Source organism: Solirubrobacter deserti, assembly GCF_027587175.1.
Classification (GTDB): domain Bacteria; phylum Actinomycetota; class Thermoleophilia; order Solirubrobacterales; family Solirubrobacteraceae; genus Solirubrobacter; species Solirubrobacter deserti.
On the sequence record NZ_JAPCID010000010.1, the window covers coordinates 55247 to 109173 of the forward strand.

At 72.0% G+C, this 53927-nt stretch carries 62 protein-coding genes (2 of these 62 running past the window's edge); 33 read left to right on the top strand and 29 right to left on the bottom strand.

All coding sequences use genetic code 11. From position 1 onward, the window contains the following. The 6 genes from OJ962_RS08690 to OJ962_RS08715 all read right to left on the bottom strand — a co-directional run. Window positions 1–721: the 5' portion of a hypothetical protein gene (locus tag OJ962_RS08690; protein ID WP_202957311.1), read on the bottom strand. 692 nt of this gene lie to the left of the window's left edge; 721 of the gene's 1413 nt are visible here — the first part of the coding sequence; its start codon is at window positions 719–721; its stop codon lies beyond the left edge, outside the window. 50 nt (window positions 722–771) lie between these two features. Then, window positions 772–1062 carry a hypothetical protein gene (locus OJ962_RS08695; protein WP_202957310.1) on the bottom strand — a complete coding sequence of 97 codons (291 nt, stop codon included), beginning with the start codon at window positions 1060–1062 and terminating at the stop codon, window positions 772–774. Between the two features lie 132 nt (window positions 1063–1194). Then, window positions 1195–1506 carry a hypothetical protein gene (locus OJ962_RS08700; protein WP_270006289.1) on the bottom strand — a complete coding sequence of 104 codons (312 nt, stop codon included), beginning with the start codon at window positions 1504–1506 and terminating at the stop codon, window positions 1195–1197. A 23-nt stretch (window positions 1507–1529) separates the two neighbouring features. Next, window positions 1530–2264, bottom strand: coding sequence for a succinate dehydrogenase/fumarate reductase iron-sulfur subunit (locus tag OJ962_RS08705; RefSeq protein ID WP_202957308.1), 735 nt, complete (start codon window positions 2262–2264; stop codon window positions 1530–1532). Next, window positions 2261–4174 carry a fumarate reductase/succinate dehydrogenase flavoprotein subunit gene (locus OJ962_RS08710; protein ID WP_407697503.1) on the bottom strand — a complete coding sequence of 638 codons (1914 nt, stop codon included), beginning with the start codon at window positions 4172–4174 and terminating at the stop codon, window positions 2261–2263. The genes OJ962_RS08705 and OJ962_RS08710 overlap by 4 nt, the downstream gene beginning before the upstream one ends. Window positions 4175–4179: 5 nt before the next feature. Continuing rightward, the gene (locus OJ962_RS08715; RefSeq protein ID WP_202957306.1) at window positions 4180–4860 is read right to left on the bottom strand and encodes a succinate dehydrogenase cytochrome b subunit; all 681 of its coding nucleotides are present in this window, start codon (window positions 4858–4860) and stop codon (window positions 4180–4182) included. Window positions 4861–5010: 150 nt separating this feature from the next. Between OJ962_RS08715 and OJ962_RS08720 the strand changes: the two genes are divergently transcribed. From OJ962_RS08720 to OJ962_RS08740, 5 genes are read left to right on the top strand one after another with little or no spacing between them, the layout of a single operon-like run. After that, window positions 5011–5268 (top strand): hypothetical protein, encoded by a 258-nt coding sequence (locus OJ962_RS08720; RefSeq protein ID WP_270006290.1) that lies wholly within the window; start codon window positions 5011–5013, stop codon window positions 5266–5268. Next, complete coding sequence (locus tag OJ962_RS08725) at window positions 5265–6731, top strand: WXG100 family type VII secretion target (RefSeq protein ID WP_202957304.1); 1467 nt, start codon at window positions 5265–5267, stop codon at window positions 6729–6731. The genes OJ962_RS08720 and OJ962_RS08725 overlap by 4 nt, the downstream gene beginning before the upstream one ends. Next, the gene (locus tag OJ962_RS08730) at window positions 6731–7177 is read left to right on the top strand and encodes a DcrB-related protein (protein ID WP_202957303.1); all 447 of its coding nucleotides are present in this window, start codon (window positions 6731–6733) and stop codon (window positions 7175–7177) included. The genes OJ962_RS08725 and OJ962_RS08730 overlap by 1 nt, the downstream gene beginning before the upstream one ends. Beyond that, the gene (locus tag OJ962_RS08735) at window positions 7174–7848 is read left to right on the top strand and encodes a hypothetical protein (RefSeq protein ID WP_270006291.1); all 675 of its coding nucleotides are present in this window, start codon (window positions 7174–7176) and stop codon (window positions 7846–7848) included. Before OJ962_RS08730 ends, OJ962_RS08735 begins: the two co-directional genes overlap by 4 nt. Then, window positions 7845–8381: a hypothetical protein gene (locus OJ962_RS08740; RefSeq protein WP_202957301.1), complete on the top strand. Its 537-nt coding sequence runs from the start codon at window positions 7845–7847 to the stop codon at window positions 8379–8381. Before OJ962_RS08735 ends, OJ962_RS08740 begins: the two co-directional genes overlap by 4 nt. 55 nt (window positions 8382–8436) lie before the next feature. Here the strand turns inward: OJ962_RS08740 and OJ962_RS08745 are convergent, their stop codons facing one another. Beyond that, complete coding sequence (locus OJ962_RS08745; RefSeq protein ID WP_202957300.1) at window positions 8437–8724, bottom strand: WXG100 family type VII secretion target; 288 nt, start codon at window positions 8722–8724, stop codon at window positions 8437–8439. 87 nt (window positions 8725–8811) lie between these two features. Between OJ962_RS08745 and eccCa the strand changes: the two genes are divergently transcribed. Together eccCa and OJ962_RS08755 are read left to right on the top strand one after the other, a co-directional pair. Continuing rightward, window positions 8812–12690 (top strand): type VII secretion protein EccCa, encoded by a 3879-nt coding sequence (gene eccCa / locus OJ962_RS08750; RefSeq protein ID WP_202957299.1) that lies wholly within the window; start codon window positions 8812–8814, stop codon window positions 12688–12690. Next, complete coding sequence (locus OJ962_RS08755) at window positions 12687–14003, top strand: EsaB/YukD family protein (RefSeq protein WP_202957298.1); 1317 nt, start codon at window positions 12687–12689, stop codon at window positions 14001–14003. Before eccCa ends, OJ962_RS08755 begins: the two co-directional genes overlap by 4 nt. Here the strand turns inward: OJ962_RS08755 and OJ962_RS08760 are convergent. Further along, the gene (locus OJ962_RS08760; protein WP_202957297.1) at window positions 14000–17446 is read right to left on the bottom strand and encodes a PIG-L family deacetylase; all 3447 of its coding nucleotides are present in this window, start codon (window positions 17444–17446) and stop codon (window positions 14000–14002) included. The genes OJ962_RS08755 and OJ962_RS08760 overlap by 4 nt on opposite strands. 102 nt (window positions 17447–17548) lie before the next feature. Between OJ962_RS08760 and OJ962_RS08765 the strand changes: the two genes are divergently transcribed. From OJ962_RS08765 to OJ962_RS08805, 9 genes are read left to right on the top strand one after another with little or no spacing between them, the layout of a single operon-like run. Then, window positions 17549–18214: a transthyretin-like family protein gene (locus OJ962_RS08765; protein ID WP_202957296.1), complete on the top strand. Its 666-nt coding sequence runs from the start codon at window positions 17549–17551 to the stop codon at window positions 18212–18214. 37 nt (window positions 18215–18251) lie between these two features. After that, window positions 18252–19007: a DeoR/GlpR family DNA-binding transcription regulator gene (locus OJ962_RS08770; protein WP_270006292.1), complete on the top strand. Its 756-nt coding sequence runs from the start codon at window positions 18252–18254 to the stop codon at window positions 19005–19007. Beyond that, window positions 19004–20341 carry a family 4 glycosyl hydrolase gene (locus OJ962_RS08775; protein ID WP_202957294.1) on the top strand — a complete coding sequence of 446 codons (1338 nt, stop codon included), beginning with the start codon at window positions 19004–19006 and terminating at the stop codon, window positions 20339–20341. Before OJ962_RS08770 ends, OJ962_RS08775 begins: the two co-directional genes overlap by 4 nt. Further along, the gene (locus OJ962_RS08780; RefSeq protein ID WP_202957293.1) at window positions 20338–21246 is read left to right on the top strand and encodes a carbohydrate kinase family protein; all 909 of its coding nucleotides are present in this window, start codon (window positions 20338–20340) and stop codon (window positions 21244–21246) included. The genes OJ962_RS08775 and OJ962_RS08780 overlap by 4 nt, the downstream gene beginning before the upstream one ends. Then, complete coding sequence (locus tag OJ962_RS08785; RefSeq protein ID WP_202957292.1) at window positions 21243–22586, top strand: extracellular solute-binding protein; 1344 nt, start codon at window positions 21243–21245, stop codon at window positions 22584–22586. The genes OJ962_RS08780 and OJ962_RS08785 overlap by 4 nt, the downstream gene beginning before the upstream one ends. Window position 22587: 1 nt before the next feature. Continuing rightward, window positions 22588–23508, top strand: coding sequence for a carbohydrate ABC transporter permease (locus OJ962_RS08790; RefSeq protein WP_202957291.1), 921 nt, complete (start codon window positions 22588–22590; stop codon window positions 23506–23508). Then, window positions 23505–24323 (top strand): carbohydrate ABC transporter permease, encoded by an 819-nt coding sequence (locus OJ962_RS08795; RefSeq protein ID WP_202957290.1) that lies wholly within the window; start codon window positions 23505–23507, stop codon window positions 24321–24323. Before OJ962_RS08790 ends, OJ962_RS08795 begins: the two co-directional genes overlap by 4 nt. After that, window positions 24324–25328: an ABC transporter ATP-binding protein gene (locus OJ962_RS08800; RefSeq protein ID WP_202957289.1), complete on the top strand. Its 1005-nt coding sequence runs from the start codon at window positions 24324–24326 to the stop codon at window positions 25326–25328. Further along, on the top strand, window positions 25325–25840 hold the full coding sequence (locus tag OJ962_RS08805; protein ID WP_202957288.1) for a dihydrofolate reductase family protein: 516 nt from the start codon (window positions 25325–25327) through the stop codon (window positions 25838–25840). Before OJ962_RS08800 ends, OJ962_RS08805 begins: the two co-directional genes overlap by 4 nt. On the opposite strand, the gene OJ962_RS08810 is transcribed toward OJ962_RS08805, so the two are convergent. Beyond that, window positions 25805–26467, bottom strand: coding sequence for an aminoglycoside adenylyltransferase domain-containing protein (locus tag OJ962_RS08810; protein ID WP_238932274.1), 663 nt, complete (start codon window positions 26465–26467; stop codon window positions 25805–25807). The genes OJ962_RS08805 and OJ962_RS08810 overlap by 36 nt on opposite strands. A 130-nt stretch (window positions 26468–26597) precedes the next feature. On the opposite strand from OJ962_RS08810, the gene OJ962_RS08815 reads away from it, so the two are divergent. Then, window positions 26598–27467 carry a type IV toxin-antitoxin system AbiEi family antitoxin domain-containing protein gene (locus OJ962_RS08815; RefSeq protein ID WP_202957286.1) on the top strand — a complete coding sequence of 290 codons (870 nt, stop codon included), beginning with the start codon at window positions 26598–26600 and terminating at the stop codon, window positions 27465–27467. On the opposite strand, the gene OJ962_RS08820 is transcribed toward OJ962_RS08815, so the two are convergent. Both OJ962_RS08820 and OJ962_RS08825 read right to left on the bottom strand, forming a co-directional pair. Further along, window positions 27448–29211, bottom strand: a complete 1764-nt coding sequence (locus OJ962_RS08820; RefSeq protein WP_270006293.1) for a 3-keto-disaccharide hydrolase — start codon at window positions 29209–29211, stop codon at window positions 27448–27450. The two genes, OJ962_RS08815 and OJ962_RS08820, sit on opposite strands and share 20 nt — an antisense overlap. Window positions 29212–29305: 94 nt before the next feature. Continuing rightward, on the bottom strand, window positions 29306–29938 hold the full coding sequence (locus OJ962_RS08825; protein ID WP_202957284.1) for a LysE family transporter: 633 nt from the start codon (window positions 29936–29938) through the stop codon (window positions 29306–29308). A 27-nt stretch (window positions 29939–29965) separates the two neighbouring features. Here OJ962_RS08825 and OJ962_RS08830 point away from each other — a divergent pair, with 27 nt between their 5' ends. Then, window positions 29966–30409, top strand: a complete 444-nt coding sequence (locus OJ962_RS08830) for an Lrp/AsnC family transcriptional regulator (protein WP_202957283.1) — start codon at window positions 29966–29968, stop codon at window positions 30407–30409. Here the strand turns inward: OJ962_RS08830 and OJ962_RS08835 are convergent. The 3 genes from OJ962_RS08835 to OJ962_RS08845 are packed head-to-tail and all read right to left on the bottom strand — an operon-like array spanning window position 30372 to window position 32366. Continuing rightward, entirely contained in the window at window positions 30372–30992 is a 621-nt protein-coding gene (locus OJ962_RS08835) for a hypothetical protein (RefSeq protein WP_202957282.1), read from the bottom strand. The genes OJ962_RS08830 and OJ962_RS08835 overlap by 38 nt on opposite strands. Before the next feature lie 20 nt (window positions 30993–31012). After that, a complete protein-coding gene (locus tag OJ962_RS08840) occupies window positions 31013–31807 on the bottom strand; it encodes a hypothetical protein (protein WP_202957281.1) in 795 nt (264 codons plus the stop codon). Then, the gene (locus tag OJ962_RS08845) at window positions 31797–32366 is read right to left on the bottom strand and encodes an RNA polymerase sigma factor (RefSeq protein ID WP_202957280.1); all 570 of its coding nucleotides are present in this window, start codon (window positions 32364–32366) and stop codon (window positions 31797–31799) included. The genes OJ962_RS08840 and OJ962_RS08845 overlap by 11 nt, the downstream gene beginning before the upstream one ends. A 38-nt stretch (window positions 32367–32404) precedes the next feature. Here OJ962_RS08845 and OJ962_RS08850 point away from each other — a divergent pair, with 38 nt between their 5' ends. Together OJ962_RS08850 and OJ962_RS08855 are read left to right on the top strand one after the other, a co-directional pair. Next, window positions 32405–32659, top strand: a complete 255-nt coding sequence (locus tag OJ962_RS08850) for a hypothetical protein (protein WP_270006294.1) — start codon at window positions 32405–32407, stop codon at window positions 32657–32659. Further along, a complete protein-coding gene (locus tag OJ962_RS08855) occupies window positions 32656–33351 on the top strand; it encodes a M24 family metallopeptidase (protein ID WP_202957278.1) in 696 nt (231 codons plus the stop codon). Before OJ962_RS08850 ends, OJ962_RS08855 begins: the two co-directional genes overlap by 4 nt. On the opposite strand, the gene OJ962_RS08860 is transcribed toward OJ962_RS08855, so the two are convergent. Together OJ962_RS08860 and OJ962_RS08865 are read right to left on the bottom strand one after the other, a co-directional pair. Next, window positions 33335–34549 carry a hydroxyacid-oxoacid transhydrogenase gene (locus OJ962_RS08860; protein WP_202957277.1) on the bottom strand — a complete coding sequence of 405 codons (1215 nt, stop codon included), beginning with the start codon at window positions 34547–34549 and terminating at the stop codon, window positions 33335–33337. The genes OJ962_RS08855 and OJ962_RS08860 overlap by 17 nt on opposite strands. Continuing rightward, the gene (locus OJ962_RS08865) at window positions 34549–35292 is read right to left on the bottom strand and encodes a hypothetical protein (protein ID WP_270006295.1); all 744 of its coding nucleotides are present in this window, start codon (window positions 35290–35292) and stop codon (window positions 34549–34551) included. Before OJ962_RS08865 ends, OJ962_RS08860 begins: the two co-directional genes overlap by 1 nt. A gap of 150 nt (window positions 35293–35442) precedes the next feature. Here OJ962_RS08865 and OJ962_RS08870 point away from each other — a divergent pair, with 150 nt between their 5' ends. Then, window positions 35443–35946 carry a DUF1697 domain-containing protein gene (locus OJ962_RS08870; protein ID WP_202957275.1) on the top strand — a complete coding sequence of 168 codons (504 nt, stop codon included), beginning with the start codon at window positions 35443–35445 and terminating at the stop codon, window positions 35944–35946. Here OJ962_RS08870 and OJ962_RS08875 read toward each other — a convergent pair. Further along, complete coding sequence (locus tag OJ962_RS08875) at window positions 35863–36468, bottom strand: Clp protease N-terminal domain-containing protein (protein ID WP_202957274.1); 606 nt, start codon at window positions 36466–36468, stop codon at window positions 35863–35865. The two genes, OJ962_RS08870 and OJ962_RS08875, sit on opposite strands and share 84 nt — an antisense overlap. A 77-nt stretch (window positions 36469–36545) precedes the next feature. Between OJ962_RS08875 and OJ962_RS08880 the strand changes: the two genes are divergently transcribed. From OJ962_RS08880 to OJ962_RS08895, 4 genes are read left to right on the top strand one after another with little or no spacing between them, the layout of a single operon-like run. Then, window positions 36546–38036, top strand: coding sequence for an RNA polymerase sigma factor (locus OJ962_RS08880; protein WP_202957273.1), 1491 nt, complete (start codon window positions 36546–36548; stop codon window positions 38034–38036). A 33-nt stretch (window positions 38037–38069) separates the two neighbouring features. Beyond that, complete coding sequence (locus OJ962_RS08885; protein WP_202957272.1) at window positions 38070–39461, top strand: alkaline phosphatase D family protein; 1392 nt, start codon at window positions 38070–38072, stop codon at window positions 39459–39461. A 13-nt stretch (window positions 39462–39474) separates the two neighbouring features. Continuing rightward, window positions 39475–40218 carry a hypothetical protein gene (locus tag OJ962_RS08890; protein ID WP_202957271.1) on the top strand — a complete coding sequence of 248 codons (744 nt, stop codon included), beginning with the start codon at window positions 39475–39477 and terminating at the stop codon, window positions 40216–40218. Continuing rightward, window positions 40209–40601, top strand: a complete 393-nt coding sequence (locus tag OJ962_RS08895; protein WP_202957270.1) for a (R)-mandelonitrile lyase — start codon at window positions 40209–40211, stop codon at window positions 40599–40601. The genes OJ962_RS08890 and OJ962_RS08895 overlap by 10 nt, the downstream gene beginning before the upstream one ends. Here OJ962_RS08895 and OJ962_RS08900 read toward each other — a convergent pair. Continuing rightward, entirely contained in the window at window positions 40548–41972 is a 1425-nt protein-coding gene (locus OJ962_RS08900) for an MFS transporter (protein ID WP_202957269.1), read from the bottom strand. The genes OJ962_RS08895 and OJ962_RS08900 overlap by 54 nt on opposite strands. Before the next feature lie 103 nt (window positions 41973–42075). Between OJ962_RS08900 and OJ962_RS08905 the strand changes: the two genes are divergently transcribed. From OJ962_RS08905 to OJ962_RS08915, 3 genes are read left to right on the top strand one after another with little or no spacing between them, the layout of a single operon-like run. Beyond that, window positions 42076–42291 (top strand): hypothetical protein, encoded by a 216-nt coding sequence (locus tag OJ962_RS08905; protein ID WP_202957268.1) that lies wholly within the window; start codon window positions 42076–42078, stop codon window positions 42289–42291. Continuing rightward, window positions 42284–43588, top strand: a complete 1305-nt coding sequence (locus tag OJ962_RS08910) for a sensor histidine kinase (RefSeq protein WP_202957267.1) — start codon at window positions 42284–42286, stop codon at window positions 43586–43588. The genes OJ962_RS08905 and OJ962_RS08910 overlap by 8 nt, the downstream gene beginning before the upstream one ends. Further along, window positions 43585–44250, top strand: a complete 666-nt coding sequence (locus OJ962_RS08915) for a response regulator transcription factor (RefSeq protein WP_202957266.1) — start codon at window positions 43585–43587, stop codon at window positions 44248–44250. Before OJ962_RS08910 ends, OJ962_RS08915 begins: the two co-directional genes overlap by 4 nt. Window positions 44251–44272: 22 nt before the next feature. Here OJ962_RS08915 and OJ962_RS08920 read toward each other — a convergent pair whose 3' ends face one another. Then, window positions 44273–44740: a PepSY domain-containing protein gene (locus OJ962_RS08920; RefSeq protein WP_202957265.1), complete on the bottom strand. Its 468-nt coding sequence runs from the start codon at window positions 44738–44740 to the stop codon at window positions 44273–44275. 71 nt (window positions 44741–44811) lie between these two features. Here OJ962_RS08920 and OJ962_RS08925 point away from each other — a divergent pair, with 71 nt between their 5' ends. Further along, the gene (locus OJ962_RS08925) at window positions 44812–45639 is read left to right on the top strand and encodes an NAD(P)H-binding protein (RefSeq protein WP_202957264.1); all 828 of its coding nucleotides are present in this window, start codon (window positions 44812–44814) and stop codon (window positions 45637–45639) included. 17 nt (window positions 45640–45656) lie between these two features. On the opposite strand, the gene OJ962_RS08930 is transcribed toward OJ962_RS08925, so the two are convergent. After that, window positions 45657–46226, bottom strand: coding sequence for a TetR/AcrR family transcriptional regulator (locus OJ962_RS08930; protein ID WP_202957263.1), 570 nt, complete (start codon window positions 46224–46226; stop codon window positions 45657–45659). A 25-nt stretch (window positions 46227–46251) separates the two neighbouring features. Here OJ962_RS08930 and OJ962_RS08935 point away from each other — a divergent pair, with 25 nt between their 5' ends. Further along, a complete protein-coding gene (locus OJ962_RS08935; protein ID WP_202957262.1) occupies window positions 46252–46845 on the top strand; it encodes a hypothetical protein in 594 nt (197 codons plus the stop codon). Between the two features lie 10 nt (window positions 46846–46855). Then, window positions 46856–47431, top strand: a complete 576-nt coding sequence (locus OJ962_RS08940; RefSeq protein WP_202957261.1) for an alpha/beta hydrolase family protein — start codon at window positions 46856–46858, stop codon at window positions 47429–47431. Here the strand turns inward: OJ962_RS08940 and OJ962_RS08945 are convergent. Next, entirely contained in the window at window positions 47428–47838 is a 411-nt protein-coding gene (locus OJ962_RS08945; protein WP_202957260.1) for a hypothetical protein, read from the bottom strand. The two genes, OJ962_RS08940 and OJ962_RS08945, sit on opposite strands and share 4 nt — an antisense overlap. Before the next feature lie 53 nt (window positions 47839–47891). Beyond that, window positions 47892–49307 (bottom strand): MocR-like pyridoxine biosynthesis transcription factor PdxR, encoded by a 1416-nt coding sequence (gene pdxR, locus OJ962_RS08950; RefSeq protein ID WP_202957259.1) that lies wholly within the window; start codon window positions 49305–49307, stop codon window positions 47892–47894. 45 nt (window positions 49308–49352) lie between these two features. On the opposite strand from pdxR, the gene OJ962_RS08955 reads away from it, so the two are divergent. Beyond that, window positions 49353–50513: an NAD(P)-binding protein gene (locus OJ962_RS08955; protein ID WP_202957258.1), complete on the top strand. Its 1161-nt coding sequence runs from the start codon at window positions 49353–49355 to the stop codon at window positions 50511–50513. On the opposite strand, the gene OJ962_RS08960 is transcribed toward OJ962_RS08955, so the two are convergent. From OJ962_RS08960 to OJ962_RS08980, 5 genes are read right to left on the bottom strand one after another with little or no spacing between them, the layout of a single operon-like run. After that, window positions 50473–50904 (bottom strand): hypothetical protein, encoded by a 432-nt coding sequence (locus OJ962_RS08960; RefSeq protein ID WP_202957257.1) that lies wholly within the window; start codon window positions 50902–50904, stop codon window positions 50473–50475. The genes OJ962_RS08955 and OJ962_RS08960 overlap by 41 nt on opposite strands. Next, window positions 50889–51236: a hypothetical protein gene (locus tag OJ962_RS08965; protein WP_202957256.1), complete on the bottom strand. Its 348-nt coding sequence runs from the start codon at window positions 51234–51236 to the stop codon at window positions 50889–50891. Before OJ962_RS08965 ends, OJ962_RS08960 begins: the two co-directional genes overlap by 16 nt. Then, window positions 51233–51649, bottom strand: coding sequence for a hypothetical protein (locus OJ962_RS08970; protein WP_202957255.1), 417 nt, complete (start codon window positions 51647–51649; stop codon window positions 51233–51235). The genes OJ962_RS08965 and OJ962_RS08970 overlap by 4 nt, the downstream gene beginning before the upstream one ends. Window positions 51650–51690: 41 nt before the next feature. Then, window positions 51691–51957 carry a hypothetical protein gene (locus OJ962_RS08975; RefSeq protein ID WP_202957254.1) on the bottom strand — a complete coding sequence of 89 codons (267 nt, stop codon included), beginning with the start codon at window positions 51955–51957 and terminating at the stop codon, window positions 51691–51693. Then, a complete protein-coding gene (locus tag OJ962_RS08980; protein WP_202957253.1) occupies window positions 51954–52826 on the bottom strand; it encodes a HEAT repeat domain-containing protein in 873 nt (290 codons plus the stop codon). Before OJ962_RS08980 ends, OJ962_RS08975 begins: the two co-directional genes overlap by 4 nt. A gap of 140 nt (window positions 52827–52966) precedes the next feature. Between OJ962_RS08980 and OJ962_RS08985 the strand changes: the two genes are divergently transcribed. Next, complete coding sequence (locus OJ962_RS08985) at window positions 52967–53305, top strand: hypothetical protein (protein ID WP_270006296.1); 339 nt, start codon at window positions 52967–52969, stop codon at window positions 53303–53305. Here OJ962_RS08985 and OJ962_RS08990 read toward each other — a convergent pair. Beyond that, a complete protein-coding gene (locus OJ962_RS08990) occupies window positions 53282–53485 on the bottom strand; it encodes a hypothetical protein (RefSeq protein WP_202957251.1) in 204 nt (67 codons plus the stop codon). The two genes, OJ962_RS08985 and OJ962_RS08990, sit on opposite strands and share 24 nt — an antisense overlap. An 18-nt stretch (window positions 53486–53503) precedes the next feature. Further along, a protein-coding gene (locus OJ962_RS08995; protein WP_202957250.1) for an HpcH/HpaI aldolase/citrate lyase family protein crosses the window boundary here: on the bottom strand, window positions 53504–53927 show its end. Its footprint extends 617 nt past the window's final position; the window shows 424 of its 1041 coding nt (coding positions 618–1041); the start codon falls outside the window, past its right edge; it ends in the stop codon at window positions 53504–53506.

A 53927-nucleotide genomic window follows, 5' to 3' on the forward strand; every position in this document is an offset into this window, starting at 1 on the left:
TGCGCTCATATACGGCGCCTCCGCCCGTCTCGTAGCGGACGACGATCGAGCCGCCGTCCGGCGCGATCCGGTACGACGTCGGGTTCCCGCATTCGAGCGCGGTCGTCTCGGTGTCGGTGACGATCGGCTTCACGCGCGCGCCGTAGCGCTTGCGGAAGTAGGTCTTCGCGTCCGTGCGCTTGGTCACGAGCTCGATCTCGGCGACGCCCTTGTCGGTGTCGTAGCTCGAGCCCTGGATGTGGAAGCCGGCCTTGCGCAGCCGCCGGCTGTCCTCGTGAACCCGGTCCCGGAGCCGGTCGAGCTCGCGCTCGCTGAAGCGCACCCGCTTGGCCCGCAGGTTGTCGGGGAAGCGCGCGACGCGCTTGAGGCCGGCCAGGTAGCCCTCGACGTTGCGCGTGAAGCGGATCAGCAGGTACGGCTCGCGCGGCCAGTCGTCCTCGACCGAGATGCCGCCGTAGAAGTCGCGGATCGGCCGGATGTAGCGGTAGCCGGCGTCGCCGATCTGGAGCCGGTCGCGCAGCTTGAGGTAGTCGTCCTCGCGCTTGGTGACGGGGATGTAGCCGACGTCGTACTCGTAGCGGCCGGCCTTCACCAGCTTGCGCACGTACGCCAGGTCGCTGCGGAAGCCGAACTCGGCCCGCTGGCGCGCGTACTCCTTCAGCTGCGCGAGCTCCTTCTCGGCCGCCGTCGGCGCCGGCTGGGGAGCCCGGTACGCGCACACGCGTTCCTGCGCCGAGGCGGGCGCCGCGCACGCGAGCAGCGCCGCGACCGTCAGTCGCCGTAGGCGGCGACCGCGGCCGCGACCGCGACGACGACCGCCTCGATCATCGCCCCGTACAGCGCGAACATCGTCATCCCGACGGTGACCTCTCCACTCGGGAAGACGAAAATGGGCACGACGCACCATGTGAGGAAGAACGATGCCCCGCAGAGGGCGATCGTACGCCCGAGCCGTCCCCAGCGCCCGCGCGAGCGCAGCAGCAGCGGCAGCGCCGGCAGCACCACGAGCGCGCCCAGGGCGACCAGGATGAGCAGGACCAGCGCGGTGGCGACGATCTCCATTCGCGCTCAACGTAGTTCGCGCGCGTGGCCGCGCGCGCAACGTTCGTCTAGGGCGCTTCATCGCCGCGAGCCGGCTGGCGCCGGCTGCGTGGCGATTTCGGCTGAGAGATCGCTTCGCGGATCTCTAGGGCCCTACGCCGTCGGACCCTCGCCGAACGGCTCCGGGCCCGCGTCGTCGCTGACCGTGCCGACCGACGCGCGCAGCCACGAGTCCACGCGCGGCTGGATGCGTTCGAGCGAGTCCAGCTCGCGGGCCAGTTCGAGCGCCGCGTCGGCGGCCTCGTCGCCGCGGCCCTCGGGCACGGCGTCGTCGACCGCGCGCAGCGCCCGGTTGAGCTCGATCCGCAACGCCGCGATCCGTGCGTCCATTCGGCGCGCCGTGGTGGCGTAGCCCTGGACGCGCCTGAGCACGCGCGGCTCCGTCGACGCTGGGACGGAGGACATCAGGCGATCGATCTGAGCGTTGTTCACCGACGGGCCTTCCGGTAGTCGCGGTTCAGCATGGCGATGAAGTCGATGCTGATCTCCTTCGGGCACGCCGCCGAGCACTCTCGGTGGTTCGTGCACGACCCGAAGTAGTTCTCCATCTCCTCCACCATGCCGATCGTACGCCGCTGACGTTCCGGTTGGCCCTGTGGGAGCAGGTTCAGGTGAGCGAGCTTGGCCGCTGTGAACAGCTGGCCGGCCCCGTTGGGGCACGCCGCGACGCACGCGCCGCAGCCGATGCAGGCGGCCGCGTCCATCGCGCGGTCGCTGTCCATCTTGGGGACCGCGATGAGGTTCGCGTCCGGAGCGGAGCCCGTGGGCGCCGTGATGAAGCCGCCGGCCTCGATGATGCGGTCGAACGCCGAGCGGTCGACCATGAGGTCCTTGATGACCGGGAACCCGGCGGACCGGAACGGCTCGACGACGATCGTGTCGCCGTCCTTGTAGAGCCGCATGTGCAGCTGGCAGGTGGCGGTGCCGCGCTGCGGCCCGTGCGCCTGGCCGTCGATCATGACCCCGCACGAGCCGCAGATGCCCTCGCGGCAGTCCGAGTCGAACGCGACCGGCTCCTCGCCCTCGCCGACGAGTTGCTCGTTGAGCACGTCGAGCAGCTCGAGGAAGGACATCTCGTCGGTCACGCCGTCGACGACGTAGGTCTGGAATCCCCCGGGCGCGTCCGGGCCGGACTGGCGCCACATCTTCAAGGTCAGCTTCATGCGTAGCTCCGCTGGGTCGGGCGCACGTGCTGGAAGTTGAGCTCCTCGCGATGCAGCACCGGCTCGGCGCCCGTGTACTCCCACGCCGCCACATACGAGAAGTTGTCGTCGTCGCGCAGGGCCTCGCCGTCGGGCGTCTGGTGCTCCTCGCGGAAGTGGCCACCGCACGACTCCTCGCGGTGCAGCGCGTCGCGGCACATCAGCTGCGCGAGCTCGAAGAAGTCGTCCACGCGGCCGGCCTTCTCGAGCGACTGGTTCAGGGAATCGCCGTCGCCCAGTACCTTCACGCCCGCTTTGAAGCGCTCGTGCAGTTCGGCGATCTCGGCCATCGCGTGCTCGAGGCCGGGGGCGTTGCGGGCCATCCCGCACGCGTCCCACATGATCTTGCCGAGCTCCCGGTGGTACCAGTCGGCGGAGTGCTCGCCTTCGGCGTTCAGGTAGGACGCGACACGCCTCTGGACGGCGGCCTCGGTCTCGCGGAACGCGTCGTCGGTGACGGGCGTGAGCTGGCCGCCGAGCATCGGCGCCAGGTAGTCGCCGATCGTCACCGGCAGGATGAAGTAGCCGTCCGCCAGGCCCTGCATCAGCGCCGAGGCGCCCAGGCGGTTCGCGCCGTGATCGGAGAAGTTCGCCTCGCCGATCGCGTACAGACCCTGCACCGTGGTCATCAGGTCGTAGTCGACCCACAGGCCACCCATCGTGTAGTGCGGGGCGGGGTAGATGCGCATCGGCACGCGGTACGGGTCCTCGCCCGTGATCCGCTCGTACATCTGGAACAGGTTCCCGTAGCGGGCGCGGATGACGTCCTCGCCGAGCCGCTTGATCGCGTCCGCGAAGTCGAGATAGACGCCGTTGCGGCGCGGGCCGACGCCGCGGTCCTCGTCGATCATCGCCTTCGCGGCGCGCGAGGCCACGTCACGCGGGACGAGGTTGCCGAACGCCGGATAACGCCGCTCGAGGAAGTAGTCGCGCTCCTCCTCCGGGATCCGGTCCGGGGCGCGGAAGTCGCCGGGCTGCTTGGGCACCCAGATGCGGCCGTCGTTGCGCAGCGACTCGCTCATCAGCGTGAGCTTGGACTGCGTGTCGTCGGACTGCGGGATGCAGGTCGGGTGGATCTGCGTGAAGCACGGGTTCGCGAACGCGGCGCCGCGCTTGTGCGCGCGCCAGATCGCGGTCGCGTTGGAGCCCTTGGCGTTCGTGGACAGGTAGAAGACGTTCGAGTAGCCGCCCGTGGCGAGCACGACCGCGTGCGCGTTCACGGACCGCACCTGACCGGACAGCAGGTCGCGGACCACGATCCCGATCGCGCGGCCCGTCTCGTCGGTGACGACGTCGAGCATCTCGGTGCGCGTGTTGAGGGTGATCTTGCCCGCGCCGACCTGGCGCATCATCGCCTGGTAGGCGCCGAGCAGCAGCTGCTGGCCGGTCTGGCCGCGCGCGTAGAACGTGCGCGAGACCTGCGCGCCGCCGAACGAGCGGTTGTCGAGCAGGCCGCCGTACTCGCGCGCGAACGGCACGCCCTGCGCGGTCGCCTGGTCGATGATCTCGTTCGAGACCTGTGCGAGCCGGTAGACGTTGGCCTCGCGGGCGCGGAAGTCGCCGCCCTTGACCGTGTCGTAGAACAGCCGGAAGATCGAGTCGCCGTCGTTGCGGTAGTCCTTGGCGGCGTTGATGCCGCCCTGGGCCGCGATCGAGTGCGCGCGGCGAGGCGAGTCGTGGAACGTGTAGACGCCGACGTCGTAGCCGAGCTCGGCCAGCGTCGCCGCGGCGGACGCGCCGGCCAGGCCGGTGCCGACCACGATGATCTTGAAGCGCCGCTTGTTGGACGCGTTCACCAGCCGCACGTTGAAGCGGTGCTCGTCCCAGGTCCGGTCGATGTTGCCGGGCGGGATCAGGGACTCGAGGGTGATCGTGCTCAATTGATGACCCCGAACATGACGGCGAGGGGGAAGGAGACGTTGCCCATCACGACGATGGCGGCGAAGCCGATGGCGAACGAGCGGCGCCACGTGCCGTACCAGCCCATGCTCTGGAACAGGCTCCAGGCGCCGTGGTAGAGGTGCACGCCGAGCGCCATGTTCGCCAGCACGTAGAAGATCGCGACCGGCGCCCGCTCGAACGAGGCGATCAGGTTGCGGTACACGTCGCCCTTGACGAAGTCCGGGTTGGTCGTGCCCCAGGTGAGATCCAGCAGGTGCCAGATCACGAACAGCACGACGATGATCCCGGTCCAGCGCATCGTCCGCGAAGCGAAGTCCGCGGCGACGAAGTCGCGCTTGGACTCGTACTTCACCGGCCGCGCGCGGCGGTTCATCATCGTGAGGGCGTAAGCGGCGTGGATGTGGATGAATACGGCTGCCAGCAGCACAAAGCGCATTCCCCACAGCAACCACTCGCGCGGCAGCGCCGGCTCGCCGATCTCACGCAGCCATTCGGCGTAGGCGTTGAGCGACTCGGCCCCGAAGTAGACCTTCAGGTTGCCGATCATGTGCAGGAGCACATAGCCCATCAGGATCAGGCCGCTGACGGCCATCGCGTACTTCTTGCCGACGGCCGTGGCGTAGAGCGACGGCCGCTTTGAAACCGCGGCGCTCATGAACAGTTAGCGATCCTAGCCGTCGCCCTTGTGCGGATCTGTGCGACTGGGCGTGTGCGGGGCGTATGACCGTGGTACCAAGAACCTGATCGTAGGCAAGTTGGAGGCGTTGTTTGGGCCTTGTCGCACATTGAAGTAGAGCCAGGGCAGTTGCAGGTGGCGAGCGGGCGCCAGGGCGCGCTCGCGGAGCAGGTGGCGGGTCTTTCGGGACGGGTGGACTCAGCCGGGCAGGCGGCGTCCGGGGCAGCGGGCGAGGTGGTCGCGCAGGCCGCGATCGCCGACTTCTCGATGGCCTGGAGCATGTCCCTCCAGATGCTCTCGGGATCGATCGGCGGTCTGGCGTCTAACGTCGGCGCGGCCGGGTTGGCCTATTCGCAGACCGACACGAACGCGATGGTGCCGCGATGAGCGATTCGTTCGCGGGCATCGAGGTCCCCGAAGGTGAGCCGGCCGCGCTCGAGGACGCCGCGGGTGAGTTCGGCGCCGTCGCGGCGACCCTGACGGGCGCGGCGGGCGAGCTGCGCGGAATGCCGGCCGGGCTGGCCTGGTCCGGGCCGGCGAGCGTGTCCTACGCCGGCTCCTGCTTGACCAACAGCGGCGCGATCGACACCGCCGTGACGGCGTTCGGGCAGGCCGAGCAGGCCGCCCGCAGCTACGCGGGCACGCTGCGGGGCGCCAAGCAGCGCGCCCGCGAGGCGATCCGCGACGCGCGCGACGCCCAGAAGCGCATCGACGCCGCCGAACGCGCCATCCAGGACGCCCAGAACCGCCAGACCGCCGCGCGCGACGCGGTCGCGTTCGCGTCCAAGCAGATCGCGCTGAGCGCCGCCGCGGCCACGCCCGCTCCGGAGTTCGAGGCCTCGCGGGCCCAGGCCGAGAGCGACGCCGCCGTCGCCGCCGCCGATGAGGCGCGCGCCAGGCGCGAGCTCGAACGCGCCCAGCACGACCTGGAGGCGGCCAAGAAGCGCGGGCGCGAGGCGATGGAGGACGCGCGCGAGGCCGGCCAGACGGCCGCTGGCGCGTTCGGCGCCGCCTCTGCCGCCTCGCCCGCCTACGCGGCGGCGGGCGCGCCCGGGACCGGCGCCCCGGCCGGCGGCGGCTCGTGGTGGAACACGACCAACGAGGGCCAGAAGTGGTTCAACGAGGACGCCTTCCTCGCCCAGCTGGTGTTCGCGCACCCGAAGAACGACACGGTCGGGCGCTACAAGTGGTTCGGCGACCGGGCCTTGGACGCCGCGTCGGACTGGGGCAGCGGCGCGCTCGTGGCCTACGGGCTGCGCGCTCGCAACGCCGCGATCTCGACCGGGTACGCCTGGAACGTCTCGGCCGGCCGGACGTTCGTCGCCGGGCGGCACGGGATCACCGTCGTGGACCACATGACCGCGACGCGCTCCCCGGTGACCGTCATCGACGCGGACCGGTGGGCGGCCGCCGGCAAGTGGGCGAAGGCGGGCAAGGCGGTGCCGTTCGTGGGCGGCGCGATCTCGATCGGCAGCGCGGGCTGGGACCAGTACCGCGAGGACGCGTCCAACCCGAACCTGACCGAGACCGACCGCGTCGGCCGGGCCGCGGGCGTGGGCGTCTACGTCGGCGGCGCCTCGATCGCGGGCGCGGCGATCGGCACGGCGATCTTCCCGGGCGTCGGGACGGGCGTCGGCCTGCTCATCGGCGCGGGCGCGGGCCTCGCCGCGGGCGCGGTGGCGGCGTCGATCGAGCCCGCGAAGGAGTTCATGGCCGACGTCGGCTCAACCGTGGCCAACGGCGTCGTGGACGGCTACAACGCCGCGTCCGACGTCGTCGGCGACATCGGCGACAAGCTCTCCGACATCGACCTGCCCGACGTCGACATGCCCGACCTGAACCCGTTCTGATGCAGCGCCACGAGCACGCCGAGTTCGCGATCGACCTGCCGGAGGACGTCGAGCTGGTCGACCAGCCGGGCACGTTCCTGGTCGCCCGCGACGGGAGCGGCGCATCGCCCTTCCGCGCCAACCTGACCGTCGTCGCCGAGCAGCTGCCGGAGCCGATCACGCTCGACGAGTACACCGCGCTGGGCGTGGAGCTGCTCGAGCGGCGCGTGCCCGGGTTCCGGCTGATCGACCGCGCCGCGACGACGCTCGCCGGGCACGCCGCCGAGCGGACGCTCGCGACCTACCTCGTCGACCTCGAGCGGCCGGTCTCGGTCACGCTGGAGCAGTGGCGGTTGCTCGTGGACGGCGCGGCGTGGATCGTCTCCTGCTCGTGCGACACCGCCGAGTACTGGCAGGCGGCGGAGGCGTGGACGGCGTGCGCGGAGTCGCTGGAGGTCGCGCGATGATCGAGTTCGAGGAGGCGCACGGCGACCTGCGCGCCCGCGTCGAGGTGATCGACTGGGTCTTAGGCGAGCGTGACGCGCCGCCCGAGGACGCCGGCGTGCTGCTGGTCGACGGCGCGCTGCACCCGCGGCTGCAGGCCGCGCGGGAGATCGTGCGCGCCCCGCTCGCCGAGCTGTGGATGGAGCGCGGAGACCGGCGCGGCCGCGGCTGGGTGAGCCCGCGCGGGAGCGTGCTCGCGCATCCGCTTCCGGACGGCCGGATGCGGCTCGTGACCGTGCGCACGCCGCTGGTGATCGACGCGCTGGTGCGCCTCAACGACGTCGGCCCGCGGCCGCGCTTCGAGCCGGCGATCCGGATCGCGGTCGCCCCGGCCGCGCTGGCCGAGGCCCTCGCCGCGCGCGAGGCGGTGCGCGCCGGCATCGCCGACCCCCAGCAGGCGGCGGCGTTCGAGCGCGTCGTGGCCGGCCTGCGCGAGCACTGGCGCGTCTCGGCCACCTGGGAGCCCGCCGACGGCGCGCTGGGCGGCCGCGACATCGAGGTACTGGACACCGAAGACGGGTATTGGCTCGTCATCCCCGACGATCCGACAGTGGAGCTCTGGCCGGCCACGCCGACGGCGGTCTTCCGCGGGCTGTGCGGCCTGCTGCCCACGTTCGAGGAGGTGCGTTCGTGACCTTGCGGCCTGGCATCACGGCGCGCGTCGTGTTCTTCGTGCTCGCCCTCGCCCTGTTCGCCCTGGGCGTCGGCGCGCTGTTCTCCAACCCGGTCGTGGGCGCGATCGGCGTCGCGCTCTTCGGCTTCGCGCTGGTGAACGCGAGCTTCCGGCTCTTTCACCCGCGGTCGTACGCGACCGTCGTGGGGGAGGACGGCTTCCGCGTCCACGACTGGCGCGGCCGCCTCGTCCACGACGTGGCCTGGAGCGAGCTCTCGCACCTGACCGTCTTCGGAGGCAACGGGCTGCGCGGCCCCGGCTCGCTGTTGTTGCTCGCCTGGCGCTGCGAGCCCCGCCGCCCCGGTCCCGGCCGCCAGCCCTGGTCGGGCGGCGGCACCAACGCCATGGGGGAGGCCTTCGACGGCGCGCTGCCCGCCGCCTACCTGGGCGCCGAGCGCATGCTCGAGCTGTTCAAGGACCGCGCCGAGCGCGCCCACGTGGCCGGCCACCGCGCCCCGCAGCGCGTCGGCGACATCCGCCTCGAGCCGTTCTGAGGCAAAGAAAAACCCGCCATGGGGCGGGCTTTTCCGAACGGCTGGGTGCGGCGCCTCAGTGGAAGCTGGACGCGACGCTCTGCTCGGTCTGCTCGTAGTTCACGCCCGCCTGCTGCGTGAGCTGGCTGATGCCCGTCAGGGCTTCCTGGATGCCGCGCGACGAGCGCTGCCACTCGGCCCACAGCTCCTGGAAGCGCGCCTGCGCGACGCCCTGCCACTCCGACTGCAGCGGCGCGACCTGGCCGGCCAGCTGGGAGAGCGTGGACTCGATGTTGGCCGCGCCCGCGTTGAGCTGGGCGCCGATCGACTGCAGCTGCTCGGGGGTAACAGCGATGTTGGGCATTGGTGGATGTGCCTCCCTTTAGTGCAAACGTCAGATGAGGCGTACCCCGGGTCCCGAGCGGGAACACACCTTTCCAGTTCGACGACGATGACGAGGCCCCAGACGGACACCCTGCACCGCCCGCCGCGGGCGTACCCGCCGGCGGTGCCGAGCGACAAGCTGCGCCTCGCCGCACCCCCGACCGAGCCGCAGCCGCCGCAGGTCGGGATCATCAGCCTGCTGTTCCCGGTGGTCGGCGGCGTCGGCATGCTCGGCTTCGCGATCGCGTACGGCTCCAGCACGTTCCTCTACATCGCCGGCGCGATGATCTGCCTGCTGCTGCTGTTCTCGATCGGCATGCGCTGGTCGCAGAAGCGCATGGTGCGCAAGCGTGCGGCGGCGGACGCGCGCCGCTACGCCGACTACCTGCGCCAGACCGACCGTGAGCTCGCCGTCGCGGGTGAGCTCCAGCGCGGCGCCCTCGCCCGCCTGTACCCCGAGGCCAAGCAGCTGTGGACGCAGCTGGTCAAGGGCCGCGACGTGTGGGAGCGCCGTCCGCACGACAAGGACTTCCTGCACGTGCGCATCGGCGAGGGCACCGTGGAGCTCGACAAGCAGGTCGAGTTCGACCTCGGCATGAACGTGCTGGCCGAGTATCAGAAGCAGTCGCTGCACGAGGCCAAGCGGCTGATCGAGCGGCGCACGAAGCTGCGCAACGAGCCCGTGGTCGTGGACCTCGCGGACTGCGGCGTGCTGGCGGTCACCGGCGAGCGCACGCGCGCCCGGGCGTGGGCCCGCGGGCTGATGGTCCAGCTCGCGGCGGCTCGCGCGCCGCACGACCTGCGCCTGATCACCTACTTCGAGGCCGAGCACGCGACGGACTGGGAGTGGGGGAAGTGGCTCCCGCACCAGCGCGTGGATCCGGGCGCGGGCCCGTCCGCGGGCTTGACGCTCACCCGCACGCCCGCCGAGCTCGAGGCGCTGCTCGAGCGCGAGCTCAAGCCGCGCGCCGACCACCTGCGCCGGCTCTCCGAGGCCGACTCGCACACGCGCCGGAACTTCGAGCTGGCCGCGCCCGAGCTGGTCGTGCTCGTCGACGGCTTCACGCCCGACGGCGAGATCGCGGGCGGTACGTCGTTCAAGGAGCTGCTGGCCCGGGCGCGCGAGCTCAAGTGCGTGCTCGTGCTGCTCGCGGACGCGCGCGAGCTCGAGCCTTCGCACATCGACGCCCGCCTGACGGTCCCCGAGCGCGGGCTCGGCGGCTGGGAGGTCTGGGGCCAGGACGCGCCGTCGATCCCGGAGGTGCGCATCGACGAGGTGGACCTCGGGATCGCGGAGGCGATCGCGCGCACGCTCGCGCCGCTGCGCCTGGCCGAGGGCGACAGCGACGGCGAGCGCGGGCTCGGCGCGTCCGTCCGGCTCGTCGAGCTGCTCGGCGCCGACGGCGTCGAGGCGGTCCCGCCCGCGCCGCCGCACCGCCCGCGTGAGCAGGCGCTGCGCGCGCCGATCGGGCGCACCAAGACCGGCGAGGTCCTGTGGCTGGACCTCAAGCAGGCGGCCGAGGAGGGCATGGGCCCGCACGGCGTGCTGGTCGGCGCGACCGGCTCGGGCAAGTCCGAGCTGCTGCGCTCGCTCGTCGCGGGGCTGGCCGCCACGCACGACCCGGAGCAGCTCGCGTTCGTGCTCGTCGACTACAAGGGCGGCGCGGCGTTCGCGGAGCTCAGCCGCCTGCCGCACGTGGCGGGCATGATCACCAACCTCTCGCAGGACCTCTCGCTCGTGGACCGTATGCGCGACGCGCTGATCGGAGAGCAGGAGCGCCGCCAGACGATCCTGCGCGAGGCGGGCAACGTCGACGACATCGTCGACTACCAGCAGCGCCGGCTCTCGGACCCGTCGCTGCCGCCGCTCCCGGACCTGCTCGTGATCGTCGACGAGTTCGCCGAGCTCCTCGCCGCGCGGCCCGAGTTCATCGACCTGTTCGTCGGCATCGGCCGGGTCGGCCGCTCGCTCGGCATCCACCTGCTGCTGTCCTCCCAGCGCCTCGACGAGGGCCGGCTGCGCGGCCTGGAGTCTCACCTGCGCTATCGCATCTGCCTGCGCACGTACTCCTCGGTCGAGTCCAAGCTCGTGCTCGGCACGCCCGACGCCTACCTGCTGCCGTCGGTGCCCGGCCTCGGCTACCTGAAGGTGGACACAAGCCACTACGAGCAGTTCCGTGCCGCCTACTCGTCCGCGCCGGCGCCCGCCGAGGTGGACCTGAGCCAGCCGCTGCCGGTGCGCGTGTTCGACACCCAGGCCGTGGACCAGGACGAGCCGGTGGTCGCCCCGGTCGCCACCGGCGCGAGCGAGCTCAAGCTGCTCGTCGACCGGCTGGCCGCGGGCCGCGAGCGCGTGCACCAGGTGTGGGTGGACCCGCTGTCGGAGGCCGAGCCGCTCGACGCGGTCCTCGACGCGCCCCCGTTCTGGCGCGGCGGCAACCCGGGACTGAAGGCCACCGTCGGCCGCCTGGATCTGCCCGCCGAGCAGCGCACCGAGCCGTACACCCTTGACCTCACCGGCGCCGGCGGCCACGTCGCGATCGTCGGCGCGCCGCGCACGGGCAAGAGCACCGCGCTGCGCACGCTCGCCGCGTCGCTGATCCTGCGCCACGCGCCCAACCAGGTGCAGCTGTACGCGATCGACCTCGGCGGCGGCGCGCTCGCGCCGCTGCGGCACGCGCCGCACGTCGGCGGCATCGCCGGCAAGCTCGACCGCGAGGCGATCCCGCGCGTCGTCGCCCAGCTGCGCGGGGAGATCGAGGACCGCGAGCTGCTGTTCCGCGACCGCGGCTGGGAGGGCATGCGCGACGCCCGCGCGGCCGCCGACGGCGTCCCGGACATCGTCCTGCTCGTCGACGGCTGGGAGGTGTTCAAGCGCGAGTTCGAGGGCTTGGACCGCCAGGTCGAGGAGCTCGCCGCGGCGGGCCTGAGCTTCGGCGTGCACGTCGTCGTGGCCGCGAACCGCTGGGCCGAGATCCGGCCGGCGCTGCTGGACAATCTCGGCGCGCGGCTGGAGCTGCGCCTCAACGACGCGATCGACTCGCTGGTGAACCGCAAGGCCGCCGAGGCGCTGCCGGACGTCGCGGGCCGCGCGCTCACGCCGGGCGGGCTGCACGTGCAGCTCGCGCTCCCGCGCGTGGACGGCGAGCACAGCGACGAGGGGATCGGCGACGCGCTGACGATGATCGCGCGCCAGGCCGCCGAGCACTGGGACGGCAAGCGCGCCGATCCGATCCGGCTGCTCCCGCGCGTCCTGCACAGCGTGCCCGCGCCCGACGAGCACGGCATCGCGATCGGGATCGAGGAGCGCGCACTCGAACCCGTCCGCGTGGACCTGCTCGAAGGCGACCCGCACCTGCTCGTCTTCGGCGACGCCGAGACCGGCAAGTCCTCGCTGCTGCGTACGCTCGCCCACGGCCTGCCCGACGACGTGCGGCTGACGGTCGTGGACGTGCGCCGCTCGCTCGCCGACCTGGCGGACGCGGCCCACCAGTACGCGACCAACACGCTGCAGGCGCAGGAGGCGGCGAACGCCCTCCAGCGCGAGCTGTTCCCGCGGCTGACCACGCCCGACCCGGACGGCCCGCGCCACGTCGTGCTGTTCGACGACTACGACCTGTCCACCGGGCCGACCGGCGGGCCGCTCGCGCCGCTGCTCGACCTCGTCGCCGTCGGCCGCGACATCGGCCTGCACGTCGTGCTCACCCGCCGCGTCGGCGGCAGCGCCCGCGGGCTCTATGAGCCCGTCTTCGCCCGCCTGCGCGAGCTGGGCTCGCCCGGGCTGATCATGAGCGGCGATCCGAGCGAGGGCGCGCTGCTGCCGGGCGTCAAGGCCGCCCCGCAGCCGCCCGGCCGTGGCCTGCTCGTCCGCCGCGGCGAGCGCCCATTGCTCGTCCAGACCGTCTTCACCCCCGCCGGACATCTCGCCAAAGAGGGAGCCAGATGAACAACACCGCCGCCGTCACCATCGCGGGGCCGGACCGCAAGGTGGACCTCGTGGTGTCCACCGAGACGCCGCTGCAGGAGCTGATGCCCACGTTCGTGGAGCTCAGCGCCGACGAGGCGCCCGACGGTCCGGTGTGGAGCGTCGCGCCTCCCGGCCGCGAGCCGCTGCCGCTCGAGCGCACGCTCGCGCAGAGCGACGTCACGGACGGCACGGTGTTGCAGCTCGTCCAGCTGCGCTCGCAGGCGTTGGCGCCGCCGAGCCCGGCGGCGCTGCGCGTGCCGGAGGAGCCGTCGCGCGGCACGCCGCGCCAGCGCACCGAACAGGCACTGCCGGAGGCGCTGGGCAAGGGCGCCCGGATGAGCGCGGCGATCAGCGCCTTCTTCGGGCACGAGGAGGAGCCGCCGATCGTCGAGTCGGCCGAGCCGCGGCAGGTGACCAACCGCGAGGTGCTCACGCGCCCGGCGCAGAAGGGCGCGATGGAGCGCGCCAAGGCGGCGTGGCGCGAGTCCGACTACCAGGGCCGGCTGAACCGGACGATCGCCGCGCCGCGGCTCACGCGTTGCGCGACGATCGCGGTCGTCTCGCCCAAGGGCGGCGTCGGCAAGACGACGCTGACGGTCCTGCTCGGCTCGCTGCTCGCCCGCGAGCGCCGCGACCGCATCGTCGCCGTGGACACCAACCCCGACTACGGCTCGCTCGGCCGGACGCTCACACCCGACCACCAGGTGTTCGTCGACGACCTCGGCGACCTGCTCGAGCAGCCGGACCTGTCGGTGACGTCGCTGGACCGCCGGCTCGGCCGCGCGATCGAAGGTCTGATGGTCTTGCCCGCGCCGACCGACCCGCAGCGCATGGCCCGCCTGGACGAAGATGCTTACCTGCGCGTGATTCGGCGCCTGCAGACGATGGTCGGCGTGCTCGTGCTCGACTGCGGTACCGGCCTGCAGGAGCCGGCGGCGCGCGCCGCGCAGGCGTGCGCGGACCAGCTCGTGCTCGTCTCGGACGCGCACCCGTCGACCGCGTCCTTGGTGACCGAGGCCGCCGAGCTGCTGCGCACGGTCGGCCCACCGATGACGCTCGCGGTCAACAAGATGCCCGACAAGAAGGCCGCGCAGATCGATCTCGACGGCCTGGACGCGCTCGTCCCGGACGCCCAGGGCCTGGTCTGCATCGATGACGAGCCGGCGGCGGCCGCGCGCGTGGCCGCCGGCGACTTCACCTGGGACGACGCGCCGGCGAGCTGGAACCGTCAGGTCCGCGAGCTCGCCGTCACGTTGCAGGCCGACTGGGACCGGCTGGGGCTGGCCGGCTAGGGGTTGGTGGTGGACAGGGTGAAGGTCACCGTCTTGGAGTAGGTGCCCGTTCGCAACGGGTCGGTGCGCTTGATCAGCTGCCGGAAGGTGACGTCGACCTCGTCGTTGCTCACCGGCTCGTTCCAGGTCGTCTTCTCCAGCTCGACGCGGAGCGGCTCGGCGAGCGTGAACGCGCCGTTGGTCATGTGGCCGGGGTTGCTGACCGACAGCGTCGCGTCACCCGCGGTGGAAATCACCGTCGCGGTGGTCGTCGCCGTGTAGTCCATGGTGATCCCGGGCGTGAACGGATCGAAGCGCGCCGCCGGACCGAGCGTGAGCGACAGCGTCGCGGGCACCGTGCCGCCCACGGTGCCGCTCGCAACGGTCACCGGCACGTCGAACGCCTGCACCTCGTCCTGCGCGTTGACGAAGGAGACGAGCAGCGAGACGCCCTTCTCCAGCCGCTTCGCCGCTTCGGCGCTGATCGGGAGCGACAGCGTGCTCGCGCCCACGGCCACGTCGAACGTCCTGCTCGCCAGGACACCGCCCATCATGTCCGGCGCCCACGGCGGCGTGGAGCCGTCGGCGGCGCTGCACGCGCTGAGCCCGTAGTCCGGCGCCGGGTTGGTCGCCGGGTCACAGCTCGTGTTCCACACGCGCGTGTAGCCCTTGTTGCCGTCCCGCGGGTCGACGCCGTACAGGAACAGCCGCGCCTTGCCGGCGGCGCCCGCGGTGACCTTCAGGTCGACGGTGCCGGGTGAGGCCGTCCAGCCCGTGATCGTCAACCCGCGGGCAGCGGGCGCCGGCTCGCGGCCGGAGATCGGCACGCCGTTGCGCGCGGACTGGGCGATCGTCTGCGGCGAGTCCGCGCTGTCGAGCGGGCTCGCGAGCTTGGGCTCGGCGGGCGTGGTCGGGCGGCCCGCCGGCGGCGTGTAGCCCGGCAGCGTCGCGCGGCCCCAGCGGTACGGGTCCGACTGCACCGAGCCGAACGTGGCCCACGCCAGGCGCGTGCTCATGTCGATGTGGCGCAGCACGGTCGAGCCGGTCCCGGCCGTGTTGTCGTCGTTGTCGTAGGGCGTGATGTTCAGGCCCATCCGCTCCGGATCCACGGCGGCGGGGAGAATCGCCATCGGGACCTTGACCTCGAGGTTGTAGCCGCCGCCCGCGTAGGCGTGGCTCGTGCCGACGTCGTTGGTGCCGACCCACGTCGCGGTGGACTTGACCTGCACGCCGGGCGCGTTCGGGCCGTCCGGGATCGTGGCCGCGAGCGGGCCGGTGGAGTAGCCCTGGTGGTTGTCGGCGTCACGCGACCAGCACGGGCCGTTGACGCCGTTGCCGTTGCGGTTGGCCGGGTCGTTGGTGAACGGGAAGACCGCGAGCTTGAACGTGTGCGCGGTGTCCATCGCGTTCTCGGACGCCCGCCCGCGCGGGTCGATCAGGATCTCGACCGAGTCCGCCAGCCAGTGCCCGACGCACTCCTCGGGCGTGACCGCATAGCTCTGGAAGTCGTCCTGGACGCGGATGAAGAAGTACAGGTCGTCGCCGGAGCGGGTGACCTTCGCGTACGTCTGGTTTGCTCCCGCCGAGCCGCAGTCGACGCCGAGCGGCACGCAGTCGCGCGTCGCGCCGCCGGGCTCCCACTTCTTGCCGACGTCGAGCGACTCGCCGGTGTACTCGCCGGCGCCCTCGGCGCCGTCGAGCGTGGGCGTGGCGCCGGCCGGGATCGACGTCTTGGGCACGATCGCCAGCGTCAGGTCCTCGAACCCGGTGCCGTTGCCGTTGTAGGTCGTCGTGATGCGCACGTTGACGTTCGTGTTGACCTGCTGGCCCGGCGGGTTGCCGGGGTTGGTGGTCGGCAGCGTCGCGTTCGTGAAGCTGTTGGAGACGCTGAAGTTCACGGTCGTCTCGGCACCGGGCGCGAGCGTCGCGTAGGGCTTGCTCGTCGCGTCGGCGGCCAGGCCGGCCGGGAGCGTCAGCCGCACCTCGCCGCTCTGCGGCTCGTCCGACCAGTTGTGGACCTTCACCGGCAGCGTGAAGGTCTCACCGGCGGCGGTCGTCTGCACGGCGCCGGAGCGGCCGATGCGGCGCGCGAGCGGCGCCGTCTCCTCCGTCCACTGGTCGTACTCGGCGAACTTGCCCCAGCGCTGGAACAGGCCCTCGACGGGCGAGACCACGCGCACGACCTGGTCCGTGTAGCCCTTCGCGCCGCCGGCCGTCCAGGTGGCGGAGACCTTGTAGTTGGTGTTGACCGCGGCGGTCGCGCTCGGCGTGACCGTGAACGTCACGGTCTGCCCGCCCGTGCCCACGGCGGGGACGGGCTTGGCCGCGTCCACCGTCCAGCCGGCCGGGACGTTGAGCGCCACGGAGCCGGCCGGGATCGTCCCGGACGGCGCCTTCAGGTGCACGGTCGCTTGGAACGGTCCGCCGGGCGTGTTGTAGAAGTCGCTGAAGGTGAGGTACTGGAGCGTCCCGAGCGGCAGCCCGCCCGGGTCGGGCTTGACGGCGCCGTAGAGGATGGCGTCGTCCTTACCGGCCGCCGCGTTGAGCGAGCCGTCCGGGTTCACGTTGGGCTGGAACGGGACGAAGTTGCCGGTCATGCCGAAGCGCGAGCACCCCGGCGCCTGCAGCTCCTTGAACATCACGCGGCTCTGCGTCGGGTAGGCGCGCGTGCCCTCCATCGCCACCTGCGCCCACGTCTTGGCCGTGCCCGCGGGCTGGCCCTGGACGTTGCCCGGCGGCCAGCGGTACGGGGACGCGTAGCCCGTCCACACGCCGGACACGTTGTCCAGGCCGGTGGGCGTGAAGCCCGTCGTGCAGTCCGGGGCTGAGGTGGTCCCGCCCGTGCCCGCGGTCGCGCCGCCGGAGAAGACCTTCTTGACCTGCCAGGTGGAGAGCGCGTTCGGGCCCGTCAGCTGCTCCGGGAACATCGTCGGATCGGCCGCGGCCTGCATCCCCTCCCAGATGTACCGGCCGGCCTGCTGATGGTTGCCGTGGCCGGCGGCGAGCGAGGGCGTGAAGCCGACGTAGATGTCGGGCTGGGTCATGCGGATGATCCGCGTGATCCGGCGCAGCGTCTCGTCACCCCAGAAGTACTGCGTGAGCGGCGCGCTCTGGTTGTAGAAGAAGTCGACCTGGTCGATGTTGAAGATGTCGACCGTGCCGGACCGGTAGTGCGCGACGCGATCCTCGTTCTCGCGCCGCAGGCCAAGCGCCGGGCCGAGCTCGGTGCCGGTGGCGTTGCCGCCGCCCTCGCCGCGCGTGACCATGATGATCCCGCACTTGACGTCGTAGCGGGCGTGCCAGACGCCGCACGGCCCGATGATGCTCGTGTCGTCGTCAGGATGGGCCCACTCGCCCATGACGTTGATCTTCACCGCCTCGCTCGCGGTGTACGGCGCGGCTGAAGCGGCTCCCGGCGCGCACAGCGCCGCCGCCAGGACCATCGCAAACGACCAACGTCTCATGCGGCCTCTCCTCCCACACTCGAACCCCATCGAACGACATCGAACAGAGCGGTGTTCTCAACTTATGCCCGCTGTCAAGTCGCCTGGCTACCCTCGGCTTTCGTGCGTTGGATCTCCGGAGCCCTCCTCGTCACCGCGCTCGCGCTGCCCGCGAGCGCGCAGGCCGAGCCCATGCTGACCGTCGAGCTGGAGCGCCAGTCCGTCCGCTATGGCGGCGCGCACCAGGTCGACGGGACCCTCACCGACGGCACCGCGCTGCTGGCGGGCCAGGAGGTCATCCTCGAGGGCCGGCGCTACCCCTACGAGGGCTCCTACCGCGTCATCGAGCGCAGCCGGACGGACGCCGACGGCGAGTTCCGCTTCTCCGCCGAGCTGGACCGCAACCACCGGCTGCGCGTGGTCGCGCCTGCCCAGCAGGTCCAGTCCGAGCGCCTGCAGGCCTACACGCTGCCGGGCTTCGAGCTCTCCTTCCGGGCCATCTCGCCCGGCGTCGTGCGCCTCTACCAGCGCTACACGGTGCCCAAGCCGGTGCGGCTGAGCTCGCCGACGCTGTTCTACCTGGGCCGCCGCGGCGCCGAGCGCGCGTCGCTGCGCCGCACCGGCAACGTCCGCCGCGTGCGCGCCGGCCGCTACACCTCGCAGGTCACCGTCACCCTTCCCTCCAGCTGGAACGGTGCGTTCCGGTATGCCTCGTGCTTCCGCGCGTCCGCCGGGTCCGGCATGGGTGACCCGGAGCAGAGCTGCCCGCGCTTGCGCCTGGAATTCTGAACACGCCGCCGCGACCTGTGCAAAGCTGTGCGTTCTTGTGACACTTCTTCCGGCACAGCGCCGCGCCGAGATCCTGCGAGCCGTCCGCGGCGGCCAAGCGCACGTGTCTGATCTCGCCGAGAGCTTCGGCGTGTCGGAGATGACCGTACGGCGGGACCTGCACCGGCTGGCGCGCGACGGCAAGCTCGAGCGCGTGCACGGCGGCGCCATGGACACCGCGGGCTCCGAGCCGGGGTTCTCGCAGATCGAGGTGGAGCGCTTCGACGTCAAGGACCGGCTCGGCAAGGCCGCGGCGGACCTCGTCGAGGACGGGCAGACGGTCATGGTCGACATCGGCACGTCCACGCTGCAGATGGCACGCCACCTGCACGGCAAGCAGATCACGGTCGTCACGACCAACCTCGCGGCGGTGGAGGAGCTGCTGCCGGATCCGGGGATCGAGCTCGTGCTGCCCGGCGGGATCGTGCGCCGCAACTACCGCTCGCTGGTGGGCGTGCTGGCGGAGGACTCGCTGCGCCAGCTCAAGTCCGACGTCGCGTTCCTCGGGACGAGCGGCGTGGACGGCGAGCTGGGCGTGTGGGACACCACGATGGTCGAGGTGCCGATCAAGCGGCTGATGATCGCGGGCGCGGACTGCGTCGTGCTGATCGCCGACCATGCGAAGTTCTCCATGACCGGGATGGTGCGTGTGTGCGGGCCGGAGGCGCTCGACCACGTGGTGACGGACGCGCCGCTGCCGGCCTCGGCGCGCTCGGTCGTCGACGGGCACGGCATCGAGGTGACAGTGGCGTGAAGCTCACGATCGTGGGTGGAGGCGGGTTCCGGGTGCCGCTCGTGTACGGCGCGCTGCTCGCCCGCAAGGAGCGGCTCGGGCTCGACGAGGTCGTGCTCTACGACATCGACGAGGCGCGCCAGGCGCGCATCGGGCAGGTGCTCGAAGGGCTCGCGGCCGAGAAGGGCGTCGAGCTGCCGTTCCGCACGACGACCGACTTGGTCGACGCCGTCTCCGGCGCCGACTTCGTCTTCTGCGCGATCCGCGTGGGCCAGCTCGAGGGCCGCGTGATCGACGAGGACGTCCCGCTCGGGATGGGCGTGCTCGGCCAGGAGACGACCGGGCCGGGCGGCATCTGCTTCGCGCTGCGCACGATCCCGGTGATGACCAAGCTGGCCGAGACGATGGCCGAGCACTCCAACGGCTGGCTGATCAACTTCACCAACCCTGCGGGCATGGTCACCGAGGCTTGCCAGCGGATCCTCGGCGACAAGGTCATCGGCATCTGCGACTCGCCGTCGGGCATGTGCCGGCGCGTGGCCGCCGTGCTCGGCCGGGATCCGAAGGAGCTGTGGTTCCACTACTTCGGGCTCAACCACCTGGGTTGGCTCACCGAGGTGCGCGACGGCACCGGCGCGCCGCTGCTGGACACGCTGCTGGCCGACGACGCCGCCCTCGAGCGCTTCGAGGAGGGCCGGCTGTTCGGGGGCGAGTGGCTGCGGACGCTCGGCATGCTCCCGAACGAGTACCTCTACTACTTCTACTACGCCGCGGACACCGTCAACGCCATCCGCGGCGGCGGCTCCCGGGGCGCGTTCCTGCTCCAGCAGCAGCGCGAGTTCTACGCCCGCAACGGGCACTCTCCGAAGGCGGCGCTGGAGGACTGGCGCACCACCCGCCACGACCGCGAGCGCACCTACATGGCCGAGGCGCGCGCCGCCGCCGGCCAGGAGGGCGAGCACGACATCGAGGAGAACTCGGGTTACGAGAGCGAGGCGATGGCCGTCGTGGACGCGATCGTCAACAACACGCGCGAGGTGCTCATCCTCAACACCGCCAACCGCTCCGCGCTGCCGTTCCTGGACGAGCGCGCGGTCGTCGAGGTGCCGTGTGTGGTCGGCCGCCACGGCCCCGTGCCGGTGGCGATCGGCGAGGTCCCGGCGCACGCGTCGTCGCTCATCTCGACCATGAAGGACGTGGAGCGCACGACGATCGAGGCCGCCTTGACCGGCTCCGAGCAGCTCGCGATCAAGGCCTTGGCGCTGCACCCGCTCGTGCCGTCGGTGTCGACCGCGCGCGAGATCTTCGACGGCTACCGCCGGCGGCTGCCGGCGCTCGCGGAGGCCTTTGCGTGACCGTGGACATTGCCTGCGCGGAACCCGCGTTCCTGGACCTGACGCTGGTGGGGCTCGACCAGATCCCGCGCCCGGGGGAGGAGCGGCTGGCCGAGGACTTTCTGCGCTCGCCCGGCGGCGGCGCGATCACCGCGATCGGCGCGGCGCGGCTCGGGCTCACCAGCTCGCTCGTGTCCCCGCTCGGCGACGACGGCGTCGGGATGATGCTGCGCTCGATGCTCGCCGACGAGGGCGTGCGCTGGGACGGCCGGATGGTGCAGCGCACGCCGGTGACGGTGATCATGCCCACCGACGGCGACCGCGCGATGGCGACCTTTGACCCGGGGGAGGGCGTCACCGGCGCCGAGCTCGCCGCCGCCGAGCCGCGCTCGGTGGTGCTGAGCATCCCCCGCTTGCCCCTCGCGCCGGCGGGCGCACGCACCTACGTCTCGGTCGGCGACCTGGACGCGCGGGCGCTCGCCGGTGGCGAGTTGCCGGACATGGGCGGGTCCCGGGCGCTGCTCGTGAACGAGCGCGAGGCGCAGCTCCTTACCGGCGCCGGCGATCCGGAGCGCGCCGCGGCGCAGCTCGCCGAGGTCGCGCCGCTGGCGATCGTCACGTTGGGGCCGGACGGCGCACTCGCCGTCGGGGCGGAGGGGACGGTCCGCGTGGAAGGCGTGGCCGTCGAGGCAGTGGACACGACGGGGGCCGGCGATCTGTTCGCCGCCGCCTATGTGTGGGCCGACCATTGGGGGGCGGCGCTCGAACAGCGCCTGCGCTGGGCGGTCCTGTACGCGTCGCTCTCGGTGCGGGTCGCCACGGCGACCGCGGGGGCGGTGACGTTGCGGGCGCTCTTGGAGGAGGGCGCGGGATATGGGCTGCCGTCGCCAGTGCGACAGCCGGCAGCGATGAAGGAGGACCAGTGAAGGCGAAGAGTGTGCTGGCTGCCGTGCTCGCCCTGTCGGCGCTCGCCGGCTGTGGTGGCGCGCCCGGTGGCGGCGACGAGGACAAGGCGGCGGCGACGCCGTCGGCGACGGCCGAGGCCAAGCCGGACATCTCCAAGGCCGGGAACGTCACGCTGCGCGTGTGGGATCAGAACGTGCGCGGCGGGCAGAACGCGGAGATCGAGGAGCTCAACAAGCAGTTCCAGGCCAAGTATCCGAACGTCACCATCGAGCGGACGAAGAAGTCGTTCGAGGATCTGCTCAAGACGGTCAAGCTCGCCGCCTCGGGTGACGACGCGCCGGACGTGATCCAGGTCAACCAGGGCCGTGGGACGATGGGCGAGATCGTCAAGGCCGGGCTGCTGCGGCCGGTGGACGACTACGCGAAGGTCTACGACTGGGAGTCGCGCTACTCCTCGACGCTGCTGGACCTCAACCGCTTCTCGTCCGACGGCGCCGAGTTCGGTTCCGGCGAGCTGTACGGGCTCTCCCAGATGGGCGAGATCGTGGGCGTGTTCTACAACAAGGACAAGGTGACCACGCCGCCGACGACGCTGACCGAGTTCGAGGCCTCGCTGCAGCAGGCCAAGGACGCCGGGGACACGCCGATCATGTTCGGCAACCTCGAGAAGTGGCCCGGCATCCACAACTTCGAGAGCGTGCTCGGGCAGACGGCCGACAAGCAGGCGATCCGCGACTTCGTGTTCGCCCGCGAAGGCGCCTCCTTCGACAACCCGGAGTTCCAGGCCGGCGCGACGAAGATCAAGGAGTGGGTCGACAAGGGCTACTTCAACAAGGACTTCAACGGCACGGACTACGACCCGGCCTGGCAGTCCTTTGCCAAGGGCGACTCGTGGTACCTGATCGCGGGCACGTGGGTCACCGCCGACCTGGCCGAGCAGATGGGCGACAAGGTCGGCTTCATGCTCATGCCGGGCCAGGACCCGAACGCGCCGGTTTCCCTCGGCGGGGAGGACCTGCCGTTCACGATCTCCTCCGCGTCGAAGGTGCCGGACGTCGCGGCGGCCTACATCGACTTCCTCACGGACGCGAACGCGGCCAAGGTGCTCGTGGACACGAACAACCTGCCGGCGATGAAGGGCGCGCCGACGCCGTCCACCGGCGTGTCGGTCGAGGTCGCGCAGGCGTGGCAGAAGCTCAACGACGCCGACGGCGTGATCCCGTACCTGGACTACACGACGCCGACGTTCTACGACGACATCTCGAGCGCCATCCAGGAGCTGCTGGCGGGCAAGCAGTCGCCGACCGAGTTCACCGCCGGGGTGCAGGAGGCGTACGACAAGTGGGCGGAGTCGCGCTGACGTGGCGGTAGCCGCTCCGTTAGAAGCGGCCTCCCGTGAGGGTTCGCCGGGCGAGCGCCCGCCCGGCGAGCCGCGCCTCGTCGGCTATCTGTACCTGCTGCCGGCGTTCGTCGTGTTCGCCGGCTTCGTCCTGTACCCGCTCTACCGCGCGGCGTACATCTCGCTGTGGGACTGGGACGGGCTGACCGCCGGCACGTGGGCGGGTTTCGACAACTACGCCGAGGTCTTCACGGACGAGGATCTGCGCGCGGCGTTCGTGCACGCGCTGATCCTGCTGCTGTTCTACGCGGTGCTGCCGCTGCTGATCGGGCTCGCTCTGGCGGGGGTGATGGCGCGGGCGCGTGTGCGCGGGCTCGCGTTCTTCCGGGCGGTGCTGTTCCTGCCGCAGGTGGTCGCGATGGTGGTTGTCGCGCTGATGTGGAAGATGATCTACCAGCCGACCGACGGCGCCCTGAACCGCTTCCTGGGCTGGTTCGGGATCGAGGGCCGGTCGTGGCTGGGGGACTTCAACCTGGCGCTGCCGAGCGTGGGCCTGGTGGGGACGTACGTGTACTTCGGCCTGGCGATGGTGCTGCTGACCGCCGGGGTGCAGAAGATCCCGACGTCGTTGTACGACGCGGCGCGCGTGGACGGCGCCGGGCCGTTCCGCGAGTTCCTGGCGGTGACGCTGCCCGGCCTGCGCGGGGAGATCGCGGTGGCGCTGACGCTCACGACGATCTACGCGCTGCGCAACTTCGACCTGGTCTACATCACCACCAGCGGCGGGCCGGGGAACGCGACGTCGGTGCCGGCCTTCCAGGTGTTCTCGCGCGCGTTCGAGAGCGGGCAGGTGGGCAGCGCCGCGGCGGTCGGCATCACGCTGACGGTGATCATCTTCATCATCTCGCTGGGCATCAACCGGATCGCGGAGCGCTCAACTTGACCTCGCGCGCGGAGCAGACGCTCGGCTACGTGATCCTCGGCGTGTTCTCGCTGATCGCGCTGCTGCCGATCGTCGGCATCCTGTTCACGGCGCTGCAGGACCCCGACGGCGTGGCGGCGTTCGGGTCGCTGAACGGGCTGCACTTCGAGAACTTCAAGACGGCGTGGGAGGACGGGAACTTCGGCTCGTACCTGAAGTCGAGCATCATCGTCTCCGTATCCGTGGTCTTCTTCGCCACGCTCTTCTCGATCCTCGCCGGGTACGCGTTCGGCCTGATGCGCTTCCGCGGCTCGACCGTGCTGTTCTACCTGTTCCTGCTCGGGCTGATGGTGCCCACGGAGGCGATCATCGTGCCCCTCTACTACGACCTGCGCGACCTGAACCTGACCAACACCTACTGGGCGCTGATCCTGCCGCAGATCGCGACGTCGGTGGCGTTCGGGACCTACTGGATGCGCACGTACTTCCGGACCGTGCCGCGGTCCTTGGTCGAGGCGGCGCGGCTGGACGGCGCGTCCACGTGGTTCACGCTGTGGCGCGTGCTGCTGCCGCTCGCGCGGCCGGCCGTGCTGACCATGACCGTGCTGCTGTTCATGTGGACCTGGAACGAGTTCCTGCTGGCGCTCGTGATGGTGAGCGACGAGTCGCTGCGGACGGCGCCGCTGGGGCTCAGCTTCTTCCAGGGCCGCAACACGAGCGAGCTCTCGTTGATGGCGGCCGCTTCGGTGATCGTGGCCCTGCCCGTGGTGATCTTGTACATCTTCCTCCAGCGACACTTCATCCGCGGGATGCTGGCCGGGGCGGTGAAGGGCTAGATGGCGGGCGTGCGCTTCGAGGGCGTCGGGAAGCGGTTCGGGTCGGTCGAGGCCGTGCGGGAGCTGTCACTGGAGATCGCCGACGGCGAGTTCATGGTGCTCGTCGGGCCCTCCGGGTCGGGCAAGACGACCGCGCTGCGGATGCTGGCGGGGCTGGAGGCGATCTCGTCCGGGTCGATCTTCATCGGCGATCGGGTGGTCAACCAGGTCGCGCCGCGCGAGCGCGACATCGCCATGGTCTTCCAGGACTACGCGCTGTACCCGCAGATGACCGTGTTCGACAACCTCGCGTTCGGGCTGCGGCGGCGCAAGGTCCCGGGCGCGGACATCCAGCGGCGCGTCGCCGAGGCGGCTCGCGTTCTGGACCTCGAGGCACTCCTGCAGCGCCGGCCGGGGCAGCTGAGCGGCGGGCAGGCGCAGCGGGTCGCGCTCGGGCGCGCGCTGGTGCGCGAGCCGCAGGTGTTCCTGATGGACGAGCCCTTGAGCAACCTGGACGCCAAGCTGCGCACGCAGACGCGCGGGGAGATCCGCCGGCTGCAACAGGAGGTGGACACCACGACGGTCTACGTCACGCACGACCAGGTCGAGGCGATGACGATGGGGGACCGGATCGCGGTCATGAACGAGGGCCGGCTCGAGCAGGTCGGCACGCCGGAGGAGCTCTACGAGCGGCCCGCGAACCGCTTCGTCGCGGGCTTCATCGGCTCTCCCGCCATGAGCTTCTTCACGGGGGCGGAGGTCGGGCTGAACCTGCCGAACGTGGTGGGCGTGCGGCCGGAGCACGTGCGGCCGTGGCGCGAGGGGTTGATCGGGCCGTTGAAGGGGCGGATCGCGTTCGTGGAGGCGCTGGGGCGCGAGACGTTCGTCGGCGTCGACGTGGGCGAAGCGCGGCTGGTCGTGTTCGAGGAGGGCCGCGCGGAGCGCGACGTGGGCGACGAGATCGAGTTCGGTCTGGTGGAATCCGGGCTTCGGTACTTCGACGCGGACTCCGGAGCGGCCCTGTGATCTTCTACGGCTTCAACCTCTCGGCCGACGGCTACGTCATGGACGCCGAAGGCAACTTCGACTGGTCGGCCCCTGACGAGGAGCTCCACGAGTACTGGAACCAGGCCCAGCGCGAGACCGTGCTCAACGTCTACGGCCGCAAGCTGTGGGAGACGATGAGCTACTGGCGGGCGCCGCCGCCGGACTCCGCGCCGGTGGAGCGGGCGTTCGCCGAGGCCTGGCAGGCGACGCCGACGATCGTCGTCTCGCGCACGCTACGACGGGTCGACGGCGCCGAGCTCGTGCGCGACGTGTCCGAGGTCCCCGACCGCGACGGCCCGGTGCAGGTGGGCGGGCCCACGCTCGCCGCGGCGATGTTCGATCGCATCGACGAGTTCCGGGCGATCCTCTACCCGACGGCCGTCGGCGGCGGCACGCCGTTCTTTCCCGCGGGCGTGCGGTTGCGCTTGAAGCTCGTCGAGACGCGGCCGTTCGAGTCAGGCGCGGTCCTGCTGCGCTATCAGCGCGCGTAGGTTGGCGGCCGCGTAGTCGACGTCGAGGCCGGCGTAGTTCTCGGGCAGCCCGCCGAGGTAGATCGCGCGCGCCTTGGCCAGCGCCTCGTGCGGGAAGCGCGCGAGCGCCCAGGCGGCGGCTTCGCCCTTGGAGGCGATGTCGCCGGTCACGAGCGAGTAGTAGATCCGGCACAGCGTGAGCAGCACGTTCGTGGTGTCCTCGTGCAGGTCAAGCAGGACCGGCTCGACGGTGTCGAGCATCGCCTGCCGGATCTCGTCCGGCGCGGGCGGCTCGAGCAGCGCCTGCGGCGGCGGCCCGTGCAGTGTGCGGCTGGCAAGCAGGACCTTGTGGACGAGGATCGGCAGGTCGTGGTTCTCACCCTCCTCCCAGCGGTCGGGCAGCCAGCCGCCCCACTGGAACTCCATGCGCCCGTGCGCGACCACCGTCACCTCGACGTTGCGCCCCTTGATGGCGCGCAGACCTTCGAACAGGCGCCGCTTCTGCGCGTCCGTGAGGCGCTCCCGCGCCACCACGAACACGTCGAGGTCACTGCGCGGCTGGAGCCCACCGTGCACCGCGGAGCCGAACAGGTACACGCCGCGCGGGTCGAGCTCCGCCACCAATTTCTGAGCCGCGCTGAGCTCCATGCGCAAAGGTTTTACAGACACGCGCGTGTTCCGTGACGATCGCGCGTAGACACGGAAGTGCCAACGGCGCCACGCTCCGGTTGTGGGGAACCAAACTCGCGCATATCGACAGTTTGGTTCCCCCGATTCCGTGATCGCACAGATCGCCGCACGGCAGTACGGGGTCGTGACCGTGGCGCAGATGCACGCCGCCGGGCTGAGCGACAGCGCGATCGGGCGGCGCGTGCGAGCCGGGCGCTTGCACCGTGTGGGCCAGGGCGTGTACGCGGTCGGCCACGCCGCGCTCGCGCAGCAGGGACGCTGGCTCGCCGAGGTGCTGGTGGCGGGTGAGGGCGCCGCTCTCACCGGACTGGCGTGCGCGAAGCACTACGAGATCTGGCGCTACCGCGTCTCCCTCATCGATGTCGTTGTCCCGGCACGCCGGCGCCCGAAGACAACAGCGCGGATCCACAGATGCGACACGCTCGATCCGCGCGACGTGACCGGGTTCAAGGGCATTCCCGTCACCACGATCCCGCGACTCCTCGTCGATCTCACCGGCGAATTGACGAAGTGGGAGCTCGCGAACGTCATGCACGAGGCCGAGTTCAAGGACCTCCTGCGCCTCGACCATGTGCGGGACGCGCGGGAGCGGGCGGGGCGGCGCAACCACATCACCCGGCTCGACGATGCGATCGCCTTGCACGAGCGCGGCAGTGCCGGTATCCGCAGCCGCGGCGAGGGCCGCTTCCTCAACGCGCTCGAGCAGGCCGGGCTGGAGGAACCACTCGTGAACACCCACCTCAACGGCTACGAGGTCGACTTCCACTGGCCGGACCTCGCGCTCGCGATCGAGCTCGACGGTCCTCACCACCGGCGAACGAGAACCCGCCACGAGGACGCACGCAAAGAAGCCGCCTGGCGAGCAGGCGGCTTCGAGGTGCTGCGGTTCAGAGAGGGCGAGCTGGAGGCGGCCACCCGAGCGGTGGCCGCCCACCGGACTACGGGTTCGTGGTGCTGAGCGTGAAGGTCAGCGTCTTGGAGTACGTGCCCGTGCGCAGCGGGTCCGTGTCCTTGATCAGCTGCTTGAACTCCACGTCGACCTCCTCGTTGGACACCGGGGCGTCCCACGAGGACTTCGAGAACGAGACGCGCAGCGGCTCGGGCAGCGTGAAGGCGCCGTTGGTCAGGTGGCCGGGCTCGCTCACGGTCAGCTTCGCGTCGCCGGCGGTCGAGATGACCGTGGCGGTCGTGGACGCCGTGTAGTCCTTCTCGACGCCCGGGACGAACGGCTCGAACGAGGCCGCGGCGACGTTCAGCGACAGGGTGGCCGGGACAGTGCCGCCGACCGGAACGTCGCGCGCGACGATGATCTCCGGCGCGAGGGCGGTCTTGAACACGGTCGCGCCCGCGTTGTCGACGCTCACCTGGCAGTAGATCGTCTTGCCGAGGTCGGCGCCGGTGGGCGTGTAGGTGTTGCCCTCGCCCACGATCTGCGCGTCCAGCCAGGTGAGGTTCGCCGTGCCGGACCGCGAGGTCGGCGGCGTGGTGGTGTTGTTGTAGTCGAGCTGGTTCGGGGCGCGGAAGCGCGGGTGGTTCTCGGGGATCTTGTTGGCCCGGTACCACGTGACCCAGCGGGTCGAGCCGGCGGCCGCGTTCCACCCGCCGTGGTTGCAGGTGAGCGGCTCGCTCTGGTAGCCGGTGCCGCTGACCGACGGCGCGACGGTGTTGACCGGCAGGTCGGCGGCGGTGAACTCCTTGACCTGCATCTCGCGGTAGGAGATGCGGTCGTTGCCGCCGTGGGTCTGCAGGCCGAGGTAGCCGGCGGCCAGTTGGCGAGCCATCGTCGGCGGGTCACCGGCGCGCGACGCGGTCTTCGGGATCGCGTTGTCGAACTGGTTGAGGATCTTGCCGTCGACCAGGACGGTGTACTGCTGGCCGATCGTGCGGATCTCCATCTCGTGCCAGACGCCCTTGTCGAGGCGCTCGTACGTCCGCGACTGCTCGGCGTTGAGGTTGCGGAAGTTGTAGATCGAGCCGGTCTTGATCGGATCGGTCGACGGCTGCGGACCGCCGCCCGTCAGCGTCTCGTTGATCTGCACCTCGTGGCCGCACGCGACCTGCGTCCAGTGCTGGTGGTTGTTCGCGTTGCCGTTGGTGGTCAGCGGCTGGCCGTTCAACCCGTTGACGTTGTAGACGCCGGCGGCGGTCGACCGGGCGCAGTAGCCGCCCGTGTAATCGAACGCGGGCGGGAGGTTCGGGGTTGAGCCCGGCCACTTGTAGGTGGTCGACGGCGCCGGCTCCGTCCGGTTGCACAGCGGGATCGCTCCCGGGCACACGTCGAAGTTGAAGCCGGTCGGCTTCTGGGCGAGCACCGCGTTGGTGTCCGCGCCCGTGTAGCGGACCTCCGGCGTGCGGATCATCACGCCGCCGTTGCGGGTGGACGTGGGCGTGTCCTGCACCTGGTACTGGATGCGGAACACCGCGTCGCCGAACGCCTTCACCGGGTACCAGTAGGCGCCGAACGGCGAAGCGCCGACGTCGATCGCGCCGTTGCTGGTGTTCAGCGTCGCCTGGCCCAGGCCGCCTTCGGACGCGGGCCGCGACTGAGCGGCTGTGCCGGCCGCGAACAGCCACTTGTCGAACGACGCATCCGAGCCGGTCGCCGTTCCGTCGAAGATGTACCGGAAGCCCGGGTCGGGCGCCGGAGCCGTGTACTGCGCCTGCGCGGCCGGGGCCGCCAGCAGGGCGGCGAACCCCGTCATGCACGCGAGCAAGCTGCGTTGCATCTCTCCCCCTCCACTTCTGTCAAAGGACAGCCGGATTTATACCGGACCGGCGAGGCTTGTTTTCTGTAAGTCAGGAGACCGCCAGGTGCACCGCGATGCCCAGCACGAGCACGCGTCCGCCGATCGCGAGCGTGCGCCGGATCGCGGGCGTCACCCAGCGCCCCGCGTGCCCGGCGGCCAGCGGCAGGAACAGGTGCCAGCCGCCCGTGCCGACAGCCACGCCGAGCACGAACGCGGCCACCGCGCCCGCGCCGTCGACCGACAACGCGGTGGCGACCGCGGCGAACGAGGCGATCGTGAGCGGGTTGACCGCTGTGATGGCGAAGAAGCGCGCGTAGTGCGAGCGCGCGCTGCCGCTCGTGTCCATCTCGCGCACCTCGGGATCGCGCCACAGGCCCGCGAGCCCGTGGAGCGCGATCGCGGCCAGCACGGCGGCCGCGAACAGCTTGATCTCGCGCTCGTGCCCTGACAGCGCGGCGCCCGCGAAGCCGCCCGCGACGCCCGCGATCACCGCGTAGACGACGTCGACCGTCGCGACCCCCATCCCCGCAGCCACGCCCTTGCGCGGCCCGCCCACGACCGCCGCCTCGATCAGCAGCAGCGACACCGCCCCGATCTGCATGGCGATGGCGAGTCCTGCGACGAGCCCGGCGACGAACATGCGCCTGTTCTGCTCCATCGTGCCGCGGAACGCAAGAACCATCGGCGAAAGACTGAGACAATCGCGGTCATGGACCCCACGGACAGCGAGATTCTCAGGCTGCTCCGCGCGGACGGGCGTCTGTCCTGGCGGGAGCTCGGCGCCGCGGTGGGCCTGAGCGCGAACGCCGCCGCCGACCGCGTCCGCCGCCTGCGCCAGCAGAAGGTGATCCTCGGCTTCACGGCGCTGATCGACCCCGCCGCGGGCGGCCGCAACCTGGAGGCGCTGGTGGGCATCACGCTCGCGCACGGGGTGGACTCGGACCAGTTCGCGGTGGAGGCGTCGCGGCTGCCGTCGGTGATCGAGGTGCTGCACCTCACCGGCGCGCCGGACTATCAGCTGCGCGTGGCCTGCCGCGACACCGCCGAGCTCGACATGCTGCTCAGGACGTTGCGGGTCCGCCACGGCGCCGCGGACACCGAGACGACGATCGTCCTCAGGTCAGGTCCGCCGGCCGGGACGGCACCCGCCTGAGGGTGAGCCCGTCGTCGAGCTGCCGGTCTGCGCGCCCGTGGGAGACGGCGAGCGCGAGGGCGTCGCGCGCGAGCTCTACCAGGCCCAGCCGGTCGGCCTCGAGCACGCCGTCACCCGTGGCAAGGTGCCCGTTCGCGTCCACCCGCTGCAGGAACCCGTCGAGCGCGCGGCGCAGCATCGCGACCTCGTCGAGCGCGCCCTTGCGCTGCGTGAGCGTGTCCTGCCCGAGCGCGGTCCGCAGCACGTTGACCATGAAGGTCGCGGTCGGGTCGCCCGGGGTGAGCTCGCGCCACTCGCCCAGCACGCCGCCCGTCACCAAGGACTGGGCGGCGATGTGCGTTGCGCCGTCCGTGGCGGTGATGAGCACCCGCTCCGGCTCGAACGCGAGCAGCATGAGCCCGGTGACCGCGCCCGACGAGTCGGCCACGATGCCCTGCACGCGCCGGATCGCCGAGTCGTCGTCGGGCTCGTTGAACTCGTGCGCGCGCACGTGCCCGGCGTCGTCGCGCGTGAAGAGCGTCGGCTTGCGCGACTCCTCGTGCACGGCGTACTCGGCCATGATGTCGGCGAGCTGGCGCGGCATCGGGCCAGCCTAGAGATCGACTAGCCCGGCGTGAGTCTGTTCAAGTTCTCGCGCGTGGGGGGAAGGGACTCCAGCGCCTCGACGACCACCGTCGTGCGCTGCTCGCCGATCTGTGAGGTCCGGTCGGGGCCGTAGATCGCCATGACCGAGCGTGAGCCGAGCGGGGTGCCGGTGTCCGCGTCGATGAAGTACTCGGCGCGTGAGCGGTCCCAGGTGACGATGTAGCGCTTGGCGGCGCGGCCGTTGAAGGTCGTGTCGCCGGCGGGGTCGAGCGCGCCCCGCTCGTACGCCTGCCGGAACTCGCGCAGGAAGCCGGGGGCGTGCTGGTCGATGTACATGCGGGCGTCGCCGCCGTCGGAGCGGCGGGCGGTGTCCCCGTTGGTGAAGTGCAGGACGCCATCGGCGTCGAGGTACTCCTCGAAGCGCTCGCCGCTCGAGTGGCGCGAGATCGTGTGCCAGCGCGCCCCGAGCTGCCAGCGCTCCTCGGTGCGCGATTCCGACGGCGGGACGCCCGGGCCGTTCGACTCCGTCCGTGAGGTGATGCGCGTGTAGAGGATCTCCTCGGCGGGCACGGCGGTCTGCGCGTACGCCCGGGCGGCGAGGTCGGGTGGCGTGACGTCCGGCGCGAGCAGCGCGAAGCCCGCGATCGAGGCCGCGACCGCGAACGGGACGGCGAGCGCAGCGCGGCGGGTCCGGCGCCGGCGGCGCCGCCGGGGCGTCGACACCAGCCGGGTGAGGAGGTCCTCCGGGACGGGGACTTCGAGATCGCGCGCGGGGTCCGCGGCGCGCAGGCGGTCGAGCGTGTCAGTGGTCATGCGTGGGCTCCGGGGACGAGGGAAGACGCGCGGGCGCGGCGTGGCCGGGCGGACCCGGCGACAGGCGCGGTGGGGCGGGGTCGTCAGCGGCCGCGAGCGCCGCGCCGAGGCGCCGGCGCGCGCGGGACACGCGCATGGCGAACGCCAGGCGGGTCGTGCCGGCGACCTTCGCCCCGTCGGCCAGGGACAACCCGTCCCAGGCGACCAGGCGCAGCGCCTCGCGGTCCGTCTCGCTCAGCCGGGCGAAGGCGCGCAGGACGGCGTCGCGTTCGCCCAGCGCGTCGGCGGGGTCGCGGCCGAACGCCACATCGGCCGACCGGGACGCCTTGACGCGATCGCTCGCGGCCGCCCGGCGGCGGGTGGACAACTCGCGCGCGGCCACCACGTACAGCCACGGCAGCGGCTCGGCCGGGACGCGCTCCAGCCGCCGCCAGGCGACGGCGAACGTCTCGGCGGCGACGTCCTCGGCGGTTGCGGCGTCCGTGCGGCGCCGCGCGAAGCGCAGCACGGCCGGGTAGTGCTCGCGGAACAGGGATTCAAAGCGGGCGCGGTCGCTCACAGCCACTACACGTCGCGAGCACGCGTATGTTGACGCCCATGGACGTGCTGATCGACGCCGATACGCTGCGTTCCCCGGAGCTGCGTCATGAGATCCCTGCGGGGATCATCGACGCGTTCCTGTATGGAGAGCGTGACGGCGAGCCGTTCGCGGCGACCTTACCGCTCGACGCGCCGACGATCGCGCAGGCGCGGTCCCGCCCGGCTTTCCGCTGGAGACCGCCGACTTCCTGCGCGCGCACGGCATCACGCTGCACGTCGACCGCGCGCGCTTCGACCGCCGCCGGCGCGTGAAGTCCGCGCGGGAGCTCGACGGGATCCGGCGGGCGACCCACGCCGCGCAGCTCGGCCTGCAGGCCGCCCGCGAAGCGCTCGAACCGGGCCGCACCTGCGAGGAGCTGCGCACCATCGTGCGCTCCGCGGTCGAGCCGCACGCCGCGCTCGGGGAGTTCATCGTCGCCCACGGCCCGCAGACGGCCACGGGTCACGGCCCCGGCAGCGGCCCGATCCAGCCGGGCGAGCCCGTGATCGTCGACCTCGCGCCGCAGGACCGCGAGACCGCGACCTTCTCCGACATCGCGCGCACGTTCGTCGTCGGCGAACCGGACCCCGAGATCGCGCGCTGGCACCAGCTCGTCCTGGAGGTGCTCGAAGACGCGATCGCGCACGTCAAGCCGGGCGTCGACGGCCGCGAGCTCTACGCGCGCGCGTGCGATCGCTTCGAAGGCGAGGGCTTCCCCACCCAGCGCAAGCCGGGCGAGCACGTGATGGAGGGGTTCCCGACCGCGCTCGGCCACGGGGTCGGACTCGAGGTCCACGAGGCGCCGAGCCTCGGTCGCTCCGGCGACGAGCTCGTCGCCGGCGACGTCATCACGATCGAGCCGTTCCTGTGCCGTCCCGGCTTCGGCGGCGTGCAGGTGGAGGAGATCCTGCTCGTCACCGACACGGGCGCCGAGCGGCTCAGCGACTTCACACGCTCGCTCTGAGAATCGCGGCGAGATCGTCCGCGGTGACCTCCCGCGGCGCCACCGCGAGCAGCCGCCGCTGGGCCAGCGCGCCCTCGACCAGCGCCGGGATGTCGTCCTCCCCGTAGCCGAGCTCACCGAGCGACGGCACGCCGAGGTCGGACATGAGCGCGGACAGCGTCTCCGGCAACGACGTCCCGTTCAGCAACGACGCCGCGTGATCATGGCGCTCGGGAGCCGCCTCGTGCGTGAACGCGAACGCCGCCGGTGCGGTGACGATCACCGAGATTCCGTGCGGGATGAACCGGCCCGGGTAGCCCGGCGGCTCGTACTCGTGCTTGAGACCCGCGATCGGATACGCGCACGCGTGCGGGATGTGCACCCCCGCCGAGCCGAACCCGACGCCCGCCATCGACGCCGCCAGCATCATCGCGCCGCGCGCCTCGACGTCATCGCCGTCCGCGACCGCGCGCCGCAGATAGCGCCCACCGTACTCCAGCGCCTTCGCCGACCACACGTCCGCGACCGGGTTCGATCCCTGGTACGGCGGCCGCTCGCCCGGGGATGCGGGCCGCTCCCGCGACGTGTACGGCCGTGCCAGGTAGGACTCGGCCGCGTGGCAGACGACGTCGAGCCCGGTCGCCGCGACCACCTCCGCCGGCAACGTCCGCGCCAGGTCCGGATCGACGATCGCCTGCGACGGCCGCAGGTAGCGGTGGGAGATGCCGGTCTTCACGCGCCGCTCCGGGATGTCCAGTACGGCGACGGTCGTCGCCTCCGAGCCGGTTCCGCACGTGGTCGGGATCGCGAGATGCGGGAGCAGCGGCGACGGCGGCGCCTTGCCGCCGCCGATCGGCGCGTTCACGTAGTCCATGACCGGCGCCGGGTGCGAGGCGATCAGGTTCGCGACCTTCGCGGTGTCGACCGCGCTCCCGCCGCCCAGCGACACGAACCCGTCGACCTCCTCGCCCACCGCGAAGTCCGCGGCCTCCTGCAGCGAGTCCAGCGAGGGCTCGACCCGGGCGCGGTCGAAGACCACCACGTCGCACTCCAAAGACGCGAGCACCCGGTCCAGATGCGGGATGCCCGGGTCGGTCACGAGCAGCGCCCGGGTCACGCCCAGGCGCTGCAGCTCCCAGCCGGCGTCATCGACCGCGCCGGGGCCGAACTTGATCGGCGTCGCTTCGAGCGTGAAGACGGACTCCACGCTCGTGGTCATTACCGGATCGTGAAGCTCGTACGCACGTTGGTGCGGCGCGAGCCCTGCGTGACCGTCGCGTTGACGGTGTAGCGGCCCTTCTTCATGCCGCGCGTGGAGCCGAGGTTCAGGCCCACGAGCTTGCCGGGCAGCGCCGCGATGGCGGCCATGTTGCCGGACTTGGTGCCGGGGCCGGAGATGCGGAAGGAGCCGCCGATCGGGTCGATCGAGTTGCCGAGGTTGCGCACCGGCAGGATCACGCTGCCCGACCGGACCTGCGCGGCGCCCGTGCGGAAGCGGAACGACTTCTTCGACGGGTTCAGGCGCAGCTTCGAGATCAGCCGGTAGTTCGGGATGATGCCCTTGCGGCCCTTGGTGTTGGTCGGCTTGCCGAGGATGTCGACGCTCGCGTACAGCGAGCTCAGGCGCCGCACCATGCGGAAGCTGATCGGCCGCTTCGCGCCGGCGCCGATCGTGAACGAGCGCGTCGTCGCGCGCACGTAGCGGGTGAGGTTCGAGCGCGGATCGGCCAGGACCGTGCCGTTGAGCTGCTGGCGCCACGGGCGGACGGTGACGGTCACGCGCAGCGTCTCGCGCGTGGTGTTGTTGAGCGTGAGCGAGCCGACCGTGCCCAGCTTGGCACGGTTCTCGAGGCTGGCCGGCGTGACCGCCAGGCCACCCGACTGCGCATGCGCCGCCGTCGCAGAACCGAGCACACCGACGCAGGCGACGACCACCGGCACGGCAACACGCCGCGTCTTCACAGACACCATCAGACCCTCCACAGAGATTGACCCATGCGCTTCCTCAAGCGCCGGAGCAGTGTCTCCCTGCTCTCTAAGCGCTCGCTGAAGAGTCCTGTAAGGGAACCTTCAGGTTTGCGTCATCCGGTTCGTAAGCGAACCTGTGCGCTGATGCCCCGCAACATCGCCCTCCTCCGCGGTATCAACCTCGGCGCCAAGCGCCGCGTCGCCATGGCCGATTTGCGGGCACTTCTCGAGGCGCTGGGCTACACCGACGTTCGTACGGTCCTCGCGAGCGGTAATGCCATCTTCACCGGCCGCGTGTCTCGCGCCCAGCTCGAGGCGGCGCTCGAAGAACGCTTCAAGATGAAGATCGACGTCGTGCTGCGCACGATGGACGAGCTGCGCGCCGTCGTCGAGGCCGACCCGTTCGGGGAAGCGGTGACCAACCCGACGCGCTACTTCGTCGTCTTCGGCGACCGTGAGCCGGATCTCGCCTACCTCGAGGGGCAGGACTTCGCCCCCGACGCCTACGCGGTCCGGGGGCGGGAGATCTACGCGTGGTGCCCGGAAGGCATGCAGAACTCGCGCCTAATGAAGGCTTTCAGCAAGGCGCCCGCCACCGGCACCGCGACCGTTCGCAACTGGGCCACGGTCGGGAAACTGCTCGAGTAGCCGGCGCGCGCCGTCGTCCTCGAGCGTCGCCTTCACCAGGTGATCGAGGCCGAGCACGCCTGAGTTGCGGATGAGACGGGCATGAAGACTCGGGTGAAGACCGGCCGGCGAAGGCGCGTTCATGGCAGGCGGTGGGAACGAGCGCCGCGCGGCCTCGGCGTCGAACTGGAGCGCGCCGGCCTGAGCGAGTGCGAGCGCGAGGTGCTCGCCGTCGATGCTGCGCGACCCGTGGCGGGCGGCTTCCTCGCGGGCGCGCACGAGCGCGGCGCGCGCGGCTTCGGAGAGCGTCGGCGGCGAAGTGAGGTCGCGGTAGCGCCGGTGCGCCGCCTGGCGGGAGATCCCGAGCGGACGCGCGATCTGGGTGTAGGTCTGTCCTTCCTGGAGCGCGCGGGCGACCAGGTGGCGCTCCAGGACGTCGAGCTCGGCGCGCAGCGCGGTGAGCGCGCGAAGGCTCGCGGTGGGTTCGGCGGTGAGCGTGCGCTCCAGCAGCGAGAGCGTCTTCTGCGGGTTGTACGGGGCCATTTAACCCGTCAACGCGCCGTGACGATAAAGGTCGGGTATGACTTTCAGCGAGTTGTGACGTTCAGGATGTGTGGGCCATGACCGCAGTCCCCGCGACACTCCGTCTCCGCCGCGAGAGCACGCTGCGCTCCCGCGCCGCGCGTGGCGACGCGGCCGCGTTCGCGGCGGTCTACGAACGCCACCACCAGGCCTTGTACCGGTACTGCCGCTCGATCCTGCGCCACGAGGAGGACGCGCAGGACGCGCTGCAGAGCACGATGACGCGCGCGTTCGCGGCGCTGCAGACCGAGGAGCGCGACTTCGAGCTGCGCCCGTGGCTGTTCCGGATCGCCCACAACGAGGCGATCTCGCTGCTGCGCAAGCGCCGGGACACGACGGAGCTCGACGACATCCCGGTGGCGGTGGAGCTGGACGACCAGGTGAGCGAGCGCGAGCAGCTGCGCCTGCTGGCCATGGACCTCGCCGACCTGCCGGAGCGCCAGCGCGCGGCGCTCGTGCTGCGCGAGCTCAACGGGCTCTCCCACGCGGAGATCGCGGTCGTGCTCGAGACGTCGGCCGCGAACGTCAAGCAGGTCATCTACGAGGCCCGCACCGCCCTGTTCAGCGCACGGGAGGGGCGTGAGATGCCCTGCGAGGACGTGCGCCGCAAGCTCTCGGACGGCGACGGCCGTGTGCTGCGCAGCCGCGGGCTGCGTGCCCACCTGCGCTCTTGCTCCGGTTGCCGCGCCTTCCAGGCCGACATCGCCACGCGCGAGAAGCGGCTCGCACTGCTGGCGCCGCCGCTGCCGACCGCCGGCGCGGCCGCGCTGCTGGCGCAGATCCTCGGCGGCGGGACCGCGAAGCTGCTCGCCTGCGTCGCGATCGCGGGCGGCGGCGCGACGGTCGCCGCGACCGAGTTCTACAAGCCGCCGCCGGCCGCCGACGCGGAGGCGCCTCCGGCCCTGCCGGAGCGCGAGAAGCGCGCCGCCGCGCCGACAACGGCGACGGCCACCCCGACGCCGGTCGTCACCGCCGCGCCGACCGCCGCCGCCGCGAGCAGTGCTCCCGAGCGCCCGGCGAAGAAGCGGCCGGCCGCGAAGAAGGCCAAGCCGAAGCCGAAGCCGAAGCGCGAGCGCCCGCGGACCGTCGGGCTCACGATCCCGGCCGACCCGCGCCCGGGCAACACCGACGCGGCCGGCTCGCGGCCGGCGGAGACGCCGCGCGCCGAGAGCCCACGCGAGGACACGCCGCGCACCTCGCGGCCCGCGCCGCGGCAGGATCGTCCCTCCTCGCGCGCGGACCGTCCCGCGCCGAAGGCGGACCGGCCCGCGCGCAAGAACCCGCCGAAGGCCGACAAGGTCAAGCCGGAGAAGGCCAAGCCCGAGAAGCAGAAGCCGGCCAAGCCGGTCGAGCAGCCGGCGTCCACGCCGCCGCCGGCCGCGACCGCGACGCCCGTCAGCGAGCTCCCGCCTGGCCAGGCGAAGAAGCAGGACCGCGCCGAGCACGTCCCGCCCGGCCAGGCGAAGAAGCAGGCCAACGACGACGAGGACGACGACGACGGCGGCGGCGACGAGGACGACGACGACTGACGGCGGCGCCCATCCCGAGTAGGGTCCTCGCCGATGCCAGGCGTATGGGTGACGGCGGGCGCGCCGCTCGCGAGCGGCGACGGCTGGCGGGTCTGGTACTCGTGGCCCGCCGGTGAGTTCACGCCCAAGCCGCCGCGCGTGCGGACCGCGGCCGGGCAGCCCGTGCAGCTCGTCGACACGCCGTGGGCACCGCAGCCCGCCCCGAACGGATCCAAGCGGCAGATGGCGGTCAAGGAGCTGCGCCTCAAGGACGCGCAGCCGGGCGCGCTGTACGAGGTCACGATCCCCGAGCGCGGCCGCCCGCAGCATTGGCGCACGCTGCCGAACCAGCTGCCCGTGTCGCTGATCATCGGCTCCTGCTTCTGGCTCAACGACGACAAGGACGGCCACTACTCGTCCGCGGTCGTCGAGCTCGTCCAGCGCGAGCGACCCGCGTTCAAGGTGCTGATGGGCGATCAGATCTACGCCGACGTGTGGTCGCCGCTGCCGGTCAAGCTCCGGGAAGGGCTCGCGGGCAAGTACGAGCGCTACTGGGGCGACGGCGCCTACCAGGACCTGCTCGCGGCCTGCCCGACGCTCGTCTCCTGCGACGACCACGAGTTCTGGAACGACTTCCCCGAACCGCAGCTGCAGGTCCCGTACTCGTGGGACCGCTTCGGCCCCGACAACGCGCAGGCGCTGCACGAGCTCTACGACGCCTACCAGGCCGCGCTGAATCCGGAGGGCAAACGCCACAGCCGGCTGGACGTCCCGCCCGTGTCGTTCTTCGTCGCCGACACGCGCTCGAACCGCACGCGCATGAAGGCCGACGAGCCCGCGCTCATGCTCGAGCGCCAGTGGCAGGCGCTCGAGGACTGGGCGCACGAGCTCCACGGCCCCGGCGTGCTGATCCTCCCGCAGCCGCTGCTCAAGCAGGGCGGCAGCCCGACGGACAAGACGCTGGTGGACTTCAAGCAGTCCGACCGCCTGGGTGCGATCTTCGAGGCGGCGCTCGGTGGGGACACCGGTGACGGCAAGCCCCACGACATCCTCATCCTCACCGGCGACATCCACACCGGCCGCATCAGCTCGGCCGAGATCGTCGGCGCGCAGGGCCAGATCTTCGAGCTCGTCGCGAGCCCGGCCTCGATGGTCACGCCGTACCTGAAACCGTTCGGCTTCGAGCCCGAGCACCCGCCGGACAAGCTCACGATCAACCGCCGCACGTGGCAGATCACCGCGCACCAGCGCCTCAGCGCGACGGTGGACAACAACGTCGGCCTGATCAAGATCGCGCCCGGCCGCAACGGCCGTACGCGCTTCAGCCTGCAGCTCTGGCGCGTGCGCCCGTACGTGTCCGTCCCCGGCCGCCTGCAGTTCTGGAAGCGCAAGGCGGCCAAGGGCGCGCAGCCGATCCACGACCCCATCGACCTCGAGCTCCGCTGAAGGAGGAGAACCAGTGCTCCGGCACTCCAACAGCGCTGAACAGAACCCGGACGTCAAGGACGTCACGGACACGTACGCCGAAGAGGACAACACGCGCTTCTTCGCCGAGGCCACGGACCAGCTCGGCGGCCCGCGGGCGCTGATCGGGCTCGTCGGCGCCTGCGACCTGCCCGGTGTCGCGCTGCGCCGCGCGCAGTCGATCCTGCGCTGGGACCGCCGCCCGAGCCTGTGGTCGCACGCGTTCCTGGTGGTCGACGACGGGATCCGCGAGGTGACCCTGCACAGCCGCGCCGGCCACTTCCCCGAGCCGGCCGACAACGCCATCACGCCCGGGACGCTCGACCTCTACGAGCGCGACCCCAACGTCGCGCTGCTCAAGGTGAGCATGAGCGACGAGGAGGCGGCCGCGGTGGCCCACCGCGCCGTCAAAGAGCCCAACCTCGAGCGCCTGCGCTACGACTTGTTCGAGGCGCTCGGCTTCTGGCAGGCCTACCTGTGGACGCGCGGCACCGCGAACCCGCTCGAGCAGGGCATCCCGATGGCGGCCTCGGCGCTGATCGAGTACTGCTTCGAGGCCATCCAGCTCGACCTCACCCCCGGTGCCAACGACCGCAACTCCGCCCCCGAGCACCTGTGGAACGGGGCCCGCTGGTGGACGGACGCCTTCGGGGAGTTCGGCCGCAAGATCGAAGGGCGGGCCGTGATCCGCGACCGCCACTGCCGCGTCCTCGGTCCAGGAGAAACCACATGGAAGTGATTCGTCCCCACCAGCACGCGACCCAGCGCGGCCCCGCCGAGTGGTTCACGGGCGACGTGTACATCGACCCGATCACCACCGGCCCGCACGTGAAGCTGCTGAGCGTGCACTTCACGCCCGGCGCGCGGACCGCCTGGCACAAACATCCGTTCGGCCAGACGATCCACGTCACGGAGGGCTCGGGCCTCGCGCAGTCGCGCGGAGGAAGGATCGAGCCCATCCGGGCCGGCGATACCGTGCACTTCGAGCCCGGGGAAGAGCACTGGCACGGTGCCGATTCAGCGAACTTCATGACCCACTTGGCGATGCAGGAGATCGCCGACGACGGCTCAGACGCGATCTGGGGCGACCACGTCACGGACGCCGAATACACGCAGCGCTGACGGGCGGGAGAGCCACAGCGCGACGGCGGTGGCGACCAGCAGCACGCCCGCGCCGACCACGAACGCGTAGTGGTAGCCGGAGAGCAGGTCCGCGGGCGCGGTCGAAGCGCCCGTGCGCTCGGCCGCGAGCGTCGCCAGCACGGCGAGGCCGATCGCGCCGCCGACCTGCACGGTCGTGTTGATCAGGCCGGAGGCCAGGCCCGAGTCCTCGGGCCGGACGCCGGACATCGCGAGCGTCATCAGCGCGGGGGTGGAGAGGCCGGCGCCCAGGCCGATCAGCACGGTCGCGGGCAGCACGTCGACGACGAAGTTCCCGTCGATCGGCGCGCGGGCGAACAGCAGCAGACCCGCGACGATCAGCAGCATGCTCGGCACGAGGATCGTGCGGGGCGCGAAGTGCTGGGAGAGCTTGAGCGACGTGATGCCCATCACGACGGTGGAGGGCAGGAACGCCAGGCCGACGGCCAGCGGGTCGTAGCCCAGGACGAGCTGGAGATACAGCGCCCCCAGGAAGAACAGGCTGAACATGCCGACCACCAGCAGCGCCATCACGACGTTCGCGCCGGTCACGTCGCGTGACGCGAACAGGCGCAGCGGCATCAGCGGCGTCGCGATGCGGGCCTGGCGCACGAGGAAGGCGACCAGCGCGACGGCGGCGACGCCGGCGAGGATGAGCGTGCGCTGGGCGAGCCAGCCGTGCTCGGCGACACCGAGGACGGCGTAGACGCCCACCATCACGCCGCCCGTGAGCAGCGCGGCGCCGGGCAGATCGGCGCCCGCGCGGATGCCGATGCCGGGCCGGTCCTCGACCAGCCGCAGCGCCAGGACGCCGACGACGATCCCGATCGGCGCGTTGATGAGGAAGATCCAGTGCCAGTCGAGCGCGTCCGTGAGCACGCCGCCGGCCAGCAGGCCGATCGACCCGCCCGCGGAGGCCACGAAGCCGTAGACGCCGAGCGCCTTGGCCTGCTCGCGCGGCTGCGGGAACATCGTCACGATCATCCCGAGGACGACCGCGGAGGTGAGCGCGCCGCCCGCGCCCTGCACGAAGCGGGCGGCGATCAACATCCCCTGGGTCTGCGCGACCGCGCAGGCGATTGAAGCGAGGGTGAAGATGGCGAGGCCGGTGAGGAAGACGGTGCGCTGCCCGATCAGGTCACCGGCGCGGCCGGCCAGCAGCAGCAGGCCGCCGAAGGCGATCAGGTACGCGTTGACGACCCACGCCAGGTTGCTGGCGGTGAAGGACAGGTCGTCCTGGATGGAGGGGAGGGCGACGTTCACGATCGTGGCGTCGAGGACGATCATCAGCGTCCCCGCGCACAGGACGTGGAGCGCGGCCCAGCGGTTGCGTTCCGGGGAGGAGGAGGTCATGCCCGTACAGACGGCACGCGCGCCCGAAACTCATCGCTCGCGCTAAGAGTGTTCTCATCGTCGTCTTACGTCCAGCCGAGCCGGACGCCCCAACCTCGGGCGGGTGCGCGTGCGCCCGTTGACCGTCGTCCTGTGCGCGCTGGCGTTCGCCGTCGGGACCGTCGTGGTCGTCACGCTGGTCGTGCGGCCGCCGGCTCCCCCGGCCGTGCGGGCGATCGAGCTGCTGCCCGGCGCGCCGACCGTGACGCCGACGCCCACGACGTTCGCTCCGCCCGAGGACGACGACGCCGACGAGGACCCGTTCGACGACGATGAGTAGCCGGACGCGGATCGTGCTGTCGGTCGCGCTGCTGTTCGCGCTCGCGACGGCGCTGTCGACGCTCGCGCTGCGGCAGGTGCTGCTGGCGCGTGTCGACGCGCGCATCCAGTCCGCGCTCGCGCAGGAGGCGGCCGAGCTGCAGCAGTTCGCCGAGCAGGTGCGGGTCGCCGACGCGCGCACGCTCTTCGACCAGTTCCTGGCGCGCGACGTGCCCGACGAGGCCGAGGCGTCGTTCACGTTCGTCGGCGAGCAGCCGTACCGCTCCAACGCCGACCTCGGCGCGAGCCAGGAGCTGATCGACGGCGTGCGGGACCTCGGCGACGTGGACGCGGTCGAGCGCGGCGACCTCGACGACTCCTACCGCTACCTGGCCGTGCCCGTGAACCTGCGCGGGGAGCGCGTCGGGACGTTCGTCGTGACCTCCGACCTCGGACGCGAGCGGGGCGAGGTGGCGGAGGCCGTGCGCGTCGCGGCCGGGATCGGCTTCGGCGTGGTCGTGCTCGTGTCGCTGCTCGCGTTCGCCACCGTCGGACGCGTGCTCGCGCCGCTCGACGAGCTCGGCGCGACGGCCCGCTCGATCGAGTCCGGCGACGACCTCACGCGCCGCATCGACGTGCGCGGCGGCGACGACATCGCCGAGCTCGGGCACCTGTTCAACGCGATGCTCGACCGGCTGGAGATGGCGTTCGCGCTCCAGCGCGAGTTCGTGTCCGACGCCGGGCACGAGCTGCGCACGCCGATCACGATCATCCGCGGCCATCTGCAGCTGCTCGACCGCGACCCGGAGACCTACCGGATCGTGTCCGACGAGCTCGATCGGATGAGCCGCTTCGTGGAGGACCTGCTGACGCTGGCGAAGTCCGAGCGGCCGGACTTCCTCATGCTCTCCGAGCTGGACCTGGACCTGCTGACGGACGAGCTGATGGCCAAGGCGAAGCGGCTCGCGCCGCGCCGGTGGACGCTGGAGGCGACCGGCGCCGGGTTGCTGCGCGGAGACCGCCAGCGGCTCACGCAGGCCGTCATGAACCTCGCGCACAACGCGGTCCAGCACACGCACGAGGGCGACACGATCACGCTGGGCTCCGCTCACAGCGGAACCGAGGCCCGGCTGTGGGTGGCCGACACCGGCCCGGGCGTGGCCGAGGAGGACCGCGAGCGGATCTTCGAGCGCTACGCCGGCGACGGGACCGGCCTGGGTCTGGCGATCGTCCGGACGATCGCGCTCGCGCACGGCGGGCGGGTCGAGCTGGAGAGCGACGACGGCGCGAGGTTCACGATCGTGCTGCCCGCCTCATGAGCAGCCGGATCCTGATCGCCGAGGACGAGCGCAACCTGGTCGCGTTCCTGGAGAAGGGCCTGCGGGCGGCCGGCTACGTGACCACGGCGGTGGGGGACGGACCGTCGGCGATCGCGCTGGCGCGCGACGAGGACTTCGAGCTGATGATCCTGGACCTCGGGCTGCCGGTGCTGGACGGCACGGAGGTGCTGCGGACGCTGCGGGCGCAGGGCCGGACGCTGCCGATCCTGATCCTGAGCGCGCGCGACGACGTGCGCGACAAGGTCGCCGGACTGCAGCTCGGGGCCGACGACTACGTGACCAAGCCCTTCGAGTTCGACGAGCTGCTCGCGCGCGTGCAGGTGCGGCTGCGCGCGGCGGGGACGAGCGCGCCGACGGTGCTGACCGTCGGCGGGATCGCGCTCGACCTGCGTACGCGCCGGGCGAGCGTGGACGGGGAGACGGTCGAGCTCTCGGCGCGCGAGTTCGCGCTCCTGGAGCTGCTACTGCGCCACCCGGACCAGGTGCTCAGCCGCCAGCAGCTGCTGGCCCGGGTGTGGGGCTACGACTTCGACCCCGGCTCCAACGTGGTCGAGGTCTACGTGGGCTACCTGCGCCGCAAGCTGGGCGCCGCGCACATCGAGACCGTGCGCGGCATGGGGTATCGCCTGCGCGCCACGTAGGGCGACCCCCCGGGGGCAAGCGTCAGTCGTCGTCGCGGTCCACGCGCAGGACCTTGCCGGTGCGGGCGTCGACGTCGACGTCGGTGTCGTCGGCGAAGCCGATCTGCCACACGAGCTGCCCCTCGTCGCTGTCGAGGTCGGCGTCCGTGAGCGCGGTCTCGCCCACGCGCGGGGCGGCGGCGCGCAGCGCCGCGACGAGGCTGACCCGCGCCTGGTCGACCTCGGTCTCGCGGTCGTCGCGGCGCGTCTTGGTGACCTTGCTGCCGTCGAGCGCGACGAGCTTCTGGGTGCCGTCGGCGAACGTGACCTCCCAGTGGCGGCGCTCCTTGTCGAGCTCGTACAGCTTGGCCGAGACGCCCTTGGAGGCGGTCTGCACGGCGCGGACGGCGTCGGAGGAGGAGGCGGCGGTCGCTCCCGTGACCGCGAAGGCGGCGGTCCCGGCGACGGCGGCGGTGGTGGCGGTCAGCCCTGCGATCGTGCGCTTCTTCATGCTCTTCAGCGTGCGCACTCGCGCTAAGGCGGCCCTGTGACCGATATGAGACCGCTCTTATCGTCTTGGGGATGAGCCTTGTCATCACGGGTGCGTCCGGCCAGCTCGGCCGGCTCGTCACCGCTGAGCTGCTGAAGACCGTCGAGCCGTCGGAGCTGATCCTGCTCACCCGCGCGCCCGAGGCACTCGACGTGCCGGGCGCGCAGGTGCGCTCGTTCGACTGGAACGCCGCCACGCCGGCCGCGTTCGAGGGCGGCGAGCGGATGCTGCTGATCTCCGGTCCGGACATCGGCGCGCGCGTGGACGGCCACAAGGCGGCGGTCGACGCCGCGGTCGCGGGCGGCGTGCGGTTCATCGCCTACACGTCGATCCCGAACCCGTCCGACAACAATCCGATCGTGGTCGCGGCCGAGCACCGCGCGACCGAGGAGCACATCCGCGCGAGCGGCGCGCGCTGGGCGATGCTGCGCAACAACATCTACGCCGAGATCCAGGCACCGGCCTACCAGGCCGCGATCGCCACCGGGCGCCTGGTCACCAACGGCGGGCCGGTCGGCTTCGTCAGCCGCCTGGACTGCGCCCGTTCCGCCGCCGCGGTGCTCGCGGGCGGCGACCACGACGGCCGCGAGTACGACATCACGGGTCCGGAGGCGCTCGGCCCGGCCGAGCTCGCGGCGCTCTTCTCGGAGCTCGGCGGCAAGCCGGTCGAGCCCGTGCTCGTCGGCGACGAGGAGTACATCAGCGGCCTGGTCAAGAACGCGGGCATGCCGGACGCGGTGGCGACGATCTACTCGACGTTCGGCATCGGCGCGCGGCTCGGCTACTCGGCGGTGGTCAGCCCCGCCGTGCGCCAGCTCACCGGCCACGACCCGCTCACGCTGCGCGAGGTCCTTTCCTAAAGAGGGACAGTCCCTCTTTAGGAAAAGAGGCGGTCGAGGTGGGCGTCGAGCGCCTCGACCACTCGCTGCGGATCGCCCTCGCCGAACAGCAGCGGTTCGGCGAGGCCCGAGTTGAGCGCCAGCAGCGTCATCGCCTCGCGCTCGGGGTCCGCGACACCCGCCTCGCGCAGCATCGTGGTGAAGATCTCCTCGAGCTCGTTGAGGTCGGCGCGCAGCTTGGCCCCGAGCTCGGGCGAGAACATCGCGCGGTGGGCGAACGCGATGGACACGCGCAGCGCGGCCGTGCGGCGCGCGTCGAGCGGCAGCAGCTCGAGCAGGATCTCGCGGACCGCGCCCTTCCACGAGCCGGCGGCGTTCGCGCGCTCGTCGGCGCGCCGGCCGATGTCGTCGCTCACGACCTGGTACGCGTGCCGCAACATCTCGTCCTTGCTCTTGAAGTAGTGCTGGACGGTGCCGATCGAGACGCCCGCGCGGTCGGCGATCGTGCGGATGCTCGCCGCCTCCAACCCGGACTCCGCGACGACGCTCAGCAGCACCTCGGTGAGGCGCGCGCGGCGTTCGTCATGGTCGACCGGGGCAGGTGTCATACGAGTGTATGGTACGCTGGCGGCTATGCCCACCACCTTCAGCGTTCAGTACGAGGGTCGCACGATCGAGGTGGTGCCCGACGCGATCACCGAGCGCGACCGGGTGCGGCTGCTGGTGGACGGCGAGACGGTTGCGGGGAGCAAGGCGAACGGCCGGAACACCGTGCTGGCTGGCGACGGGCTCGAGGTGCGCGCCGTTATGCCGTTCTGGGGCGGCAGCGTCACGAGCGCGTCGCTGGTCGTGGAGGACGGCGAGATCGAGCTCGAGCCGGAGCCCGGCACGCGCGCGGCGCGCCGGGCCGCGTTCGCCCGCGCCCATCCGAAGCTGTACGCGTCGCGGCACGTGGTCTCCGGCGCCGCGCAGGTGGCGGCGGCGATCATCGGCTTCACGTTCCTGCTGGGACTGCTGCCGGACATCTCGATCGACCTGCCGGACATCCCGCTCCCGGCAATCGATCTGCCCGACATCCCGTGGCCGTCGGTCGACCTGCCGGACATCGCGGTGCCGGGCTGGATCAAAGCGATCGCCGAGTCCAAGCAGTACTGGCTGCCGATCCTGGTCGGCCTGCTGCTCGCCAGCCGCGAGCTCAAGCGGCGGAAGCAGCTGCGCCGCGGCTAGCCTTCACGGCTTGCTCGAGCTCGACACCCCGCACGGTCCCGCGCGCGCCCACCCTCACCTCGTGGACGGCGCGTCGACCGTGCTCGTGCTCGGCCACGGCGCGGGCGGCGGCGTCACCGCGCCGGACCTGGTGGCCGCGACGCAGACCGCCAACGAAGCCGGCGTCTCCGTCTACCTGATCGAGCAGCCCTACCGCGTCGCGGGCCGCAAGTCCGCGGCGCCGGCGCCGCAGCTCGACGCGGCCTGGACGGCGGTCTGCGCGGGGCTGCCGATCGAGGGTCTCACGCTGCTCGTCGGCGGCCGCTCGTCCGGCGCCCGCGTGGCCTGCCGGACGGCCGAGGCGGTCGGCGCGGCCGGCGTGCTGTGCCTCGCGTTCCCGCTGCACCCGCCCGGCCGGCCGGAGAAGACACGGCTGCCCGAGCTGGAGGGCGTGAAGGTCCCGGTGCTGATCGTCCAGGGCGAGAGCGACCCGTTCGGGATGCCGCCCGAGGCCCCGGATCGCACCGTCGTGCGGCTGCGCGGCAACCACAGCCTGCGCAGCGACGTCAACGGGCTGCGCGCCGCGGTCCGCTCGTTCCTCGGCTAGAGCGCGGGAACGACCGCGACGTCGATCAGCCGCGCGCACGTCGAGCGGGCGCGCGCGGGGGCGAGCATCAGCTCGTCGAGCACGCCGCGCAGCGTGCGCGCCGCGAGCGTGGGGGAGAGCCGCGCCGGGCGGACGCTGACCGCGCATACGAGCCGCACGTACGCCGTGCCGCGCTGGGCGGCGACGCGCTCGACCTCGAACGAGTCCAGGTGGTAGCCGTCGCCCTCGAGCGTGGCGTGCTCGTGACGGTGCTCGAGGTCACCGAGCAGCTCCACGCACCAGTCGGTGTCCGTCCGTTGCGCACAGAGACAGTCCACCGCCCAGACGCCGACCACCTCCGCGCGTTTGACGACGCGATCCTGCAGTTCGGTGGCTGGGCGTGATGCTGCAGCTGCGGTCGCGGCCATGGGTCTCTCCTGATCCCGATCTCCGGCCTCGGTCTTCCCCAGCCCTCGGTCATTTACACCTGAGCGGCGGCGAGGAGAGAGATGGCGCGCTCGACGGCAGGTTCGGCGAGCGCGCCGTAGCCGAGGACGAGCCCGCGGGAGCCGCCCGGCTCGAAGCGGTGCAGCGCGAGCGGCTCGACGCCGACGCCGCGGGCCGCCGCGCGCTCGGCCGTGGCGTGCTCGTCGAGGTCGCCCTCCGCGAGCACGAAGAGGCCGGCCGGCGGCGCGGGACGGACCGTAAGATGCGGGAGCCTGGCCGCGAGCGCGGTGAGCAGCGTGGCGCGCCGGCTGGCGTAGGTGGCGCGGGCGCGGCGCAGGTGGCGGTCGAGCTCACCGCGTTCCAGGAAGTCCGTGAACGCGAGCTGCGTGATCACGTCGTTGGCCGTGGCCTCGATCGCGCGCGTCGTGGTCAGCGGCCAGGTGAGCCAGCTGGGCGTGAGCATCCAGCCGAGCCGCAGACCCGGCGCGAGCCGCTTGCTCGCGCTGCCGAGCAGCACGACGCGCTCGGGCGCGAGGCCCTGGACGGCGCCCGGCCGCTGCTCGGAGAGCTCGGTGTCGTAGTCGTCCTCGATGATCAGCGCTTCCTGGTCGGCCGCCCAGTTCACGAGCGCGGCGCGGCGGTCAGGGCTGAGCGCGACCCCGGTCGGGAACTGGTGGCCGGGCGTGACGAGCACGGCGCGAACGCCGTCGAGGAGGTCGACGCGCACGCCCTGCTCGTCGACGGGAACCGGGACGACTGTGAGCCCGGCCTGCTCGATCGCGAGCCGTGCCGGGTGCCAGCCCGGGTCCTCGACCGCGATCTGCTCCGCACCGGTCATGCGCAGATACCGGCACAGCTCCACGAACCCGGCCCGGAAGCCGCCGCACACGATCAGGTGCTCGGGGTCGGCGGCCGCGCCCCGCGTGCGGGCGAGCTGCGTGGCGAGCGCCTCGCGCAGGCCGGGCAGGCCGCGCGGGTCGGGCTCGCCGAGAGTGGCGAACGGCGCCGTGCGCCAGGCCGCGCGCAGTGACCGCAGCCACGCGTCGGCGGGAAAGCCGGCGAGGTCGGGGACACCGGGCCGCAGGTCGTAGGCGAACGCGGGCAACAGGCTGCGCGCGGGCTCGCGCACGCGCTGCTGGACAGCCGCGGCGACGCGCACCGGCGCGCCCTGGCGCAGCGCGAGATAGCCCTCGGACGCGAGCTGCCCGTACGCCTCGGTGATCACGCCGCGCGAGACGCCGAGCGCGGCCGCGAGCGCGCGCGTGGACGGCAGCGCCGCGCCCGCGGGGATCCGCCCGGCCTGGATGCTCGCGCGCAGCTGGCGCTCGACCTGCTCGTGGAGCGGCTCGTCGCCACCGCGCTCGAGCGGTCCTACCGGCCCGGCCGCCGGCGGCGCGCCGGCCTGACCGCGCTCGGGCGGCTTCCCAACTGGACCTCTCCGAGCGGCCACAACTGGCACTGTAAAGCTGACCAGCTTCGGCGTAGCTTCCTGGGCATGGAGACCATCACGATCGTCGGCGCAGGGCTCGCGGGGCTGACCGCGGCGATCGCGTGCGCCGAGGCCGGTGCGCCGGTCGTGCTCTACGACGCCCACGCCGAGCCCGGCGGCCGCGCGCGGTCCCTGGACGCGCCGTACCGGGCGAACCTCGGGCCGCACGTGCTCTACAGCGACGGGGAGCTGTGGCGGTGGCTGAAGGAGCGCGAGCTGCTGCCGCCGGTGGCGGGCGCTCCGCTCACCGGCGTGCGGCTGCGCTGGGACGGTGCGATCCACCGGACGCCGCCGCTCGGGCTGATCCCGTCGGTGCTCAAGCTGCGCGGGCGGCGCCCGCCGGTCGACGAGTCGTTCCGGTCGTGGGCCGCGAGCCACGCCGGCGATCGCGCCGCGGAGCTGCTCTCCTCGCTCGCGGGCGTGTTCACCTTCCACCACGACCCGGGCGAGCTGTCGGCGGCGTTCGTGTGGGAGCGGACGGGCCGGATCGCGAGCCCGCCGCCGTCCGTGCGGTTCGTGATCGGCGGCTGGAGCGCGCTCGTGCACGCGCTGGTGAGCCGCGCGCGTGCGTTGCACGTCGAGTTCCGGCTGGGCGAGCGCGTCACCGAGCTGCCGTCCACGCCGGTGATCGTCGCGCTCGAGCCGGCCGACGCCCGCGCGCTGCTCGACGACGACTCGCTGCGCTGGCCGAGCGGGCACACGGTCTGCATCGACCTCGGGCTCGAGGGCCGTCGCGGCGACCCGTTCGTCGTCTCCGACCTCGACGAGTGCGGCTGGATCGAGCGCTTCTCGGCTGCCGACAAGACGGTCGCGCCCGCCGGGCACGAGCTCGTGCAGGCGCAGATGCCGGTCCGCCCGGGCGAGCCGATCGAGGCCACGACGCGCCGTCTGGAGCGGATGCTCGACCTCGCGTTCCCCGACCGCGCGGCCCGCACCCACTGGCACCGCCGGATGGTGATGGACGGCCGCACCGGCGCGCTCGACCTCCCCGGGACCACCTGGCGCGACCGCCCGGCGCTCGATCGCGGTGACGGCACCACGTTCATCGCGGGCGACTGGGTGGCCGCGCCGGGACTCCTCGGCGAGGTCGCGTTCAAGAGCGCGGTCGAGGCGGCGGCGCTGGCCGTCAGCGCGGCGAGCGTGGTTTCGCTGCGGCGCGCGGCCTGACCAGCGCGGCGGCCGCCGCGGCGGCGACCGCCAGCGCCGCGGACGCGATCCACATCGACACCGGATAGGCGAACGTCTCGAGGCCGTCGCTGCGGACGGCCGACGGCGGGGCGAGCAGCCACCAGACCACGAAGGCGCAACCGAGCGCGAGCGCCGCCGCGACGATCGCGGCCACCGTGCGGTCGGGCCAGCGCAGCACGAGCGCGCCGCACAGCGCGGCCGACAGGCCGAGCCCGCCGGCGACGTCGGGCACACGCGCGATCCACTCCGGGCCGAGCCCGAGCGGCCCGGAGCGCTCGTCGCTCGCGCCGAACAACGTCAGGTCGTCGACGGCGCTGAGCTGGGAGAACACGACGGCGACGAGGCCGGCGGCGATCAGGAGCAGCCGCACGAGGCCCGGCGTTCCGCGTCGATCGTCTCGGCCTGCAGCGGATCCATCCACAGCTCCCAGCGGCCCGAGGCGGACTGGCGCTCGTCGCGGAAGTGGTACGGGCGGCACCCGCCGAATTCGCGCGTGCGTAGGGTGAAGACGCCGCCGAGCACGGACGAGATGCGCCGGCGCGGCCAGCCCAGCGCGTCCTCGATCGCCGGGAACGGCCGCGGCTCGTCGGGCGTGCGCGCGAGCTCGTGCAGCAGCGCGCGCATCAGGTCGCTGCAGCGGTCGTGGAAGGCCGCGATCTCGCCGGGCTCGTCCATCGCGTTGTCGGGCGCGTGCTCGTTCACTCGTCCTCGATCGGCCTGCCCAGAAAGGCCTCGATGGCGAGGAAGGTGGCCTTGTGGGCGAGCGGGCCGAGGCGCAGTGCGGCACCGTCGTCGGTGTCGCGCACACTGACCGCCAGGTGGACGCGCTCCAGGCGCGCCGCCTGCTGGGCGGCACGCGCCTTGCCGCTCTGGCCGTGGTAGTGCGCGTCGATGCCGAAGCGGCCGCCCTCGACGGGCCAGATGCTCAGCTGGTCGGGCGCCCAGGTCGGGCCGGTCTCGGCCGGGAGCGCCATGTACGGCACGAGGTCCGTGCGCGCGTCGCGCTCGCCGATGTTGCGCCGCGCGGACCACGCGCGGTCGTCCGCGGCGGGCTTGGGCGGCGTGGTCGGCACGATCTCCGTGCTCGGCGGCTTGTCGTTCTTGCGGCGGCGCACTGGGATCAATGATGCCGCGCGATCCGCGCGGGTCGCGCGGGTCAGGCGTCATCCACGTCCCAGTCGAACGCCCGGCCGAGCTCGACCGCGACCGTGTCGGCAAGCTTCCCGAACAGCTTGTCGGTCGCCTTGTCCTGCCCGGCCGGCATCGACAGCGTGAGCGACTCGTCGTCCCAGCCGATGTCCAGCCCGCTGTCCTCGAGCCGCTCCACGCGCTCCGGGCCGAACGCGACCTCGATCCGCTCCCACTCGTCGGCGACGCGCTCGCTGCCGACCGTCGCGCCGCTGTAGGTGATGTCGACGCTCATCGCCTCAGCGCCCGGATCGCGCGCTGTCGCGCTGTGCGCCCGAACTCCGAGCGCGGCGCCATCGCCTCCAGCGCGGGCAGGGCCGCCGGATCGCCGAGCTTGCGCAGCGCCTCGGCGGCGTGCCCCTCGAGCTCGGGATCGTCCAGCCGCTCGATCAGCGGCTCCAGCGCCGGCGCATAGCGGGCGCGGCCGAGCGCGATCAGCGCCATCTGCGCCGCCATGCCCTGGCGCGGGTCGGTCGCGAGCGGCAGCAGCCGCGGGGCGAGGTCCGTGCGGTTGAGGTCGTGCAGGGCGTTGCCGACGCTCCACCGCCAGTGCTCGGGCAGCTCGAACCGCCCGAACTCGCGCAGCAGCGCCTCGGTCAGCCCGGGCGGGTCCGGAACCACCGCGAGCAGCTGCAGGATCCAGTGCTTGTGGTGCTCGGAGCGCTCCAGCCAGTCCACCAGCAGCGGCGCGTACGGGTCCGGGTTCGCTTGGATCCGCTCGGCGGGGTGCCCGTCGAGCGGTGCGCCCGCCGCCGCGAACTCGGCCAGCATCCGCTCGTACTCGGCCTCGGCCGCGGGGTCGGGCTCGGGCAGCTCGCCGCCGCTGAAGTCGATCACCTCGGTCTCGGGCGGGTGCAGCAGCCACTTGAGCCAGTTCATGCTCGGGCCCTTGTACCCGCGCCAGAGCGCGACGAGCGTGAAGATCAGCCCGTGCTGGCCGAAGCTGACCGACCCGTCCTCTGCGCGCACCCACTCGACGGCGAGCCGGTCCACGACCATCCCGGTCGTGGCACCGTCGCCGATCTCCACGTTCCAACGCTCGTTCTCACGACTGGAGCGCCGCAAGCTGACGAAGCGCCCGTCGCCATGGACGACGTCGAACACGCCACGTCGCTCGTGAAACCCATTCGCGAGCCGTCGTCGCTCGGGTGCACCGCCACGTGCCACTCGATCTCGTTGCCCTCCAGTGCGCGCAGCGCCGCGAGCAGCTCGTCGAACACGCGCTCGAGCGTAGCCTTGCGCCGGTGACCGGCCGCCCCGTGGACCTCGGCTTCTCGATCGCCGACGCCGAGGAGGTCGAGCTGGCCCATGACGGCGACGACCTGACGGTCAGCTTCACCGACTGGGCGGACCGGCGGCGGAGCGTGACGTTCACGGACACGGTCGCGCTGCGCTGGCAGCGCGCGGACGACGTCGCGCCGGGCGAGGCGTACGACGGTGCCAACGAGATCGCCGACTCGCCCTGGCTCGAGCGCCACCGCCAAGCCGGCGAGGCCACCGGTGAGCACCGCCACCTCAAGCTGAACTTCAACGCCGCGGGCTGCCTGGAAGTCCTGTGCTCAGCGGTCGCGCGCCCGCAGTAGGCCGAAGCCGAGCACCGCCGCCCAGACGACGCCGGCCACGAGCAGCAGCTGCGCGTACGGCGACGCGGTCTCGCCGCGCACGAGCTGAACGATCACGGCGATCACCAGCACGAGCGTGAGGACGTTCCCGATCGCCCGCTCGGCGGCGTGCTCGACCTGTTTGCGGGCTGCGCGTTCCATGCCGCCGAACCTACCCAGCTACTGCCCGTAGGCCTCGGCGAGCTCCGGGTCCTTGCGCGCCAGCATGTCGGCGAGGTCGACGAGCACGCGCGCCTGCTTGTAGGTCGCGTCGTCCTGCATCTTGCCGTCGAGCATGTGCACCCCGGAGCCGTCCGGGATCGCCTCCAGCACGCGGCGAGCGAAGCGGACCTCCTCCGGGTCGGGGGAGAAGACGCGCTTGGCGATCGCGATCTGCACCGGGTGCAGTGACCAGGCGCCGACGCAGCCCATCAGGTAGGCGGCGCGGAACTGGGCCTCGCAGCCCGGCTCGTCGCGGATGTCGCCGAACGGGCCGTAGTAGGGGAAGATGCCGGCCGCGGTGCAGGCGTCGACCATGCGCGCGAGCGTGTAGTGCCACAGGTCCTGCTGGTAGGAGGGCCGGGCGATGTCGCCGTCGGGGTCG

What these genes read in the sequence shown, in the direction of transcription:
- OJ962_RS08695 (WP_202957310.1), bottom strand. Translation starts at nt 1,062, where the DNA reads ATGGAGATCGTCGCCACCGCGCTGGTCCTGCTCATCCTGGTCGCCCTG.
- OJ962_RS08700 (WP_270006289.1), bottom strand. Translation starts at nt 1,506, where the DNA reads ATGTCCTCCGTCCCAGCGTCGACGGAGCCGCGCGTGCTCAGGCGCGTC.
- OJ962_RS08705 (WP_202957308.1), bottom strand. Translation starts at nt 2,264, where the DNA reads ATGAAGCTGACCTTGAAGATGTGGCGCCAGTCCGGCCCGGACGCGCCC.
- OJ962_RS08715 (WP_202957306.1), bottom strand. Translation starts at nt 4,860, where the DNA reads ATGAGCGCCGCGGTTTCAAAGCGGCCGTCGCTCTACGCCACGGCCGTC.
- OJ962_RS08725 (WP_202957304.1), top strand. Translation starts at nt 5,265, where the DNA reads ATGAGCGATTCGTTCGCGGGCATCGAGGTCCCCGAAGGTGAGCCGGCC.
- OJ962_RS08730 (WP_202957303.1), top strand. Translation starts at nt 6,731, where the DNA reads ATGCAGCGCCACGAGCACGCCGAGTTCGCGATCGACCTGCCGGAGGAC.
- OJ962_RS08735 (WP_270006291.1), top strand. Translation starts at nt 7,174, where the DNA reads ATGATCGAGTTCGAGGAGGCGCACGGCGACCTGCGCGCCCGCGTCGAG.
- OJ962_RS08745 (WP_202957300.1), bottom strand. Translation starts at nt 8,724, where the DNA reads ATGCCCAACATCGCTGTTACCCCCGAGCAGCTGCAGTCGATCGGCGCC.
- eccCa (WP_202957299.1), top strand. Translation starts at nt 8,812, where the DNA reads ATGACGAGGCCCCAGACGGACACCCTGCACCGCCCGCCGCGGGCGTAC.
- OJ962_RS08755 (WP_202957298.1), top strand. Translation starts at nt 12,687, where the DNA reads ATGAACAACACCGCCGCCGTCACCATCGCGGGGCCGGACCGCAAGGTG.
- OJ962_RS08760 (WP_202957297.1), bottom strand. Translation starts at nt 17,446, where the DNA reads ATGAGACGTTGGTCGTTTGCGATGGTCCTGGCGGCGGCGCTGTGCGCG.
- OJ962_RS08800 (WP_202957289.1), top strand. Translation starts at nt 24,324, where the DNA reads ATGGCGGGCGTGCGCTTCGAGGGCGTCGGGAAGCGGTTCGGGTCGGTC.
- OJ962_RS08810 (WP_238932274.1), bottom strand. Translation starts at nt 26,467, where the DNA reads ATGGAGCTCAGCGCGGCTCAGAAATTGGTGGCGGAGCTCGACCCGCGC.
- OJ962_RS08820 (WP_270006293.1), bottom strand. Translation starts at nt 29,211, where the DNA reads ATGACGGGGTTCGCCGCCCTGCTGGCGGCCCCGGCCGCGCAGGCGCAG.
- OJ962_RS08825 (WP_202957284.1), bottom strand. Translation starts at nt 29,938, where the DNA reads ATGGTTCTTGCGTTCCGCGGCACGATGGAGCAGAACAGGCGCATGTTC.
- OJ962_RS08830 (WP_202957283.1), top strand. Translation starts at nt 29,966, where the DNA reads ATGGACCCCACGGACAGCGAGATTCTCAGGCTGCTCCGCGCGGACGGG.
- OJ962_RS08835 (WP_202957282.1), bottom strand. Translation starts at nt 30,992, where the DNA reads ATGCCGCGCCAGCTCGCCGACATCATGGCCGAGTACGCCGTGCACGAG.
- OJ962_RS08840 (WP_202957281.1), bottom strand. Translation starts at nt 31,807, where the DNA reads ATGACCACTGACACGCTCGACCGCCTGCGCGCCGCGGACCCCGCGCGC.
- OJ962_RS08850 (WP_270006294.1), top strand. Translation starts at nt 32,405, where the DNA reads ATGGACGTGCTGATCGACGCCGATACGCTGCGTTCCCCGGAGCTGCGT.
- OJ962_RS08860 (WP_202957277.1), bottom strand. Translation starts at nt 34,549, where the DNA reads ATGACCACGAGCGTGGAGTCCGTCTTCACGCTCGAAGCGACGCCGATC.
- OJ962_RS08870 (WP_202957275.1), top strand. Translation starts at nt 35,443, where the DNA reads ATGCCCCGCAACATCGCCCTCCTCCGCGGTATCAACCTCGGCGCCAAG.
- OJ962_RS08875 (WP_202957274.1), bottom strand. Translation starts at nt 36,468, where the DNA reads ATGGCCCCGTACAACCCGCAGAAGACGCTCTCGCTGCTGGAGCGCACG.
- OJ962_RS08880 (WP_202957273.1), top strand. Translation starts at nt 36,546, where the DNA reads ATGACCGCAGTCCCCGCGACACTCCGTCTCCGCCGCGAGAGCACGCTG.
- OJ962_RS08885 (WP_202957272.1), top strand. Translation starts at nt 38,070, where the DNA reads ATGCCAGGCGTATGGGTGACGGCGGGCGCGCCGCTCGCGAGCGGCGAC.
- OJ962_RS08895 (WP_202957270.1), top strand. Translation starts at nt 40,209, where the DNA reads ATGGAAGTGATTCGTCCCCACCAGCACGCGACCCAGCGCGGCCCCGCC.
- OJ962_RS08900 (WP_202957269.1), bottom strand. Translation starts at nt 41,972, where the DNA reads ATGACCTCCTCCTCCCCGGAACGCAACCGCTGGGCCGCGCTCCACGTC.
- OJ962_RS08910 (WP_202957267.1), top strand. Translation starts at nt 42,284, where the DNA reads ATGAGTAGCCGGACGCGGATCGTGCTGTCGGTCGCGCTGCTGTTCGCG.
- OJ962_RS08915 (WP_202957266.1), top strand. Translation starts at nt 43,585, where the DNA reads ATGAGCAGCCGGATCCTGATCGCCGAGGACGAGCGCAACCTGGTCGCG.
- OJ962_RS08920 (WP_202957265.1), bottom strand. Translation starts at nt 44,740, where the DNA reads ATGAAGAAGCGCACGATCGCAGGGCTGACCGCCACCACCGCCGCCGTC.
- OJ962_RS08925 (WP_202957264.1), top strand. Translation starts at nt 44,812, where the DNA reads ATGAGCCTTGTCATCACGGGTGCGTCCGGCCAGCTCGGCCGGCTCGTC.
- OJ962_RS08930 (WP_202957263.1), bottom strand. Translation starts at nt 46,226, where the DNA reads ATGACACCTGCCCCGGTCGACCATGACGAACGCCGCGCGCGCCTCACC.
- OJ962_RS08935 (WP_202957262.1), top strand. Translation starts at nt 46,252, where the DNA reads ATGCCCACCACCTTCAGCGTTCAGTACGAGGGTCGCACGATCGAGGTG.
- OJ962_RS08945 (WP_202957260.1), bottom strand. Translation starts at nt 47,838, where the DNA reads ATGGCCGCGACCGCAGCTGCAGCATCACGCCCAGCCACCGAACTGCAG.
- OJ962_RS08955 (WP_202957258.1), top strand. Translation starts at nt 49,353, where the DNA reads ATGGAGACCATCACGATCGTCGGCGCAGGGCTCGCGGGGCTGACCGCG.
- OJ962_RS08975 (WP_202957254.1), bottom strand. Translation starts at nt 51,957, where the DNA reads ATGAGCGTCGACATCACCTACAGCGGCGCGACGGTCGGCAGCGAGCGC.
- OJ962_RS08990 (WP_202957251.1), bottom strand. Translation starts at nt 53,485, where the DNA reads ATGGAACGCGCAGCCCGCAAACAGGTCGAGCACGCCGCCGAGCGGGCG.